Annotated in this window: 38 protein-coding genes and 1 pseudogene (1 of these 39 running past the window's edge); 15 read left to right on the top strand and 24 right to left on the bottom strand. The window is 71.1% G+C overall.

Going from position 1 to position 57,671, the window contains the following annotated elements; translation table 11 throughout:
* Positions 1–5,759, top strand: the 3' portion of a protein-coding gene (locus IF651_RS04785; RefSeq protein WP_191827964.1) for a PKD domain-containing protein. Its footprint begins 328 nt before the window's first position; 5,759 of the gene's 6,087 nt are visible here — the last part of the coding sequence; its start codon lies off the left edge, out of view; the stop codon is at positions 5,757–5,759.
* 55 nt (positions 5,760–5,814) lie between these two features.
* Here the strand turns inward: IF651_RS04785 and IF651_RS04780 are convergent, their stop codons facing one another.
* Positions 5,815–6,714 (bottom strand): hypothetical protein, encoded by a 900-nt coding sequence (locus IF651_RS04780; RefSeq protein WP_191827963.1) that lies wholly within the window; start codon positions 6,712–6,714, stop codon positions 5,815–5,817.
* A gap of 73 nt (positions 6,715–6,787) precedes the next feature.
* A pseudogene (locus IF651_RS04775) lies at positions 6,788–7,559 on the bottom strand (class I SAM-dependent methyltransferase).
* A gap of 196 nt (positions 7,560–7,755) precedes the next feature.
* Here IF651_RS04775 and IF651_RS04770 point away from each other — a divergent pair.
* The gene (locus IF651_RS04770) at positions 7,756–9,135 is read left to right on the top strand and encodes an ion channel protein (protein WP_241744135.1); all 1,380 of its coding nucleotides are present in this window, start codon (positions 7,756–7,758) and stop codon (positions 9,133–9,135) included.
* Positions 9,136–9,171: 36 nt separating this feature from the next.
* On the opposite strand, the gene IF651_RS04765 is transcribed toward IF651_RS04770, so the two are convergent.
* The 3 genes from IF651_RS04765 to IF651_RS04755 form a co-directional block, all read right to left on the bottom strand.
* Positions 9,172–10,389 (bottom strand): MFS transporter, encoded by a 1,218-nt coding sequence (locus tag IF651_RS04765; protein WP_191827962.1) that lies wholly within the window; start codon positions 10,387–10,389, stop codon positions 9,172–9,174.
* A gap of 105 nt (positions 10,390–10,494) precedes the next feature.
* A complete protein-coding gene (locus IF651_RS04760) occupies positions 10,495–12,624 on the bottom strand; it encodes an FAD-binding protein (protein WP_191827961.1) in 2,130 nt (709 codons plus the stop codon).
* Positions 12,625–12,635: 11 nt separating this feature from the next.
* Positions 12,636–13,430: a 3-ketoacyl-ACP reductase gene (locus IF651_RS04755; RefSeq protein WP_191827960.1), complete on the bottom strand. Its 795-nt coding sequence runs from the start codon at positions 13,428–13,430 to the stop codon at positions 12,636–12,638.
* Positions 13,431–13,612: 182 nt separating this feature from the next.
* On the opposite strand from IF651_RS04755, the gene IF651_RS04750 reads away from it, so the two are divergent.
* Both IF651_RS04750 and IF651_RS17955 read left to right on the top strand, forming a co-directional pair.
* Positions 13,613–15,307 (top strand): NAD(P)/FAD-dependent oxidoreductase, encoded by a 1,695-nt coding sequence (locus IF651_RS04750; RefSeq protein WP_191827959.1) that lies wholly within the window; start codon positions 13,613–13,615, stop codon positions 15,305–15,307.
* 45 nt (positions 15,308–15,352) lie between these two features.
* A complete protein-coding gene (locus IF651_RS17955; RefSeq protein WP_338403774.1) occupies positions 15,353–15,904 on the top strand; it encodes an HU family DNA-binding protein in 552 nt (183 codons plus the stop codon).
* A gap of 16 nt (positions 15,905–15,920) precedes the next feature.
* Here the strand turns inward: IF651_RS17955 and IF651_RS04740 are convergent, their stop codons facing one another.
* The gene (locus IF651_RS04740) at positions 15,921–17,552 is read right to left on the bottom strand and encodes an MFS transporter (protein ID WP_241744134.1); all 1,632 of its coding nucleotides are present in this window, start codon (positions 17,550–17,552) and stop codon (positions 15,921–15,923) included.
* Positions 17,553–17,694: 142 nt separating this feature from the next.
* Between IF651_RS04740 and IF651_RS04735 the strand changes: the two genes are divergently transcribed.
* Positions 17,695–18,387 carry an acetate uptake transporter family protein gene (locus IF651_RS04735; protein ID WP_191827958.1) on the top strand — a complete coding sequence of 231 codons (693 nt, stop codon included), beginning with the start codon at positions 17,695–17,697 and terminating at the stop codon, positions 18,385–18,387.
* A gap of 133 nt (positions 18,388–18,520) precedes the next feature.
* On the opposite strand, the gene IF651_RS04730 is transcribed toward IF651_RS04735, so the two are convergent.
* Entirely contained in the window at positions 18,521–19,555 is a 1,035-nt protein-coding gene (locus tag IF651_RS04730; protein WP_206715148.1) for a S66 family peptidase, read from the bottom strand.
* A 143-nt stretch (positions 19,556–19,698) separates the two neighbouring features.
* Here IF651_RS04730 and IF651_RS04725 point away from each other — a divergent pair, with 143 nt between their 5' ends.
* Positions 19,699–20,370, top strand: a complete 672-nt coding sequence (locus tag IF651_RS04725) for a class I SAM-dependent methyltransferase (RefSeq protein ID WP_191827957.1) — start codon at positions 19,699–19,701, stop codon at positions 20,368–20,370.
* Positions 20,371–20,419: 49 nt separating this feature from the next.
* Here the strand turns inward: IF651_RS04725 and IF651_RS04720 are convergent, their stop codons facing one another.
* Entirely contained in the window at positions 20,420–21,421 is a 1,002-nt protein-coding gene (locus tag IF651_RS04720; protein ID WP_206715145.1) for an aldo/keto reductase, read from the bottom strand.
* 100 nt (positions 21,422–21,521) lie between these two features.
* On the opposite strand from IF651_RS04720, the gene IF651_RS04715 reads away from it, so the two are divergent.
* Complete coding sequence (locus IF651_RS04715) at positions 21,522–22,364, top strand: helix-turn-helix transcriptional regulator (RefSeq protein WP_338403773.1); 843 nt, start codon at positions 21,522–21,524, stop codon at positions 22,362–22,364.
* Positions 22,365–22,728: 364 nt separating this feature from the next.
* On the opposite strand, the gene IF651_RS04710 is transcribed toward IF651_RS04715, so the two are convergent.
* The gene (locus IF651_RS04710; protein ID WP_191827956.1) at positions 22,729–29,133 is read right to left on the bottom strand and encodes a DUF7507 domain-containing protein; all 6,405 of its coding nucleotides are present in this window, start codon (positions 29,131–29,133) and stop codon (positions 22,729–22,731) included.
* A gap of 204 nt (positions 29,134–29,337) precedes the next feature.
* Here IF651_RS04710 and IF651_RS17560 point away from each other — a divergent pair, with 204 nt between their 5' ends.
* Positions 29,338–31,020 carry a helix-turn-helix transcriptional regulator gene (locus IF651_RS17560; protein WP_191827955.1) on the top strand — a complete coding sequence of 561 codons (1,683 nt, stop codon included), beginning with the start codon at positions 29,338–29,340 and terminating at the stop codon, positions 31,018–31,020.
* A gap of 120 nt (positions 31,021–31,140) precedes the next feature.
* Here the strand turns inward: IF651_RS17560 and IF651_RS04700 are convergent, their stop codons facing one another.
* Together IF651_RS04700 and IF651_RS04695 are read right to left on the bottom strand one after the other, a co-directional pair.
* Entirely contained in the window at positions 31,141–32,385 is a 1,245-nt protein-coding gene (locus IF651_RS04700; RefSeq protein WP_191827954.1) for a BaiN/RdsA family NAD(P)/FAD-dependent oxidoreductase, read from the bottom strand.
* Positions 32,382–33,086, bottom strand: coding sequence for a methyltransferase domain-containing protein (locus tag IF651_RS04695; RefSeq protein WP_191827953.1), 705 nt, complete (start codon positions 33,084–33,086; stop codon positions 32,382–32,384). The genes IF651_RS04700 and IF651_RS04695 overlap by 4 nt, the downstream gene beginning before the upstream one ends.
* A gap of 139 nt (positions 33,087–33,225) precedes the next feature.
* Here IF651_RS04695 and IF651_RS04690 point away from each other — a divergent pair, with 139 nt between their 5' ends.
* The 3 genes from IF651_RS04690 to IF651_RS04680 all read left to right on the top strand — a co-directional run bounded on the left by IF651_RS04690 (position 33,226) and on the right by IF651_RS04680 (position 35,705).
* The gene (locus tag IF651_RS04690) at positions 33,226–33,561 is read left to right on the top strand and encodes a YnfA family protein (RefSeq protein ID WP_191828213.1); all 336 of its coding nucleotides are present in this window, start codon (positions 33,226–33,228) and stop codon (positions 33,559–33,561) included.
* A 109-nt stretch (positions 33,562–33,670) separates the two neighbouring features.
* Positions 33,671–34,114: a MarR family winged helix-turn-helix transcriptional regulator gene (locus IF651_RS04685; protein WP_191827952.1), complete on the top strand. Its 444-nt coding sequence runs from the start codon at positions 33,671–33,673 to the stop codon at positions 34,112–34,114.
* A gap of 121 nt (positions 34,115–34,235) precedes the next feature.
* Positions 34,236–35,705 (top strand): MATE family efflux transporter, encoded by a 1,470-nt coding sequence (locus IF651_RS04680; protein WP_191827951.1) that lies wholly within the window; start codon positions 34,236–34,238, stop codon positions 35,703–35,705.
* A gap of 19 nt (positions 35,706–35,724) precedes the next feature.
* Here IF651_RS04680 and IF651_RS04675 read toward each other — a convergent pair whose 3' ends face one another.
* From IF651_RS04675 to IF651_RS04645, 7 genes are all read right to left on the bottom strand, one after another.
* Positions 35,725–36,030 carry a hypothetical protein gene (locus IF651_RS04675; RefSeq protein WP_191827950.1) on the bottom strand — a complete coding sequence of 102 codons (306 nt, stop codon included), beginning with the start codon at positions 36,028–36,030 and terminating at the stop codon, positions 35,725–35,727.
* A 77-nt stretch (positions 36,031–36,107) separates the two neighbouring features.
* A complete protein-coding gene (locus tag IF651_RS04670) occupies positions 36,108–37,901 on the bottom strand; it encodes a hypothetical protein (RefSeq protein ID WP_191827949.1) in 1,794 nt (597 codons plus the stop codon).
* Positions 37,898–39,682 carry a hypothetical protein gene (locus IF651_RS04665; RefSeq protein ID WP_191827948.1) on the bottom strand — a complete coding sequence of 595 codons (1,785 nt, stop codon included), beginning with the start codon at positions 39,680–39,682 and terminating at the stop codon, positions 37,898–37,900. The genes IF651_RS04670 and IF651_RS04665 overlap by 4 nt, the downstream gene beginning before the upstream one ends.
* 30 nt (positions 39,683–39,712) lie before the next feature.
* Entirely contained in the window at positions 39,713–41,071 is a 1,359-nt protein-coding gene (locus tag IF651_RS04660; protein WP_191827947.1) for an RNA polymerase sigma factor, read from the bottom strand.
* 7 nt (positions 41,072–41,078) lie between these two features.
* Positions 41,079–41,435, bottom strand: coding sequence for a YciI family protein (locus IF651_RS04655; RefSeq protein ID WP_191827946.1), 357 nt, complete (start codon positions 41,433–41,435; stop codon positions 41,079–41,081).
* A complete protein-coding gene (locus IF651_RS04650; protein ID WP_191827945.1) occupies positions 41,435–41,608 on the bottom strand; it encodes a hypothetical protein in 174 nt (57 codons plus the stop codon). The genes IF651_RS04655 and IF651_RS04650 overlap by 1 nt, the downstream gene beginning before the upstream one ends.
* Positions 41,609–41,739: 131 nt before the next feature.
* Positions 41,740–42,669 carry an alpha/beta fold hydrolase gene (locus IF651_RS04645; RefSeq protein WP_191827944.1) on the bottom strand — a complete coding sequence of 310 codons (930 nt, stop codon included), beginning with the start codon at positions 42,667–42,669 and terminating at the stop codon, positions 41,740–41,742.
* A gap of 180 nt (positions 42,670–42,849) precedes the next feature.
* Between IF651_RS04645 and IF651_RS04640 the strand changes: the two genes are divergently transcribed.
* Positions 42,850–44,535 (top strand): discoidin domain-containing protein, encoded by a 1,686-nt coding sequence (locus IF651_RS04640; protein ID WP_191827943.1) that lies wholly within the window; start codon positions 42,850–42,852, stop codon positions 44,533–44,535.
* A 151-nt stretch (positions 44,536–44,686) separates the two neighbouring features.
* Here IF651_RS04640 and IF651_RS04635 read toward each other — a convergent pair whose 3' ends face one another.
* Both IF651_RS04635 and IF651_RS04630 read right to left on the bottom strand, forming a co-directional pair.
* A complete protein-coding gene (locus tag IF651_RS04635; protein ID WP_191827942.1) occupies positions 44,687–44,848 on the bottom strand; it encodes a hypothetical protein in 162 nt (53 codons plus the stop codon).
* Between the two features lie 205 nt (positions 44,849–45,053).
* Positions 45,054–45,902 carry an alpha/beta fold hydrolase gene (locus tag IF651_RS04630; RefSeq protein ID WP_191827941.1) on the bottom strand — a complete coding sequence of 283 codons (849 nt, stop codon included), beginning with the start codon at positions 45,900–45,902 and terminating at the stop codon, positions 45,054–45,056.
* Positions 45,903–46,218: 316 nt separating this feature from the next.
* Between IF651_RS04630 and IF651_RS04625 the strand changes: the two genes are divergently transcribed.
* Both IF651_RS04625 and IF651_RS04620 read left to right on the top strand, forming a co-directional pair.
* Complete coding sequence (locus IF651_RS04625) at positions 46,219–48,987, top strand: alpha-L-fucosidase (protein ID WP_191827940.1); 2,769 nt, start codon at positions 46,219–46,221, stop codon at positions 48,985–48,987.
* Positions 48,988–50,025: 1,038 nt separating this feature from the next.
* Positions 50,026–50,895 carry a restriction endonuclease gene (locus IF651_RS04620; protein ID WP_191827939.1) on the top strand — a complete coding sequence of 290 codons (870 nt, stop codon included), beginning with the start codon at positions 50,026–50,028 and terminating at the stop codon, positions 50,893–50,895.
* Between the two features lie 130 nt (positions 50,896–51,025).
* On the opposite strand, the gene IF651_RS04615 is transcribed toward IF651_RS04620, so the two are convergent.
* The 4 genes from IF651_RS04615 to IF651_RS04605 all read right to left on the bottom strand — a co-directional run bounded on the left by IF651_RS04615 (position 51,026) and on the right by IF651_RS04605 (position 55,352).
* On the bottom strand, positions 51,026–51,505 hold the full coding sequence (locus IF651_RS04615; protein WP_191827938.1) for a DUF4160 domain-containing protein: 480 nt from the start codon (positions 51,503–51,505) through the stop codon (positions 51,026–51,028).
* Between the two features lie 81 nt (positions 51,506–51,586).
* Positions 51,587–53,557 (bottom strand): DUF3732 domain-containing protein, encoded by a 1,971-nt coding sequence (locus IF651_RS18150; protein ID WP_191827937.1) that lies wholly within the window; start codon positions 53,555–53,557, stop codon positions 51,587–51,589.
* A 4-nt stretch (positions 53,558–53,561) separates the two neighbouring features.
* A complete protein-coding gene (locus IF651_RS18335) occupies positions 53,562–54,047 on the bottom strand; it encodes a three component ABC system middle component (protein WP_422110449.1) in 486 nt (161 codons plus the stop codon).
* 63 nt (positions 54,048–54,110) lie between these two features.
* Complete coding sequence (locus tag IF651_RS04605; RefSeq protein WP_191827936.1) at positions 54,111–55,352, bottom strand: ABC-three component system protein; 1,242 nt, start codon at positions 55,350–55,352, stop codon at positions 54,111–54,113.
* A 245-nt stretch (positions 55,353–55,597) separates the two neighbouring features.
* Here IF651_RS04605 and IF651_RS04600 point away from each other — a divergent pair, with 245 nt between their 5' ends.
* Entirely contained in the window at positions 55,598–57,346 is a 1,749-nt protein-coding gene (locus IF651_RS04600) for a hypothetical protein (RefSeq protein ID WP_191827935.1), read from the top strand.
* Positions 57,347–57,671: the final 325 nt, after the last annotated feature.

Below are 57,671 nucleotides of genomic sequence, written 5' to 3'. Positions count from 1 at the left end.
CGGCGCCAGGCGGCACGCTCGGGACCGGCACGTACGACGTCGTCGAGGACACGTGCCAGAACGGGATCTTCGACGGTTCCGACACGATCGCGCGCGAGGCGTTCTCCGTGCAGATCCCGAGCAGCGTGCCGGACCTGCCCGGCAGCGCGATCGCCGGCATGAAGTCGGCGGCCTCGGCCGAGGCCGACCACTGGAACGACGCGGCGCTCGCCTACTCGGCGCTCTTCGCGCTCGTCACCACGTACGAGCTGGTCTCGCCCTTCATGGGCGGGAGCGCGGGAGCGTCTCTCGTCCAGTTCTACCTGACGTACGTCTGCAGCGTCCCCGCGATATCCGCCTCGCCCGAGGGCATGCCCGTCAGCGTGCACTGCCCGACGGCGAGCATCCAGGACACGCTCCGCCTGCGCCTGGAGGTCGTGCGCACGGTCGCGAACCACGCCCGCCACTACGAGGGGATCGCCGCCGACCCGCCGGACCCGGACTTCGCCGACCCCGCGCTCCCCGGCGCGGTCGCCTCGTTCGACTGGCCCTCGGGGGACCCCGTCGGCACGGCGCTCGCCGACTGGGCCGACACGGTGGGTCAGGGAGAGGCGCTCACGCGGACGTACCTCGCGTCGATGGAGAAGTACCAGGGCGCCGGCCAGGCCGACGACGTCGCGGCCGCACTCCTGCAGGCACGCGACGTGCAGGCCCGGGCGTCCGACCTGACCGTCGTGCTCGACCGGCAGGACCGGGCGGCCGAGGCGCTCGACGCGGCGCTGGCCGACGCGGGCCTCGACGCCGACGCCGCGCTCGACGACGTGCGCGCCACGCAGTCCCGCGTCGCCGCCGACGGGCTGACCGCGGACGAGGACCGTGCCCTGCGCAACGCGGGCCTGTCGGGCGACGAGATCGACGAGCTGAACCGCGTGTTCGTCGAGGACATCGAGCTCGAGCACCCGTACGCGTCCCTGGGGGAGGTCGTCGCGGACCAGGTCGCGGCGAACGCGTCGATGTCCACGGCGTTCACCGACGTGGCGAACGCGATGGACCCCGTCGTCGCCGAGCTCGAGGACCTGGTCGACGCCCAGGGAGCAACGGCCCACCCGGTCGTCGACGCAGCCGGCCCGTACTCGGTGCCGCTCGGCACGCCCGTGGACCTGGCCGCGACGTGCGCAGACTGCGCGCAGGTCGCGTGGGACCTGGACGGCGACGGCGACCTCGACGACGCGACCGGCGCGACGGCGTCGTACACCCCGGCGACGTCGGGCGACCACCTCGTCACGGTCCGCGGCACGGGACCGACCGGCCTCGTCGGGGTCGACGTCGCGACCGTGCGCGTCACGGCCGCGGACCCGGGCGTGACGCTGGGCGGCCTCGAGCCCGCGCCTGACGCCGGCCTCGTGGAGGTCGAGCTCGGCGGGACGCGGGAGCTGTCCGCGACCGGCACGGGGCCGGACGGTCGACAGCTCACGCCGCAGTGGGAGCTCGACGGGCAGCCGGCCGGGACCGGGAGCACGTTCACCTACGCCGCGACCTCCGCGGACCCCGCGGCACACGACCTGCGGGTCGTCGTGTCCGACGGGACGTCACGCCGCTCGGCCGGCTGGACCGTGCTCGTGACCCACCCCGACGCGGACGGCGACGGCTGGACCGCGAACGTCGACTGCGCCGACGACGACGCCGACGTCCACCCCGGCGCCACCGAGGTGCCCGGCAACGGTCTCGACGACGACTGCGACCCGGCCACGCGGGACTCCGGCCCGCCCGCCGCGGACTTCGACGCCGCGCCGGTCCCCGGGATCCTCGACGAGCCCGTCACGCTCACGGACACCTCCACCGACCCCGACGGCGAGGTCGCCACGTGGGAGTGGGACCTCGACGCCGACGGCGCCGCGGACGCGACCACGGCGACCCTCGAGCACGCATGGTCCACCGCGGGCACGTACCCGGTGACGCTCACCGTCACGGACGACGACGGCGAGAGCGCGTCGGTCACGCACGACGTCGTCGTCACCGACCGCCCGGTCGCCGCGTTCACGGTCGACCCGGCCCAGCCCGAGATCGGCTCGACGGTCCGGCTGACCGACGCGTCGACCGACGCGGACGGCATCGCGTCGTGGGAGTGGGACCTCGACCACGACGGCTCGTCCTTCGACGTGGACAGCACCGAGCAGTCCCCCGAGCACGAGCTCACGGCCGACGCGACGGTGGCGCTGCGGGTCGTCGACACCCTGGGCGCGGCGTCGACCGTCGTGACCCGGCACGTCGACGTCTCCGGCCCGCCGGTCGCGACGTTCGCGCCGCTGCCGTCCGAGGGCCGCGCCGACGTGGCGCTCGTGCACCACGGTGCGCGCGTCCTCGGCTCGTCGAGCCAGTCGTCCGGCTCGTACGCCGCGCAGGAGATGGTCGACGTCGACTACCCCGACGCGTCCCGCCCGTGGCGCACCGCGACCGGGCAGGTCACCGACCAGTGGGCGACGCTCGAGCTCGCGGACGAGTACCTGGTCGACGCGGTGGAGCTGCGGTCGGCGACGTCGGGCCCGCGCCTGCGGGACTTCGAGATCGCGGTCTCGACCACCGGCAGCGGCACGGACGACCTGACCACGGTGCTGCAGGGCACGCTCGCGAACGACGCCTCACGGCAGACCTTCGCGCTCGACGAGCCCGTGCCCGCCCGGTACGTGCGGCTCGACGCCCACGACCGGTGGGGCACGACGAGCTACCTCGCGGTGGACGAGCTGCGGCTCCTGACCGGGCAGGTGGGCGACGCGACGGTGACCTTCCACGACACCACGACGGACCCCGACGACGACGTCGTCGCGTGGGCCTGGGACCTCGGTGACGGCACGTCGTCCACCGCGCAGACACCGACGCACACGTACGCGGCGCCCGGCACGTACCCGGTGACGCTCACGGTCACCGACGCCGCGGGCCGCACGTCGAGCACCACCCGTCCCCAGACGGTCGTCGGCCCGCCCGCCGTGGCCGCGACGGGCCCGGCGGCGGTCGCCGAGGGATCGGGCGCCGCGTTCCGCGACACGACCGGGACGACGGACCGCGCGGTCGTCGCCCGCACCTGGACGTGGGGCGACGGCACGACGACCACGGGGACCGCGGCCCCGAGCCACGCGTACCCCGACGACGGCACGTACGACGTGACGCTCGCCGTCACCGACTCGTACGGCGGGCAGTCCACCACGACACGGTCCGTGACCGTCACCAACGCGAACCCGACGGCCGACGCCGGCGCGAACGCCGCGCTGCTCGTCGACGACGCGTGGACGCCCGGTGCGAGCGCGAGCGACCCCGGTACCGGTGACCGCGCGACGCTCGCCTGCCGCTGGGACTTCGGCGACGGCACCTCCGCCGACGTGCAGCCGTGCTCGGCGAGCACGGTCCGCGTGCCGCACACCTACACGGCCGCCGGGACGTACACCGCGACCCTGACAGCGACCGACAAGGACGGCGGCACGCGCACCGACACGGCCACCGCGACCGTCTCGAAGCGGCGCTCGTACCTGTCGGTGCAGCCCGTGCCCGGCACGGCCGGGGGCGGCGACGTCGACGTGCGCGCCGTGCTGTGGGACCGCGAGACGTGGGCGCCCCTGCCCGGCGTCCCCGTGACGCTCGAGATCGGCCCCGAGACGCGCACGCTCACCACGGACGCCGACGGCGTGGTCCGCGCGTCCGTGCCGTTCTCCGGGTCCGAGGCGAGCGTGACCGGCTCCTTCGCGGGCGACCGCGTGCGCGCCGCGGCCACCGACACGGACACGGTGACGACAACGCTGCGCCCGCCGGGCGACGTGGTCTTCCTCGTCGACGAGTCCGGGTCGATGGGCTCCTACCAGACGGCGGTCCGCAACAACGTCGTGTCGATCTCGAACCAGCTCGCCGCGGACATCGACCACCAGATCGGGCTGTGGGGGTTCGGTGCGGGCAGCGACCACAGCACGCCGGGCCGCGACGTCTACCTGCCGCACCTGCACGTGCCCCCGACCGACAACCTCGACGAGGTGGCGACCGCCGCCGGCGCGCTCACGACGAGCGGCGGCACCGAGCCGGGGGTCAACGCGATCGTCGACGCGCTCGGGACCGGGGCCGGGCTGCGGCCGGACGCGGGCGTGTGCCTGGTGCTCGTCGCGGACGAGCCCGTCCAGCAGGCGCTCGGCGTGACCGTCGCGGACGCCAGGGCGGCGCTCGCGGCGCGCGGAGCGGTCCTCTACTCGATCGTCACTCCGGGCAGCGGCTCGAAGGGTTACCAGGACCTCGCTCTCGACAGCGGCGGCGCGGTGTTCGACATCGGCACGTTCGGCGCGAACCCCACCCCGGTGCTGGAGGCGCTGCTCTCGGGCTGCGTCACGCAGATCACCCAGCGCCCCGACCTGGTCACGACCGTCGACGACGGGCGTACCGAGGTCGGTGCGGGCGAGGACGTGACGTACACGGTCACCGTCGCCAACACGGGCGAGGCCGGCGCGACCGGCGTCGACCTCACGGTGGCGGTCCCGGCAGGCGCCTCGTTCGTGGCGGCGTCCGACGGCGGCACGTTCGCGGACGGCACCGTGACCTGGCCTGCCGCGGAGCTCGCGGCGGGCACGTCCGTCGAGCGGGAGCTCACCCTCCGGGTGGCGGGCGGGCACGGCGACACGCTCGCGGTCACCGCCACGGCAGTGGACGACGGGTCGCACGGTGCGGACCTGACGCCGGACAACAACACGGCCACGGACACGGACACGGTCGTCGCGGCACCCCGGCTGACGGTCGTGACCAAGGTCGTGAACGACGCCGGGGGCACCGCGGACCCGGCAGCGTTCGCGGTCGACGTCGTGGCGGACGGCTCCGTCGTCGCGTCGGGCACGGGTTCGGCCACGGGAGTGGCGCACGACCTGTCGCCGGGCTCCTACACGCTCGCCCCGCGCTCTGCGGTGCCCGGCTACGTCGCGAGCGTCGGGCCCGACTGCGTGGACGGGGTGGACCTGGACCACGGCGACGCGGTGACCTGCGTCGTCACGTTCGACGACATGGCGCCGTCCCTCGTCGTCCACGTGGACGTCGAGGGCGGGACCGCCACGACGGACGAGATCGTCCTGACACTCGACGGCGAACCGCTGGACGCCGGCTCCACCACGACCTCGCTCGCGGGGCCGCGGACCGTCGGCGTGGTCGCACCGGAGGGCTACACCATCAGCACGGGCGGCGACTGCGCCGCGGACGGCTCGGTGACGCTCGCCCTCGCCCAGGAGGCCACGTGCACCGTGGTCGCCACGTTCGTCGAGACCGACACGGACGGCGACGGGGTGGACGACGGCGACGACGTCTGCCCCGCCTACCCGGACCCCGCGCAGACGGACTCCGACGGCGACGGGACCGGGGACGCGTGCGAGCAGTGGTCGTGGCCGACGGGCGGTACGTTCGCCGTGGGAGCCGACGCGGCGCACGCCGACGGTGCCGACGTGTACTTCTGGGGCGCGCAGTGGTCCTCGCACAACGGCGGCGGGCCGAACGCCTTCAAGGGCTACGTGGGGGCCGACGCCGCGGTGCCGGGTCCGCCGGGGTGCGGCGACCGCTGGACCTCGCGCCCGGGCAACAGCTCCCACCCGCCCGCGACCGTGCCCGAGTACATGGCGGTCGTCGTGACCGCCGACCCGGTCAAGAAGGGATCGACGACGAGCGGCACCGTGGAGAAGGTCGTCGTCGTCCGGACCGACCCGGGGTACGCGGGCAACCCGGGTCACGCGGGGACGGGGACCGTGGTCGCGACGCTCTGCGAGTCCTGACCAGGCCGGCCCGGTCGAGCCCCGTCCCGTCGCCCGCGCGCGGCGGGGCGGGGCCTCACCGCCCGGCGAGCTCCGCGGCGAGGACGGTCGTGACGATCGCGAGCTGACGGCGCCAGAGCCGCTGGTCCGTCGGGCTCCCGTCGCCGACGGTCCAGGCGAGGAACCAGCCGTCCACGACCTCGGCCGCCATCGGCCCGGTGCGGTCGGCGAGCAGCCCGAGGAGGTCGTCCGTGAAGAGTCGCTGCGCGTGGTCCCCGCTCTCGGACCCGGCGTACAGCGTGCCGTCGGGCGAGCGCGACGCGAGCGGCGGGTAGCCCTGGCGGATCCCGTCGTGACGACCGGGCTCGAAGACGATCCGGGGACTCCCCTGTGCTGCGTCGAGCCGTACCGCGACGTACCGGTGCCGGTGCGTGGTCGAGCTGGAGCTGGAAGACACGACGTAGGTCCGGGTGCCGGTCTCGACCTCGGGGCCGGCCTCGGTCGCGGGCCACGCCACCCGCTCGGTCGTCGTCGGCACGCGGCCGATGCCGACGCCGAAGATCCGCCCCGGCAGCGCGGGGCGCGACGACACCGGCTCGAGCTGCGCCCCGTTCGCCCGGGCCAGCTCGAGGAGCGGGGCGCAGCGACGCCACATCCGCAGGTCCGAGGCCCGACCGAGGAGGGGCAGGAGGAACGCGGGCGAGACGAGGACCGCCGTGAGCACGAGCCAGACGACCAGCTCTCCCCGGTCGACGCTCCCGCCCACCAGCTGGACGACGAGGGTCACGAGGCAGATCAGGCCCAGGAAGACCCCGACGACGATCCCGAGCAGGCCCGCCGTGCGCCGGCCCTCGCCGACGCTCTGCGCGCTCGGCTCGCCGAAAGCCCCGCGGCGCGCCATCTCGCGCACCGTGACGGCTTCCTCGCGCGTCGTCCGGCGGTCCAGGACGGAGAGGTCCACGTGCTCCGGCGTCATCGGTGGCCCTCACGTCCCCGGTGCGCCCCGGCCTGTCGGCTCGAGTGGTCGACGCACCGCTCGACGACGAACTCTACGAGGCCGCAGCCGGGCGGCGCGCCTCGATCAGGTGCCGGGTCGAGTGCGCGACGAACGGTCCCTCGCGCCGGATCTGCTCGTGCAGGTCCCGCAGCCGGTCCCGGTAGCGGTCCACGGTGAAGTCCGGCACCCACCACACGACCTTGCGCAGCAGGTAGACGGCGGCCGCGACGTCGTGCAGCTCGATGCGCGTACGGGCCGTGCGCAGGTCCACGACCTCGAGGCCGGCGGCGCGCGCGGCGGCGGCCTCGTCGCCGGGGTCGCGGTGCCGCCGACCCTCCGGCTGGGGACCGAGGAAGTACTCGATCAGCTCGAAGGCGCTCCCGGGGCCGACGTGCTGCGCGAGGTACGTCCCGCCCGGCCGCAGGACGCGCGCGATCTCGTCCCACCAGACGGTCGCGGGGTGGCGGCTCGTGACGAGGTCGAACGCGGCGTCCGCGAACGGCAGCGGCGGCTCGTCGGGGTCGGCGACCACGACGACGCCCGCGCGGGTGCAGCAGCCGGCTGGCCGCCGCGACGTTGGGCGCCCACGACTCGGTCGCGACGGCGGTCCGCGGCAAGACGGCCGCCTCGGCGAGCACCTCGCCACCGCCGGTCTGGACGTCGAGCGACGACCCGGCCCGCCCGAGCCGGTCCGCGAGCAGGCGCGCGTAGCCCCACGGTGGCCGCTCCTCGGTGGCGCGCCCGGCGAGCCACGAGAAGTCCCAACCGGTCACGTCCGCCGCCTCGCCCGCGGCGAGGAGGTCGTCGAGGTCGTCGCTCGGCATCGATGCGGGCCCTGACCGCTAGCCGGTGACGAGCGCGACGACGAGGAGCGTGGCCACGATCACCCCGGCGCAGACGGCGAGCCCGACGACCAGCGTTCGGTTCCTGTCCATGCCCGCATCCTCTCGCAGACCTCCTCCCGCGCGCAGCCGCGGACCGAGGGTGCGCGAGGCCGTCGTCCGTGGTTGCCTGTGCGCCATGGACGGTACGGGCGGCCGGGGGGCAGCCGAGGACGCAGGGGACGCAGCAGACACCGCGGACACGCCGCGCGCCGCCGAGGAGGGGCCGACCGCGACGATGCCGACGACGCGGGCGCTGCTCCGTTCGGTCCCCGTCGCGCTGCTCGTGGGGGTGCTGTGCGCGCTGACGCTCGTGGGGATCTCCACCCTCGCCGAGTCGGTGCAGGACGCCGTGTGGACGACCCTCCCCGAGGCGTGGGACGTGATGGGACCCGACGGCGTCCCGTGGTGGTGGACGATCGCCGTCCTCACGGTCACCGGTCTGCTCGTCGGGGCCACGGTGCGGTGGTTCCCGGGTCACGCGGGCAGCGACCCGATCACGACCGGTCTCGTCGCACCTCCCCTCCCGGTGCGCGCCCTCCCCGGACTCGCGGTCGCGCTCGCGCTCGGCCTCGCCGGCGGCGTGAGCCTGGGCCCCGAGAACCCCATCATCGCGCTGAACGTCGCCCTCGCCGTCTGGATCATGGCGCGGCCGCGTGCAGCGATCCCCGGTAGCCCGGCCGCCCCTGTCCTCCTGGCCACCGCCGGGACCGTGGGCGCGCTGTTCGCCACGCCCGTCGCCGCCGTCCTGATCCTCACGGAGACGTTCGCGGAGCGCGGCGCGAGCGCGGGCCGCCTGTTCGACAGGCTGTTCCTGCCGCTCGTCGCGGCCGGTGCGGGCTCCGTGACGATGCTGCTGATCGGGGCACCGAGCTTCGCGGTGGACATCGCGCCCTACTCCGACCCCCAGGCGTGGGACCTGCTCAGCGCCCCGATCGTCGCCGTCGTCGCCGCCCTGCTCGTCGCCCTCGGCGCGTACCTGCTCCCCGTCCTGCACCACGGTCTCCACCGCATCCCGAGCCCGGTCGTCGCACTCGGGCTCGGCGGGTTCGTCCTCGGGCTCCTCGGGGTGCTCGGTGGTCCCGAGACGCTGTTCAAGGGGCTGACCCAGATGGAGGAGCTCGCGCAGACGGCCGACGACCGGACCTGGCAGGGGCTCGCGCTCGTCGCCGTGGTCAAGATCGGCGCGCTCGTCGTCGCCGCGGCAGCCGGCTTCCGTGGCGGGCGGATCTTCCCGGCGGTGTTCATCGGCGTGGCCCTCGGCCTCGCGGCGACGGCGTTGTTCCCGGCCGTACCACCGGCCGTGGCGGTCGGCGCCGGGGTGCTCGGCGCCGTGATCGCCGCCGACCGCGACGGGTGGATCGCGCTGTTCATGGCTGCGATCGTCGTCGGTGACCCCACGATCGTGCCGTTGCTCTGCCTCGCTCTCGCGCCCCTGTGGCTCCTGGCGCGGAACCTGCCGGAGATGATCGTCGCCCCGCCGGCCGACGGACGCCCGGAGTTCGCCGCGCTCCGCTGAGACCGGTCCGTACGCGGGGAGGGTCGCCGCCGACCGTCACGCGGACGGGCGCGGCCCCCGCGCTCCCCCGGCGACCGGGACGACGAGCACGGCCCCGGCGGCGACCACGCAGACCACCGCGGTCGTCAGCAGCCCGACCGAGAAGCTCGTCCCGGCGGCGACGAACCCGACGACCAGGGACCCGAGCCCGGTACCGGCGTCGAACCCGATGTTCCACACGGCGCTGGCCGTGCTGTGCTGCCGGCGCGGCACGGCCGCGAAGGACGCGACGAGGGTCAGGTTCTGCAGGCTCCCGTACGAGACCCCGACGATCGCCATGCCCAGGACGAGGAGCACCGGCCGCGTCCCGCCGTCGGCGATCGCCCACGCGCAGAGCACCAGCCCGCCGGCGCACAGCGCGAGCAGCGGCGCGAGGAAGACGCTCGGACCGTAGCGGTCCGCGAACCCGCCCACGGCCCAGCGTGACAACGCCGTGACCCCGGTGAACGCGAGCAGGCCGAGCGCCGCGACGCCCGCGGTCCCGGCGAGCTGCGGGGTGAAGGTCAGCAGCGCTCCGCCCGGCGCGGTCACCGCGAGGAGCACGAGGGCGGGCACGACCAGACCCCTCAGGGCACGTCCGCGGCCGGGGGCGGCGGACTCGTCGGGCGCCGGCGTGTCCTCGCGCGCGAGCCGGTCGAGACAGCGCCCCAGCCGGGCGGCGAACGGGACCGCGATCGCCGGGAGGGCTCCGAGGGCGAAGACGACCCCGAAGTCCAGGGTCTCGGCGATCCAAGCCGCTCCCGGGACCAGCACCAGCTGCGGGAGGGCGATCGAGAGACCGTAGAGGCCGATCGCGCGCCCGTGCCTCGGGCCGTCCACGAGGGCCGCGACGGCGCTCGAGCCGCAGACCGTCAGGACGGCGAAGCCCGTCCCGCGGACGGCGGACAGGACGAGCAGCCACGGGAGGTGGTCGGTGACGGCGAACAGGAGCGACGGCAGGCCCAGCAGGAGCACCCCGGCGACCATCGTCGGGCGCCACCCGATGCGGCGCAGCGCCCACGGGACGGTCGTCTGCGTCAGGACGGTCGCCAGCATCAGCACCGCGTTGATGAGACCGGCGCCGCCCTCGTCCGCCCCGCCCCGCACCGCCCACAAGGGCGCCGCGGGCAGCAGCAGCGCGTACCCGGCGAAGCCCAGGAGCGACATGCCGATCAGGGCCCGGAAACCGGGCACTCGGCCGATGGGTGGCAAGGACGTCGGGGCGGGGCGGCGCATCGTCGGCAATCTATCCTGCCGGCCGGGTCGTCAGGTCCGCGGGCGCCCGTGACCCGACAGGCGGGGCGGCCCGCTCGCTGCAGCCCTCAGTAGACGCTGCAGCCCTCAGTAGACGTTGCCGTGGTCGCGGAACTCGCGCCAGACGTTCTCGAAGAAGTCGTCGTCCGCCGGGACGGGACGACGTGGACGCCACCGGAACACCGGCACGCCCGCGAGGTCCGCGCCGTCGCGCGGGACCACCGGCGCCCAGGACGTGCCGTCGTCGGACCCGGGCACGTCTCCACCCGGGGCGACCCACGCCGTCTCCTGGACCTCCTCGTCGAGCGCACCGCCGTCGAGGCGGAACCGGTAGAGGTCGGGCAGGTCGAGCTCGCTCTGCGCGTCGTCTCCGTACCCGACGAGGGGCAGGTCGCCGTCGGCGTCGGTGTAGAGCACCGACCCGCGCGACCGGCCGCCGTGGGCGAGGTAGTCGGCCATGGCCGACAGGTAGACGTACGCGCTGGTGAGGATGTCCCGGACGAGGAACGTCCGGTTGACGGCGCGGCGCGACCCGGCGTCGGCGCTGACGAGGTCGTCGTAGGCGGTGAGCCACGCGTGCACCTGGTCGAGCGCCTCGGCGATCGACGCGGCGGAGCGCACCGGGCCGGCCTTCTCGCTCATGAGCCGCTGCACGTCGCGCAGCAGGTCGCCGGTGTTGTCGGGGGTGCCCGACGCCGCGCGGCCCGTGGCCCGCGCGGTGAGGTCGAGCGCGGCGCCGAGCACGGGCGCCGCCGCGTCGACGAACGCCGCCTCGTCGGACGGCTTCTCGTCGCGTCGCGCCGCGATGAACTGCGACGCGCGGGTCGCGCCGACCTGCCCGCTGTTGAGCGCCGCGCCGCCGGGGCGGTACACCCCGTGCGCGCCGCCGGCCTCGCCGACGGGGAAGAACCCGGCGACGTTCGACTGCCACCACGCGTCGACCGCGAGGCCGCCGTTGTTGTGCTGGGCGCACACGTCGACCTCGAGCATCTCCCGCTCGAGGTCCACGTACGGGTTCTTGTCCAGGTAGAACTGGTACGCGGGCTCGTTCATGCGGCGCAGCCGCTCGATCGGCGTGCCGGAGAGCACGCCCGCGCGCTCCAGGTACTCGAACGCCTCCGGCGACAGCGCCGAGGGGTCGAACTCGTCCTGGACCGGGTTGCGGCGGAAGTCGAGGAAGACGCGACGCCCGCGCAGGACCGTCTCGCGGTAGACGAGCAGGTCGACGAGGCTCGACCCGTCGCGCGCCTTGCGGATGTCGAACGGCCACTGGTAGCCCTTGAGGAACACCAGGGACATGAGGCGCCCGTAGTCGGGGATCGCCTCGGTGAGGAACTCGCGCTCGCCGCCGCCGTCGGCGTCCGTGGAGACGAACCGCGGGACGACCTGCATGTACGTCCCGGACACGTTCCACCGCGGCTTGGTCGACGCGAGGCCGAACTGCCACTCGGTGAGGTTCTTGCCGTGCACGCCCGCGCGGTAGGCCGCGCCGGACGCGCCCCACTGGCCGTTGGGGAACACGCGCGTCGCGTACATCCCCGCGGGCCCGCCCGTCGCGTACACGAGGTTGGTGCAGCGGAACAGCAGCCACGGGCTCGCGGCGCCGTCGTGCGGGACGTCGGTGCGCAGCACGAGCAGGCCCGCGACCTTGCGCGCGCCCGGCTCCCCGGCCGGGTCGGGCGCGGTGACGACGTCGACCACCCGGCACTCGTCGAAGACCCGCGTGCCGTCGGCCCGGACCTTCTTCTCGAGCCGCTCGACCATGGTGCGGCTCGTGTACGGGCCGACCGACGTCGCGCGGCGGCGCGGGTCGTGGTCGGTCTTGTAGCCGATGAACTCGCCGAACCGGTTCTGCGGGAACGGGACGCCCAGGTCGACGAGGTGGAGGAACCCGCGCGCCGAGAGCGCGGCCTCGGCGAGCGCGTTGTCGCCGTCCATCGCGCCGCCCGAGTAGAGCGTCTGCGCCATCTCGCGCACCGAGTCGTCGTCGCCGCCCGACAGGGTCAGCTTGTAGTACGTCTGCTTGTCGGACCCCGCGTTGCGCGACGCCCCGGCGTTGACCTTGTCCGCGACCATGACCACGTCGTCGTGGCCGAACTGAACCAGCCGGTCGGCCGCGCAGTAGCCGGCCGAACCGGTACCGACGACGACGGTCGTGGCGGTGACGACGGGCACGTCGTACCCGCCGACGCGGAGGGTCTCGGGCTCGTGGCTCATGGGTTCTCCCCTCACAGGACCGGGATGTGCATGCCGCCGTCGACGTGGAAGACCTCGCCGGTGGAGTACGGGGTCTGCCCCGAGGCCAGGATCGAGACGGCGCCCGCGACGTCGGCGGGGCGGCCCCAGCGGTTGATCGGGGCCAGGCCCTGCTCGATGAGGTCGTCGTACTTCGCGGTGACGCCCGCGGTCATGTCCGTGGCGATCACCCCGGGCCGTACCTCGTACACGACGATCCCCTCGGGACCGAGGCGTGCCGCCCACAGCTGCGTGGCCATGCCGACGCCGGCCTTGGAGATGCAGTAGTCGCCGCGGTTGGTCGACACGGTGGTCGCCGAGATCGACGAGACGTTCACGATCGTCGCGACCGGCCCGGCCGGAGGCTCCGGGAGCGCATCCAGCGGCCCCCGGAGCTCCACGGCACGCCGTGCGAACTCCTGCGTGAGGAAGTACGGCCCGCGCAGGTTGATGCCGAGCACCCGGTCGAACGACTCGGCGGTCGCGTCGAGCAGGTCGGAGCGCACGCTCGGCGCGACGCCCGCGTTGTTGACCAGCAGGTCGAGGCGGCCCCATGCGTCGACGGCGTCGGCGACGTACCGGCGGTGGTCGTCGAGGTCCGCGACGGAGCCCCGCACGTACCGCACGAGCGAGTCGTCGCCCGCGAGCTCGCGCAGCTCCGCCACCACGTCCGTCGGCTCCTCCCGGGTCGCCAGGATCGAGACCGCGAACCCGTCGGCGACGAGCCGACGGCTGATCCCGAACCCGATCCCGCGGTTCCCGCCGGTCACCAGTGCTACGGACGGCATCGGACGCCTCTCCTCCTCGAGTGTGCAGATCACGCGTTCCGCAGTCTGCCATGGCCGCGACCTCTGCGGCAAGCGCTTTCCCCAGGTGACGGACGGTGCCCGACCGGCGCGATCGTCCCGTTCGACCCGAGGTCCCGGGGCACTGTCTCGCGGCGTTCCGCGCAGCCGCCTAGCCTGACCGCATGGACGACCGCCCCGTGATCCTGCTGGCCGCAGGCGCGCACGCGCGGGAGGCGGAGGCCGAGCTCCGCGCGCGCTACGACCGCGACTACCGGATCGAGAGCGTGGGGACGGCCGACGAGACCCTCGAACGCCTGCGGTCGCTGGTGGCCGAGCGCGCTGCCGTCGCGATGGTCTGCGCCGAGCTGCGGCTGCCCGACGGCGACGCGATCGAGCTGCTGCACCAGGTCCCCGCCGTCGTCGCCACGGCGCGCCGTGTCGCGCTCGTGCCGGTCCCGGAGTACCGCGACGCGCTCGACGACCTGCGGGCGGCCGCTCTGCGGCGGGACATGGACACGTTCCTCCCCCTCCCCCAGGGGATGCGCGACGAGGAGTTCCACGGTGCGCTGGGCGAGCTGCTCTCCGAGTGGGGCTGGTCCGTCGCGCGGCCGACGGCGGGGGCGTCGATCGTCGTCGCCGGTCCGGGAGACCGGGCGGCAGCCGCTGTCCACGACCTGCTCGACCGCCTCGGGATCCCCAACCGGCGAGTCGGTCCCGACGACGAGGAGGCGCGTCCTCTCCTCGACGACGCAGGTCCCGGTGCGCAGCTGCCGGTCGTCCGGGTGCTCAGCGGGCGGGTGATCGCCGCCGCTACCCCGGGGGCCGTCGCGGAGGCGATGTACGGCGGTTTCGACGAGATCCCCGCGGGGTCGGTCGCGGACGTCGCCGTCGTCGGTGCGGGGCCGGCAGGCCTTGCCGCCGCGGTCTACGCAGCCTCCGAGGGCCTGGCGACGATCGTCCTGGAGGGCGACGCGATCGGCGGGCAGGCAGGTTCGAGCTCGATGATCCGCAACTACCTCGGCTTCCCGCGCGGGATCTCGGGGATGCGCCTCGCCCAGCGTTCCCGGTTGCAGGCGGGCCGCTTCGGCGCGCGCTTCTACACCGGTCGGGCGGCCGTCCGCCTGGAGGACGGGCCCGAGGACGAGCCGGAGCACCACCACGTCCACGTCGACGGCGCGCAGCTGTGCGCGCGGACGGTGGTCCTGGCGACGGGGGTGACCTATCGACGGCTCGGGGTGGCCGGCATCGACGGCCTGGTCGGGGCCGGTGTGTACTACGGCGCCGCGGCGTCGATGGCCCGGGAGATGGTCGACCGCGACGTCTACGTGGTCGGCGGGGCCAACTCCGCCGGTCAGACGGCGGTGCACCTGGCGAAGTTCGCGGGCTCGGTCACCATGGTGGTGCGGCGGGCCGACATCGCCGAGACGATGTCCGAGTACCTCGCCCGCGAGATCGCGGCCACACCCACCATCTCCGTGCGCACCCGCACGGTGGTGGCCGACGGCGGGGGCGACGAGTGGCTGCAGTGGCTGCGGCTCGTGGACCTCGACACGGGCGAGACGACGAAGACCTCGGCCGACGGCCTGTTCTGCCTGCTCGGGGCCGAGCCGGACTGCTCCTGGCTGCCCGACGGGGTCGCGCTCGACGAGCGAGGCTTCGTGCTCACCGGGCGCGACGTGCCGCAAGACCTCTGGGTGGACGGTCGTCCGCCCGGGAGCCTCGAGACCACGCTGCGCGGCGTGTTCGCCGTCGGCGACGTGCGGGCGGGCTCGATGAAGCGCGTGGCCTCCGCCAGCGGCGAGGGTGCCACGGTGCTCCCTCTCGTCCACGCGCACCTGATGCAGCTGCGCGCGCAGGAGTTCGGCGCCCCAGGCTGAGAGCCACGGCGATTCTGCGCTGCACGGAGCCCCTGCCACGCTTGAATGACCCCACGGGCACCCGCGACGACGCTCGACCGGCCGGGTGCCGACGACCACTCCGGGAGGACACCGATGAACAAGGCAGAGCTCGTGCAGGCCGTCGCGGCGCGCGCAGGCAGCAGCCCGGCGGAGGCCCGCAGACACGTGGACGCGGTCTTCGAGGAGATCGTCACCGGGGTGGCGGACGGCGAGCGGGTGTCGATCCTCGGCTTCGGCACGTTCGACTCCGCCACACGGGCCTCGCGCACGGCGCGCAACCCGCAGACCGGCGCCGCGATCGACGTCCCCGCCGCGACGGTCCCCCGCTTCCGGATCGGGGCCGGTTTCAAGTCGCGCGTCGCGGGCACCTCGGCGGTCGCCGCCGCTCCGGCGAGCAGGAAGAGGTCGGCCGAGCCCACCGCACCCACCGGCCCCGACAAGAAGGCAAAGAAGGCGAAGAAGTCCGGGTCGAAGCCGTCGGGCAAGTCGTCCAAGGCGGCGACGAAGCCGCCGGAGAAGTCCGGCAAGAAGGCGAAGAGCTCGAAGAAGAAGTCCGGCAAGAAGTCCAAGAAGTAGGCAGTGCCCGCGCTGGTCAGGCGCCGTGCCCGGCGACGTCCTCCGCCCGGTCCCGGGTGGGTCGCTCGTCGTCACGGCTGCGGCCGAGAGCGAGCGTCGCGCCCAGGCCGAGGAGCAGGAACGCGCCGGCCGCGAAGGCGGAGTAGCGGGTCCCCTGCGTCAGGGCCTCGCGCGCGTCGTCGGCGGCCGCGGCGGTGCGCTGGTCCTCGGCGAGCGCGGGGATCGCGCCGCCCGCGCTGTCGACCACCGCGTCGACGACCTGCGTGCGCTGGTCCTCGGGGACGCCCTGGTCGGCCAGGCGGGCGTCGAGCTCGGCCGCCGTCGTCGTGAAGAGCACCGTGCCGAGGATCGCGATGCCGAGCGCCGAACCCACCTGGCGGGCCGTGCTCTGCGTCCCCGACGCCGCACCGGACTCCTGCACGGGGACGTCGGCGAGCACCACCCCCGTGAGCTGCGCGGTCGCGAGCCCGACGCCGAACCCGTAGACGACGAGGAACGGCACGATCGTGACCCACGTGGAGTCCGGACTGGCGACCGCACCGATCCCGACGACGCCCACGATCTCGGCCACGATGCCGGCGCGGACCACCGCGACCGCGCTGAAGCGGGAGATGAGCGCCTGCGCGGCCCCGCTCGCCACGAACGAGCCACCGGCGAGCCCGACGAGGATCCAGCCGGTCTGCAGCGCGTCGTAGCCGAGGACGTTCTGCAACCAGATCGGCAGCGACAGGAGGATGCCGAACTCGCCGAGCGAGACCACGAGGGCGGCGACGTTGCCGTTGCGGAACGACGGGATCGAGAACAGCCCGAGCGGGATCAGGGTCGGCGCGCCCCGCGCGCTGCGCCGACGGCTGCGCACGACGAACGCGACGCCGCCGAGCACCCCCACCGCGAGCGCCACGGGGACGGGCGAGAGGGCGAACGGCCACCAGTCCGCGGCGCCGTCCCGGGTGGTCCACCACCCGAGCGAGCGCCCCTCGATGAGGCCGAACACGATGCCGCCGAACGTCACCACCGAGAGCAGCGCGGCGGCGAGGTCGGTGCCCCGCACGTCGTCCGACCGCGACTCGTCCACGACGAACGCCGCGGCGACGAGGATGAGCACGGCCAGCGGGATGTTGATGCCGAACGCCCAGCGCCACGAGAAGTCGGTGGTGAGCCACCCTCCGAGCAGCGGCCCGACGGCGGCCATCCCGCCGATGGTCGAGCCCCAGACGGCGAACGCGATCCCGCGCTCGCGACCGCGGAACGTCGCGTTGATGATCGACAGGGTGGTGGGGAGGATCATCGCCCCACCGACCCCCTGGACGAGTCGCGCGGCGATGAGGAGCGCGCCGCTCGGCGCGATCGCCGCGAGGAGGGACGCGACGCCGAAGATCGCGACGCCGACCATCATCGTCCGACGGCGGCCCCACCGGTCGGCGGCCACCCCGAGCACCAGCAGGAGGGACGCGAACACCAGGGTGTAGGACTCCTGCACCCACTGGACCTGGGTCGAGTCGATGCCGAGGTCGTCGACGATCGACGGGATGGCGACGTTGACGATCGTCGAGTCGACGATGATCAGCGACACGGCGATCGAGACGGTGACGAGCGCGAACCATCGGCGACGGTCTCCCACGGCTTCCTCCTCCAGCATGGTCAGCATGCTGAGTATTGCTCGGGTCAGCCGTCGTCCGCCACCCTGGTACGTGGTGCGGTGTGACAGGTGGGCCAGGAACATGCGCTCGACGGCCGGCCACCGAGGTCGCATGTTGTGCATCGCACCCGCGTCCTGTTGTGTTGCTCGGATGAGCGCCGACGACGAGGAACGCCCGCGCAGCGAACAGCTGCGGATGACCCGGATCGTGCTGCGCCCGAGCGGCAACCCGCTGCCGCTGGGCTTCATGGCCCTGGCCGTCGCCACGGTCGGGTTCAGCTGCCTCCAGCTGGGCATCCTCGGCCCCGACGAGGAGAGCACGGTCGCGCTGGCGGTGCTCGTGCTCACCGTGCCGTTGCAGCTGTTCTCGGCGATCGTCGGGTTCGGGGCCCGTGACCCCATCGCCGGCACCGGGATGGCCATGGTCGCCGGGGTGTGGGCGATGGTCGCGGTCACGACGCTGACCTCGACGCCCGGGACCACCAGTCCCGCGCTGGGAGTGCTGCTCGTCACCGCCGGCATCGCGATGCTGATCCCCGCCGCCGCGGCGAACGGCAAGCTCGTCGCCGCTGCGGTCATGATCGGCTCTGCGGCACGGTTCGCCGTGACGGGCATCGCCGAGGTCAGCGGCGTCGAGGGGTGGGACATCGTCGCCGGCGTGCTGGGCCTGGTCCTCGCGCTCATGGCCTTCTACGCGGCCCTCGGCTTCGAGCTCGAGGAGGTCGACCACCCGGTCCGGCTCCCCGTCCTGCGGCGCGGGGCCGGGCTCAAGCCGCTGCGCGACGACCTGGAGGAGCAGGTCGAGGGCATCGCCCGGGAGGCCGGCGTGCGTCAGCAGCTGTGAACCCGCCCGGTGCAGGCCGTGGTCGGTGAAGAACTGCGGGACGTCCAGGCACGACGTCAGCTCCGTGGCGCGCAGGACGCGCTCGAGATGGCGCGGAGCTCGGGGCTGTGGATTCGCATCAGGTGGTCGTCGGTCAGGCGAGCCGCTGCTCCAGCACCGAACCCTCGGCGCCGTGCCGCAGGCGACCGATCGACCCGTTGACCATCGTCATGTGCGGGGCGACGTGCCCGCAGTCGACGTCCGTGACGATCGGGACGCCCAGGGGGCCGAGGGCGTCGAGCACGGCCTCGTCCTGCGTGAGCGTCGGGCTGTCCGGTGCGCCGGTCCGGCCGACCAGGACCGCCGCGGCGCCGTCGAAGAAGCCGCACAGCCGCATGCCGTGCAGGCTGCGGCAGATCGTGAACGCGTCCGCCTCCGCGGCCTCGACATAGACGAGCAGCGGCTCGTCGCCCGCGGGCCCGCGCAGGGCCGAGGTGTCGGCGAACCGGGTGCCGGCAAGGTGCGTGAGCATCTCGACGCAGCCGCCGATCATCCGGCCCGACACGTCGATGTCGCCGGAGCCGCCGTCGAGCCGCCGCCACGCCCCGGTGCCGTTCCAGGAGTATGTGGTGACGGTGGGGTCGTCCTCCCACCGGTCGTAGGCGCCCAGCCGGTGCACGCCCGGGGGCGACTGCCGCACGACGCCGCCCCGCGCCGTCGTCCCCGCGGCCACGTCGAGCCAGTGGGCGAGCCCGGACGGCTGCTCGTACGGGGTGTCCATGAGGTTGGCGGCGTGCAGCGTGGCCCAGCCGGACACGAGGGTGAGCGGGGTGAGCAGCGTCGAGATGTCGGAGAAGCCGACGACCCAGGTCGGCTCGACGTCGCGCAGCGCGTCGAGATCGAGCAGCGGCAGCAGGTCGATCGCCGTCTCCCCGCCCCAGGGCGGCACGACGGCGCGGATCTGCGGGTCGCGCAGCATCGCCATGAGCTCGGCGGCCCGCTCGGCGGCGGGCGCGCTGACGTGCGAGGCCCCGTCGAGACACTCGCCGAGCACGACCACGTAGCCACGGTCGCGCAACCACTCGACCGCGACGTCCAGCCGGCCGCGCAACGGCGTCGGGAGGCCCGACGACGGCGCGGTCACCCCGACCACGTCGCCCGGACGCAGCGGGCGGGGGTAGTGGACCATCAGGCCGGCAGGCCGGGGCCCACGACGACGAGGTTCTGCACATCGCTCATGGGTGGCCGCCCTTCCGCGGGGATGGTGGTGCTCATCGTTCGGCACCCCGACCAGCCGTGTCAACGCGGGCGACGCCTGGCTACAGTCGACCCATGACCGAGCGTCGATCCTGGCAGTCCGAGGCCGACCGCCTGGGCAAGGCGGACCCGGACGACCCGACAGCCTGGTTCGAGCGGCTGTGGGCGTCCGCCGCCGGCGGTGACGTCACGACGCCGTGGGACCACGACGACCCGCACCCGGTGCTCGCCGCGTGGACCGCTGCCCACGCCTCGGAGGACCGCCGCCCGGCCGCGGACCGGACGGCCGTCGTCGTCGGGTGCGGCCTCGGAGCCGACGCCGAGCACCTGGCCCGGCTGGGCTACGACACGACCGCGTTCGACGTCTCACCCTCCGCGGTGGCGGCCGCCCGCGAGCGCCACCCGGACTCACGAGTGAGGTACGCCGTCGGAAACCTGCTCGACCTCCCGACCGGGTGGGTCGGCGCGTTCGACCTGGTGGTCGAGGTCTACACGGTCCAGGCCGTCAGCCGCGACGTCCGGCCCGCGATGACCGCGGGGGTCCGGACGCTGGTCGCGCCGGCCGGGACGTTGCTGGTGGTCCAGCTCGGCACCGAGCAGGTGGCCGACGACGGCCCACCCTGGCCGCTGACTCGTGCGGAGGTCGAAGCGTTCGGCCAGGACGGCCTGTCGCCGCTCGCGGTCGACGCCCTCCCGGGCCCGCCCGGCCGGCCCTGGACCTGGCGGGCCGAGCTCCGCCGAGGCTGAGGCGCCGGGAGGCCCTCGCTCGCGAGATCGACAGGCGATCGAGCGGGGCTCAGCCCTCGCTGTCGAGGTCGGCCATGTGGGCCTCCGGGTAGCGGGTCCCCCGAGCCGCACCACGCGGCACCAGCGCATCGATCCGGGCGAGGTCGTCGTCGTCCAGCGTGACCGACGTGCTCGCGATCATCGACTCGACCTGGGCCGCACGACGGGCGCCCACGACCGGGACGACGTCGTCGCCCTGGGCCGCGACCCAGGCGATCGCGAGCTGGGCCAGAGTCGCCTCCTTGGCGTCCGCGACCTCCTGCAGCCGGGCGACGAGGGCGTCGTTGTGCTCCCGGTTCTCGCCGCCGAATCGCGGGAACGCGGCGGCGAGGACAGGGCTCGCGGCGTTGCCGCCGATGAGTCCCTTGGAGAGCACGCCGTACGCGGTGACGCCGATGCCGAGCTCGCGGCAGGTGGCGAGGATCTCGTCCTCGATCCCGCGGCTGAGCAGCGAGTACTCGATCTGCACGTCGCTGATCGGCGCGACGGCAGCGGCGCGACGGATCGTCTCGGCGCCGACCTCGCTCAGGCCGATGTGCCGGACGTGACCGGCCTCGACGAGCTCGGCGATCGCACCGACCGTGTCCTCGATCGGCACCCGACGGTCGAGCCGGGCGGGCCGGTAGATGTCGACGTGGTCGGTGCCGAGGCGCTGCAGCGAGTAGGTGAGATAGTTCCGGACGGCGTCCGGCCGGCCGTCGGCTCCGCCGCCCGGGATGCCGGGCCCCGGGGTGAGCAGCGCGCCGAACTTCACGGACAGCACGGCGTCGTCCCGGCTGCGCTCGCGCAGCGCCCGTCCGACGAGCTGCTCGTTGTGCCCGGCGCCGTAGAAGTCGGCGGTGTCGAGCAGGGTGCCGCCGGCGTCGAGGTACGTGTGGATCACGCGCACGCTCTCGTCGTCGTCGGTGCGCCCGTAGGCTCCGGACAGGCCCATGCAGCCGAGGGCGGGAGAGGTGACCGAGGGGCCGCTGCGTCCGAGGGTGCGGGTGGTGAGGTCTGTGGTGATGGTCATGCCGCCAGCATGCTCCTCTTCCGCGGCGCGTGGCAGGCACAGCATGTCCAGGGAGAGCCTCTCCCTGGATAACGGGCCGGGAAGGACGCACGATGGACGGGTGATCGATCGTCCCGGGCTCGCCGACTTCCTCCGCCGGCGCCGCGAGCTGCTGCGCCCTACCGACGTCGGCGTGGCCGAGGGCCCGCGCCGACGCACTCCCGGGCTGCGACGTGAGGAGGTCGCCATGCTGGCAGGGGTGTCGACCGACCACTACACGCGGCTCGAGCAGTCGCGCGGGTCCGCCCCCTCGGAGTCGGTGGTCGCGGCGCTCGCCCGGGCGCTGCGGTGCACCGTCGACGAGCGTGACCACCTCTTCCACCTCGCCGGGCTGTCGCCGCCGCCGCGCCGCGCCGCGCGTCACGTCAGTCCCGGACTGCTCGGCGTGGCGGGTCGCCTCGTCGACGTCCCGGTCGCCATCTGCAGCGACATCAGCGAGGTCGTGTGGACGAACACTCTCTTCTCCGCGCTGATGGGCGACGTCGGTACACGCCCCGGCCGGGCGAGCAACATCACCTGGCGCTGGTTCACCGAGCCGGGCGTGCGCGACCGTGCGCCCGAGGAGGAACGTGACCGCCTCGCCGCCGCGCACGTCAGCGACCTCCGCGCGACCTACTCCCGACGAGCCGGGGACAGCGACGTCACGGAGCTGGTGGACGACCTGCTGCAGCGCAGTCGCGAGTTCCGCGTCCTGTGGGAGCGGCACGAGGTCGCGGTGCGCCGCTCCGACCACAAGACCTTCGTGCATCCCGAGGTCGGTGCGGTCGAGCTGCGTTGCGAGGTGCTCCTGACGCCCGAGGCGGACATCAAGCTGCTCGCCTACTTCCCCCTCGAGGGGACGGACGCGGCCCGGAAGCTCGACGTCCTGCGGGTGATCGGCACACAGACGTTCGCCACCGCGTGAACCGTCACCGACGTGCTCGCGCTCGTCGACTCGACCTGAACCGCACGGCGGGCGCCCACGACGATGCGGACGGCGTCAGCCCGGCCACCACCCAGACGATCGCGAGCTGGGCGAGAGTGGCGCCCCGGTCGGTCAAACGCCCCGCGCGGGTGGCCGAGCCGCACTGCGCGGGTCACGGGAGCCGGTCAGGATCGAGATCCGGCACGCGCCGGAGGTAGACGCCCTGTCGTCCTGGGAGCAGGTGCGGCCGGTCCTCGAGTCCAGCGCGAACGCGCACCTGGGGACCACGCACCGGGCACGGGCCGGCGCGGGGTCACCGATCCCCTGCCGCACCCGATGCTGCCGGGTGCGGCGAGGGTCGGCGTCAGCCAGCCGTGCGACGACTACGGACGACGGCCAGTGCAATCACCCCGAGCAGGAGCAGCACGGCCGCTCCACCCGCGATCCACCCGATAGCCGCACCGGTGGCGGCCAGTCCACCGCCCGGCGTGCTCGGCTCGTCCGGGTCGCCGGGTTCAGCAGGTGATGCGCAGGCCATGGCGGCGTCGGTCAGGTCGTTGTGGCTGATGCCCGCGATGTTGGTGAACCCACCCGAAGAACCCGAACCCGGCTCGGGGCACGAGAACGTGAAGCTGTCCGTCTCCGAGCCGTCGACCGTCGACACGACCTGCACCCGGTAGACGTGGGTACCGGCGGCGGACAGGACTACATCGGGGGCCACGACGTTCGTCGCCTCGCCGTCCACGCCCTGACCGGTCCACATGCCTGACGCCTTCACTCCCTCGGGTGCGGACGTCACGGTCGCCGAACGGACTTCGATGCCTGCACCGAACCGCAGACGGTCGACGAGGGTGTAGACGCCCTCTGCCGCCCCGTCGTTCGAGGCGGTGATCTCGTAGGTCACCGTCCAGGAGTCGTCGGCACCCTGGACCGGGTCGCCGACGACCGACTTCGTGATGTCGATCGACGGCAACGGTGCGCAGTCCGTGTCGGTCTGCGTCCCGCCGGTCTCGTCGGTGAGAGTGGCCGCGTTGTTCAGCCCCTGCTCCGTCAGATTGCCGCCGGCGGGGACCGTGCAGGCCGGCGACCCGGTGCCGTCCTCTGCCGCGACGTCCTCGCCGAAGTGCAACGGCACACCGGCGATCACGGTCACCCGGTACAGGTGCGGTGCGTAGCCGTCGTCGTCCAGGCCACCGATGCTCACGCCGGTGGCCACCCGCTGGTCGGTGTCACCGTCGAAGCTCTCGTCGAGGGTGACACCCTCGGGGCCGGCGACTGCGACGGAGTCCACGGTCACTGCAGGCGCGAAGAGGAGCTCGTCGTCCAGGTCATACGTCGTCGCCTCGGACCCGACGTTGCCCACCGTGAGGTCGTAGACGACCTCCCACCGACCCTCGCCCACCGGGTCCGCGGAGACCAGCGCCTTGTCGAGGGTCGGCTTGCCCGGACGGACGCACTCGTCGTCCTCGACCTGCAGTCCGTTCCAACCGACCGTGGCAGAGTTCGCCAGGCCGCCCGCGACCGTGCCCTCGTCGCCCGTGGTGCAGGTGTCGGCATCGGGGATGACGACGTCGGACAGGTTCGCCGCGTAGCGCACGATCACCGTGTAGGTGTGCACGACAGGAGCCCCGTCGGAACCCGCGATGGACTGGTCCGTGACGATCCGGGGCGCGCCAAGACCGTCGAACCCGTCCTCGATCCCGACCGGCTCCGGCGCGTCCGTGGTCACGTCCTGGATACCGACGATCTCGACGCCGTCGCCCGGCGCCAAGGTGTCGTCCAGGTCGTACGCACCCGCACCGGGACCGTGGTTCGTGACCGTGAGCTCGTAGGCCACGTCGTACACCCCGCCCTCACCGTCGACCGGTGTCACCGCGCCCGACAAGGACTTGGTGAAGTCGATCAGTGGGAGGGACACGCAGGCCTCGTCGACCATGCTCTCACCGTTGTGGGTGAGCTCGGTCGAGTTCGCCAGACCACCGCTCTCCCCGGAACCGGGCTCCGCGCACTGCAGGGTCTCGGGCGTGACCACGGCCTGGTCGAGGGAGACCGTGACCAGAACCTGGTAGGTGTGGGACGTGTCGCCCGCGAGCGTGACGCCCGTGGCGATCACGTTCTCCGCCGACCCCACGGGGCCCTGTCCGGTCCAGCCCTCGTCCAGGTCCACGCCCTCCGGCGCCGCGGCCACCGTGGCGGCCTCGACCACGATGCCCTCGCCGTACTGGAGCTCGTCCGTCAGGTCGTACTCGCCCGCGGCCTGGCCCGTGTTCGAGGCAACCAGGTCGTAGGTGAGGGTCCACGTGCCGTCACCGTTCGGCGCAGGACCGTCGCTGATCGACTTCTCGACGCCGATCAGCGGGAGCGATGCGCACGCCTCGCTCTCGGCCACGATCCCGTTGTGACCCAGGCTGGTCGAGTTGGCGAGTCCGCCGTTCTCCCCCGTGCCCGGGGACGGGCACTCCAGCTGGGCCGGATCGATGGTGGCCTCGTCCATCTGGGTCGTGACCTCGACCTGGTACACGTGGCTCTCACCCGCGGCCAGCTCGACACCCTCGCTGACCAGGTTCTCCGGGTCGGTGAGCTCCTCGCCGCGGCCTGTCCAGCCCGCGTTCGTCTGCGCACCTTCCGGTACTGTCACGACCGCGGCGTCAAGGATCTCGATTCCCTCGCCGTAGTGGAGACGGTCTCGCAGGTCATAGTCCCCGGCGGCGGCCCCGATGTTCTCCGCGACGATGTCGTAGACGATCGTCCAGGTCCCGTCGCCGTTGGGGATCGGGCCGCTGTTGATCGTCTTGTCCACCGCGATCGCCGCCACCGTCACACAGGTCGAGGCCTCGTCGGTCAGGTCGTTGTGCTCGATCCCGGCCGCGTTGGACAGGCCGCCAGGCCCGCCCGCACCCGGCGCGGCACAGTCGGTGATCACGGGGGCACCCTCGATGCCCTCCGCAAGCCCCAGCACCACGTCGACCTGGTACGTGTGCGTCCCTCCCGAGGGCAGGACCACGTCCGACGCGATGACGTTCGCGCCCGCGCCCTCGGCGCCCAGCCCGGTCCATCCACCATTGGGCTCCACGCCCTCGGGTGCGGACACGACCTCCCCCGAGACGACGGCCAGGTCGCCGTCAGCGCTCAGACGGTCGGTCACGCCGTACGTGCCCTCGGCCGCACCCGTGTTCGTCGCGACGACGTCGTACGTCACGGTCCATGTCCCGTCGCCGTTCGCTGTCGGCCCCGCGGAGACCGACTTCGCGATGTCGATCGACGGGATCGGCGCGCAGGCCTGGTCCTCCTCGATCTCACCCTCCGGGCCGCTCATGGCGGACGTGTTGTTGAATCCCTGCGCCGCGTCCGAACCCTCGGCCGGGCACGCCGTCGCATCGTCCTCGCCGGAAGGAGCGCCGGAGAGCTGCAGCGGGACTTCTGCCACGACCGTCACCTCGTACACGTGCGGGGCGTATCCCTCGTCCCCGTTGCCGGGAAGAGCCACGTTCGTCGCGACCCGGGTCTCTGCCTGGCCGTCCCATGCGGGCTCGAACAACGTCACACCGTCCGGTGCGCTCGTCACGTCGGCAGAGACGATCGTGGCCTGGTCGGTGAAGTGCAGCTCGTCGACGAGCGAGTACGTCGTCGACGGAGACTGGGTGTTCTCGACCACGATCTGGTAGACGAGCTCCCACCGCCCCTCACCCGTGGGTTCGGCCGAGACGAGCTCCTTGGTGTGGGTGGGCTCCCCGGTCACGACGATCCCTGCCGGATCGCAGTTGATGGTGGGCTCGACCTGCGAGTCCTCCGGCACGGCGGCGTCCGCGCAGGCGGTGTTGACGATGGAGTCTGCGGCGGGCTCCGTCAGGACGATCTCGAAATCGTGGCTCTCCGACTCGCCGGGTTCGAGCGAGGCGATCGTGAACGATCCCAGCTCGGGTTGCTGGTCGTCGGAGACCACGAGATCCGTCAGCGTGCCCTGGCCGGTGTTCTCCACGACGATCCGGTATGGGACCGTGTCGCCGATCCGGAAGAGGGGATAGTCCTCGACCTCGTTCGCGTCGCGCCACTCGCCGTCGGAGTCCTGCACGTACTTCTTCAGGGACGCGGAGTAGTAGTTCGCGATGGCCGTCGAGGCGGATGTGCGTGTGACCAGTCGCGTGTTCTCCGCACGCCCCTGCGCCCGGTTGACGAGCACGTCACCGCCCTCTGCCCCGTCCGTGCGGACGGAGACGGTGAACGGGTTCGTCGCGAATGGCGCGAGCTCACCGGTGATGACACGGACGGCGGTCGCGTCCGGGGTGTAGGTGTCCGACCACCCCACGGTGTTTCCCGACGGATCGCCGGACGCGCCGTTGGACGTGTCCGCGGGGTCGTCGCTCAGGCCGGAGGGGTCGTCCGTCGTGTAGTAGACGGTCGATCCCGGCACCGCGTCGACACCCGAGAGCTCGTAGGAGCCGGTGTAGGCCGTCCCACGCCCGTCACCGACGTAGGGGAGGATGTCGATGGTGTCCGTGAACGACTGCGGAAGCGGGTCACGTGAGATCACCTGCACCGTCCACGAGCCGTCACCGACCCCGTCCCCCGCCAGGTTCGGTATGAAGGCCTGGTCCGCCGTCTTGATGACGCTGGTGGTGCCTGCGTCGTTGACCGTGACTCGCGCGATCGCCGGGCTGCTGGTCGTTCCACCGAAGCTCGCCGTGACCGAGTTGTCGAGCGAGGAGCCGCCCTCGACATCCTCGGCAAAGTCGACGTCGTAGCTCAGCTCGTGCTGAGCGTTCGTCGCCACGTCGTCCAGCGTCCAGGTCAGCTCTTGCTGTCCCGACGAGAGTGTGGCGGTCTCAGGTTCCGGGGTGGCGCTGCCCACGACATAGCTGCCCCCTACCGGCAAGGTGTCCACGATCGTGTACCCGTCGACCTCCGGCTCGACGGCCCCGAGCCCGTCGGCAGAGTAGACCAGTGAGTAGGTCGCGGTCCCACCCGGGTCCACCACCACCGGGGTCACCGACTTCGAAACGTCGGGCGTGAGGCCGAGAACTCGCAGGATGTCGCGGTGCTGCCCCGTGAACGGGTACCGAGTACCTGGCGTCGCCGTGCCCACGAGCGAGATGTCGGAGGGGTTGTTGCTGCGGGAGGTGTAGATCCACTGGTTGCTGCTCCCGGCGTTCGGCGAGAGGTAGGCCGACCACATCCACACGTCCTGACCCACCTCGACGTCCTCGTCGATCCGCACCCGCGCGCCGAGGAAGACCCGCGACGTCGGAGGGACGTCGGTGCTCGGGTTGTAGACGGTCCGAACCGCACGCACAGAACCCAGATCTTCCGGCGGCGTGGCCGACCACCCGCCGTTGGCGCCGCATCCCTCCCAGAGGTTCGGGTCGTACGATCCGCTGTCCGGGTCCAGCAGGGCGGCACTGCCCGTGTAGTACTCGACCGTCAGTGGTAGCTCGGCATTGTTGTTGTTGTCGTCGAACGTGCTTGCACTCTCCAGGCTCGCGTACCGCGAGTCGATGATCGTGCAGCTGCCGGCAGCGGTGCCCTTGTCCGGGACGTTGGAGATGCTCAGGGACGTCCGCGCCTCCGCCGTCGCGCCGCGCGCGACCCGCAGCGTGTCGCTCCAGCTGTTCCCGAGCCATCCCCCGTAGTGCACGCCGAGCGACCAGACGCTGGCCGACTGGTTGTTGTCGGTGTCGTCTGTGCTCGTGCTGCCGTCGACAGCGACGTACGTCGGAGCGCTCGAGGTGAGAGACACCTGGCCCGAGTTGGCGCTGCTCCGCACCCGGATCCAGATGGAGCCGGAGGCGACGGCCTGGCGGTCGGTCGGCAGAGCGGCACCCGTCGAGCTCTCGGTCGGGACCAGCGACTTGCTGTAGTCGATCCCGCTCAAGGTCAGCCTGTACGTCGTGCTGCTCAGACGCGTCAGTGTGCAGTCGTCGACGAACGGGGCCATCTGCGACTCGTCGTGGCTGCCGCCGGACCACGGGTGACCTGATGCGCTGCTCTCGGAGAACGGTGTGCAGGCGTCCGCGAGCGACACCGTGGGCGCGCCGACCGAGTTCGTGACATCCAGGTCGTACGACACGGAGTCCGGGCCGGCCGGTCCGTCGGTCCCGTGGAACACGGTCCAGTTGAACCGGAGGTCTCGCGTGGTCTCGTCGAGCACGCGCTCACCCGTGTTGGCCTCCCAGCGGATGTCCTGGACGAACGGGTTCTGCACCTCCAGAGGAGGGAGCGACGCAGCCTGGTCGGCGATCGTCGCCGATGCTGTGACCTGATCGCCGCTCAGCGCCGTGATCCGAGCGGCGGTGGTGAGCGTGACGGCCGAGCCTTGGCGCTGCGTGCCGACGTTGCAGCTCAACGTGGACCCGTCGTCGCTCACGGACGATGCGGGATCCACCTCCTCGGTGAGGCAGGGCGTCGGGATCTCGTCGAAGACCGCTCCCACCAAGGTCACACTGACGACGACGTCGTCGACCGGCTCGTTGCCCGGCGCCGCGGCGTCATCGTTCAGGTTGAACCACCATGTGGCGGACACGGAGTCGCCCGTCTGGACCGTCTCCGGCGTGCCGTTCGCCCACTGCCCCTCAAGCTCGTAGACGGTAGCGGCCGAGGCGGGGACCGCGGCAGCGGTCAAACCGGCACCGGCCGTGGCCAGCGCCATCACGGCGCCGATGACCTGTCGTGCTCGCGGGCCTCGCCAGGCAGGGACCCGCGCGTGGCGTCGTCCTCGAGGACGCTTCGGCCAGTACTTCCACGACGTGACGGTGCTGGCGTCTTCATTCCTCATGGAGCCTTGCATTGGGATCCCCCTGCCTACCTACGCGATCCTCGCGTGCGAGCTGATCGCCCCATGAGACCTCGGGGAACGGGATGGAGAACGCCTGCGCAAAGGAAATTCACCAGCAAGATCACCAGTTCCTGCGCGATTTTCACCCACCGGGCAGGCGATTCACGCCTTGCACAACGAAGGCACACCTTCAGGATCGATTCCATGGCACACGAGCACACGCCTCCCCTGATCAGGAACGACGTGCTCGGCGTACTGGGCACCGGCGACCTCGACCGCCTGGAGGCGGCGTTCGACGCCCTCTGGTTCGACTTGCCCGACCAGTTCGCGCACGAGGTCCTGCATGTTCTCGAAGCCTTGGATCCCGGAGCCCTCGAGACTCGCCCGCGACTGGTGCAGCTGGCGCTGCTCTCCCACCATCGGATCAGCCACGAGCACCGGGCGGAGCTGGGTATGCCACACACGTTGCAGCTCTACGTGGAGGCAGGGCTCCGATTCGGTCAGCGACTACCCGAGTTCAGGCGGCTGCCTGACCTGGTCGCGGCCAGCACCGCCGCCGTCATCGCCTACCGACACCGCCGCAACTACACCACGTCAGAACGCATCGGCACGTGGATGGATCAATACCTCCGTAGGGGCCCCGCGTCGACAAAGCTCCCGTGGTCGGCGAGGCAACCGCCGGCGCGCCCAGGATGGTTGAGCGCCCAGCGCGGGATCACAGCGATGCTCGCAGGATCGCTCGACCAGGCCACCGAGCTGTTCACTCGTGCGCACGCCGAGGCGGGCGGGGAACCCGACGCGCACTACGCGGGCGTGTCCGCCGCGTCCAACCTTGCCCTGCTGAGCTCGTACCGCGGCCACCTCGACCTCGCGCGCGCCTGGCTCGTCGAGTTCGATCGCCTACCCCCGTTCCCGAGCTGGATCGCAGCTGACAACGCTCCCGGCCACAGCATCGCCCGCGCGATGATCGCGATCGAAGAAGGAGATCAGGACACCGCCGCAGATCATCTGGACAGCATGCGTGGCACCCCCCACCCTGTGGACCTCTGGCCTTTCCTCGCCTTCGCACGAGCGAGCTACCACTCTCACTACGGAGATCCCTACCGCGGCTTGCGTGAGCTCGACGAGACACGCCTGTCGCACGGCATTCTCGAGCCGCGGGCCGACGGCTTCGTTCGCCAGCTCTTGCTGCGCGCCGAGGCAAAGCTGCTCCTACGAGCCGGCGGCAACAGCCGCGTACTGCACCTGGCGCACGAGAACCCCGACGTCGACTCGCTCGCCGTCCACCACGCCTGGGCACACCTCGCCGTGGACGAGCACCATGATGCGCAGCGCCTGGCATCGAGGTGCCTGCACGAGGCATCACTGTCGCCCACCGACGTGATGAGCATGCACCTCGTGCTCGCCGTCGCACATCTCCGCGCAGGACGCGACGACCAGGCTCGTACCTGGTTCGACAGTGCGGTGCGCCAGCGCGCGACACCTGATCACGTCGGTCCCTTCTTGTCGATGCAATCCCTGGAACGCGAGAAGCTGGCAGATCTCACCGGCGCGAAGAGCCTCCTGCCCGGTGGCGCCGTCCCGACCAACCACAACACTCCCGAGACGACCGATTCCGTGCGGCTCACACCCCGCGAACGAGAGGTGCTCCACCGGCTGGGCGAGGGATACACCGCCGAGCGAACCGCCAGCATCTTCGGCGTCTCCGTCAACACGGTGCGCACACAGATACGCAGCATCTATCAGAAGCTCGGGGCGACCAGCAGGAAGGAGGCGTTGGCGATCGCCCAGACGATCGGCCTGCTGCGCGTCAGCACAGCCGCAAAGCTCTCGGGTCGCATGCGCTCCGGAGCACCTCGCCGGCAGCAACCGCACGCGGACCAGTGATCCGTAGGCAACTGCTTCACGGAGCCGCAGTGGTCGCGACCGGCACCCACCAGCGCAGCGAGCCCTTGTCCCCAGGGGTGGAACGGCGACAGAATGCGCACTCGCCGAACCCGAGCGCCGTCACCGGACGCGGTCGAGCCAGTCCAGCGCGCCGTGTGCGGCGACCACGCCCGTGCTGAACGACGCCTGCAGCAGGTAGCCACCCGTCGGCGCCTCCCAGTCGAGCATCTCGCCCGCGACGAAGATGCCAGGGAGACGACGCAGCATGAGCGTCTCGTCCACCTCCGACCACGCCACGCCACCCGCGGTCGAGATCGCCCGGTCGATGGGCATGGTCGCGCTCACCCGGACCGGCACGGACGTGATGAGCGCCGCCATCGGCCCGGGCTCGGTCGGCAGCGGGCCCGCCTCGCGGAGCAGCGCGATCGCGACCGGGTCCAGACCGACCGCGCGGCGCAGCCAGCTGGAGACGGAGTCCTTCGGACGCCGCCGCTGCAGCCTCCCGGCGAGCTGGTCGACGCTCAGCGCAGGCCGCAGGTCGAAATCGACGACGCAGCGACCACCCGCCAGGGCGTCCCGGACCGCGGCCCCCGTCGCGTAGACCGGACCGCCCTCGATCCCCGCGCTCGTCACCATCACGTCACCACGCGCCGTCGGGCCCGCTGCCCCACGGACGGTCAGCCCGACGTTCTTCAGGGGCGTGCCGGCGAACCTCTCGGCGAAGACCTCGCTCCACCCCACGCGGAGGCCGACGTTCGCGGGCACCAACGGCGCCACCGCGACGCCGCGGTCGGCGAACGGGACCACCCAGCCGCCGTCCGACCCGAGCTGCGGCCACGAGGCGCCGCCGAGCGCGAAGACCACCACGTCGGCGGCGACGGTGTGCTCAGCCGCGTCCTCGTCCGTGAGACGCAGCCCGCCGTCGTCGGCCCAGCCCGTCCAGCGGTGCCGCTGCTCGAACCGCACCCCGAGCTCTCCCAACCGGGCCAGCCACGCCCGGACCAGCGGGTTCGCCCGGAACGACCGCGGGAACACCCGTCCGCTGCTCCCGACGAACGTCGGCTCGCCCAGTCCGTCGCACCACGCGCGCAGGTCCGCCGGGCCGAAGACGTCGAGCATCGGCGCCAGCGCGTCGGCCGAGCTGCCGTAGCGGGGCAGGAACGAGACGCGGTCCTCGCTGTGCGTGATGTTCATGCCGCCGTGGCCCGCCAGGAGGAACTTGCGCGGGACCGACGGCATGCGGTCGTACACCGTCACGGCCACGCACGCCCGGGCGAGCACCTCCGCCGCGATCAACCCTGCCGGACCGCCGCCGACGACGGCCGCGGTCCTGCCCGCGCGGCCCGCCGAGCCGGAGAGGCTCATCGCGGTTCCAGGACGACGAAGAGGAAGCAGAAGAACGCCGTGCGCTCCCCGCTCGCGAGGCGCGGGGTCAGGAGCTCGCGCGGGGTCTGCGGCGACGGCGGTGGCTCGTCCATCACGGCGATGACGAACCCCGCCTCGGCGAACGCCTCCGACATCGCACGCAACGGCCGGTTCCAGAACGTCAGCACCGCCGGCTCGCCATCGAGCTCGAAGGTCTCCGAGTACTGCCTGGTCGCGAAGTTGTCCTCGTCCGGATGGTTGATCACGTGGGCCGTGGGGTGGTTCACGGAGAGGATGAGCCGACCACCAGGCTTCAGCACGCGCTTGATCTCGACCAAGGGAGCAACCCAGTCCTCGAGGTAGTGCAGCACGAGCGAGGCCACGACGTCGTCGAAGGTGTCGTCCGCGAACGGCAGCGGCTCGGCGAGGTCGGCGACGTGCAGCGGGACATCGTCGCCCAGCCGCCGGCGCGCGAGCTCGATCATCGCCGGGCTCCCGTCGAGCCCCGTCATGATCGCGCCCCGGGCCCGCAGCTCGGCGGACAGAGGGCCGGACCCGCACCCGGCATCGAGGATCCGGTGCCCGCGCACGTCGCCGGCGAGGCGGACCATGGCCGGGCGCTCGTAGCAGGCGTTGAGCAGGCTCGAGGCGTTCTCCGCGTCGTAGCTGGCCGCGAAGCCGTCATAGTGGTCGGCCTGCACTGAGTCCCCTCCGCCGGACGGATCGATGTCGGGGACGACGCTACGCCCCGGGGCCGCTAGGGTCGTGGCGTTCCTCCCGGGCGAGACCACCACGCTGCTCCGCACGCTGCGGGCCGCACGACGGAGAGTGCACGCCGATATGAACCTGACCCGCTCCATCATGCTGTTCGTCGCCGCCGCGGTCTTCGAGATCGGGGGTGCGTGGCTCGTGTGGCAGGGGGTCCGCGAGCACCGGGGCTGGCTGTGGATCGGCGCGGGGGTCGTCGCGCTGGGCCTGTACGGGTTCTTCGCCACGCTCCAGCCCGACGCGAACTTCGGCCGCATCCTCGCCGCGTACGGTGGCGTGTTCGTCGCGGGCTCCCTCGCGTGGGCCATGGCCGTCGACGGATTCACGCCGGACCGCTGGGACGTCACCGGCGCGCTGATCTGCCTCGCCGGCGTCGCCGTCATCATGTACGCACCGCGTACCGGCTAGCTCGCCGGGACCTCCCGGGCCCCCGCGTTCCGGCGCGCGGAGCTCCGCCGGGCCCGAAGTCCTCCGAGTACGGTTGACGGTTAGACTTCTAACCGTTAGTGTTCTAACCATGAGCGAACGGCCCGTCCCCACCAGCAGCCTCGAGCTCTTCCGCTGGATCGGATGGGCCCAGCGCAAGGCGGGCGAGGACTGGATCCGCGAGCGCGACCTCAGCCACGAGCAGTCCTTCGTGCTCGGCTACCTGACCCAGAACCCCGGCGCCATCCAGCGCGACATCGCCGAGGTCAGCCGCACCAGCGCGGCCAGCGTGACGAGCCTCCTGCAGGGGCTCGAGCGTCGCGGCCTCGTCGAGCGGCGCCCGGCCCCTGACAACGGCCGGGTCAAGCTCGTCTACGCCACGCCGTCGGGCAGCGACCTGATCGCAGGGTTCACCGACGCGATATCGGCGATCGACGAGAAGATCCTCACCCCGCTCGACGAGGCCGAGAGATCCACGCTGCAGAAGCTCCTCACCAAGATCGTCGCCGAGCTGCCGCAACCGACCCGGGACTGACCCGCCCCGCTCGACCCTCCACCCGCTCCACCTCCACCCGCGCGGCCACGCCGCGCCCCCATCCCCTCCGCCGCGCCGGCGTCCGTCGGCGTGCGCTCGAGCCTGCTCGAGAGGAGCAGTCATGACCACAGACCTCCGGAACCCTGCCGCCCCAGCCCCCGAGTCGGACGGGGCCGTCGAGGCCGAAGCGGTCGGTACCAACCGCTGGTACCTCTCCTCCGCGCCGATAGTCCGTGCCCTCGTGCACCTGTGCGTGCCGATGGCCGCCGCGTTGATCGTCGGCGCGGTCTACAACGTCATCAACGCGGGCTTCATCGGCTCGCTCCACGACAACGCGCTGCTCGCCGCGGTCACGCTCGGCACACCGATCCTCGGCCTCGTCATGGCCGTCGGCGGCGTGTTCGGCGTCGGCGGCGGGGCGCTCGTCTCGCGCCTGCTCGGCGCGGCGGAGCACGACCCCGCCGAGGCCACCCGGATCAAGAACGTCTCGGCGTCCGCCGTCTGGGGATCGGTGATCGCCGGCGCCGTGCTCGGCGTCCTCGGTCTCCTCCTCCTCCAGCCGCTCGTCACCCTGCTCGGTGCGGACGCCGCCGCGACGTCGGCCACGACCACCTACGTCACCGTCATGCTCGCGTTCGTCCCCGTGCTCACCGCGGCGTTCTGCCTCGAGCAGCTCGTACGGGCCGAGGGCGCTTCGCGCCAGGTCATGATCGGGCTCATCGGGTCCACGGTCGCGAACCTCGTGCTCGACGTCCTGTTCATCCTCGTCCTCGACTGGGGCGTGGCCGGCGTGGCGCTCGCGACGGGACTCGCCAACATCGGCGTCATCGCCTACTTCGTCACCTGGCTGCAGCGCAACAGCGAGCACATGAGCCTCGCGCCGCGCTGGTTCACCCTCTCGCGGGACGTGCTCGAGCCTGTCTTCGGGGTGGGCGTCGGCGAGCTGCTGCAGGCGTCCTTCCTCATCGTCACGTCGCTCGTGCTCAACAACCTCGCCGCCGGCTACGGTGACGGCCCGCTCGCCGCCATGGGCGTCGCCGTCCGCATCGCCCAGGTGCCCGAGTTCCTGCTCATGGGCGTCACGCTCGGCGTGCTGCCGCTGCTGGCCTACGCCTACGGCAAGGGCGACCGCGCCCGGCTCGTGTCAGCGCTGCGGGTCTCGGCGACCACGGTCGGCGGCGTCGCACTGATCTTCTCGACGGCGGTCGTCCTGTTCCGCGACCAGGTGTTCTCCGCGTTCGTGTCGGACCCGTCCGTGCTGACGATCGGGGCGACGATCCTCACGGCGCAGCTCGTCGCGATGGTCGCGAACGGGTTCGCCGGGCTCATCACCTCGCTGTTCCAGGCGACGGGGCGCGCGGTCCCCGCGATCGTCATGTCGACGTCCCAGGGCGTGCTGTTCATCCCCGTCGTGCTCCTCGGCAACCTCTGGTTCGGGCTCGCAGGCATCGTCTGGGCGCTGACGGTGACGGAGATCGCCGTGTGCCTGGTCGGCGTCGTCATCCTCGTCGCATCACGGCGTGCGATCGAGCGCGGCCTCACGGAGGGCGACGCCGCGCGCGCCGAGCAGGCGCTCGAGAACGCAGCCTGACCGGCACGGCGGCACGGCACTACCTCAGGTGCCGGGCGAAGAACCTGCCCGCGTCGTCTCCCGCGAACGGCGGGACGCCCGTGTGCCCGCCCAGGTTGGCCTGCAGCGTCTTCTCCCGGGAACCGAAGGCGTCGAACAGGTCCAGCGCCAGCTGCCGCCGGGGGTACATCCTCCCCAGCCCGCCCGGGTGGCCGAGGAGGATCAGCGGCACAGGGGCGGCCGTGGAGGCGGATGCGGGCATCCACAGGATGCCGGGGATCTCGCCAAGAGCGAGCTCGCGCTCGAGGACGTCGTCGTCGAGACGCTGCTCGGAGGTGAATCGCATGGTCGTGCCTTTCGGAGTGCTCGTGAACGGCGCTCCCGGACGACCTGTCGCCCGACCCGGCAGCCGGTGCACGACGGTCAGATCACGTCGAACACGTGGTCGCTCAGCATGATGGCCGTGCAGGCGACCACCTCGGCCGCGGTGTGCGCGCTCAGCAGGTGCCCGCCGATCGTGGTCGCCGCGATCTCCGGGGGCACGCCGTCGGGCACGTCGTTGACGTTCTGCACCGTGAGGTAGACGTCCCACCCGCCGGCGGGCTCGTCGGGCGGCAGGTCCACCTCGCCCGCGAAGCAGCAGCGCCGGACCGTGACCCGGGAGCCGTCGACCGCGACGTCGGGGTGCTCGTGCTGCACCGCGGCCAGCGTCCGCGCCGGGACCGCCGTGGTGAACCCGCCCTCCTCGACGGGCTCGATGCAGTAGCGGACGAGCAGACCCTCGCCACCGCCCCCGCGCAGGACCACGCGGACGATCCCGTCCCCCTCGAGCACGAGCCTGTGCGCGACTCCCTGCTCGTCGGGAGCGGTCTCCCGGTCGACGACCTGCCCGGAAGCGTTCGTCGCCACCGCCACGACGGGCGTGCCGGTGAGCTGGGCCACCGTCACCTCGACGCGGCGCGCCGGCACGTGCCCGAGAGTGAGCGTTCCCGACCCCAGGGTCAGCGCGCGGGTCGGAGCCAGCCAGTCGACGACGTGCAGCGGGTCACCGGCGGAGCTCGCGTACTGCAGCCACTCGAGCTTCCCGACGGCGGGGCGCTCGCCCAGCGCCTCCTGCTCGAACGACACGCACACCAGCCCGCCCCGGGGCCGGTCCGGCGGGCCGATCGGGACGGTCCGCGGGCACGCGGTGGGTCGAAGGACGGTCCGCAGGGCCGTCGTCGGGCGCCGGGCCGGGATCAGGTGGGCGACGACGTGGTAGTCGGCGCACGACCGCGGCTGGTAGTCCCAGATCGCGGCCAGGAGACGGACCGTCTCGCCCGGCTGGTACCTGGTCCTCTCGGTGGTGACGAGCTTGCCCAGGAGGAACTGGGTGTTCACGGTGGACTCGGTGACGTCGTGCGTCATCGTCTGCGCCGACGTGGTGCGCTCGTAGTGCCAGGTCACGTCGGTGCGGAAGGGCACTCCGGGCAGCGGGAGCTGCGGGTACCCGATGTCCATCGACACGCGCTCGGCGGTGGTGACCTCGTCCGGGCCGGGGACGGTCGCGTCCTGGCCCCTGCGGCCGGGGTCGCGGACGTCGCTCGCGGCGGCGGCGACGGCGGCCGCGGCGGCCCCTCCGTAGAGTCCGGCCGTGAGCGGCGACGGCACCTCCCACTCGATGAGCGACGTGACGAGCGGTCCGCAGGCCGCGACCTTGCCGACGGCTTCGAGGTGGTCCCCGGTCGTGGGGTGGCCCGGCTGGATGATGTCGTCGCCGGCCTCGCCCCCGTCCCCCCAGACGTGCCAGTTCGAGAGCGCCATCGGGGTGCCGTCGGTCGCGTCGCGCACGAGCAGCCCGAGGGTCCCCGAACCGTTGAACCACGCGATGTGGTTCGCGGCGTTGCTCGACGCGGGCCCGCCGACGAGCGGGTCGAACTGCATGTCGTCGCGCACGCCGGCGGACGCGGGCCGGACGTCGAACTCCTGGACGTCCGTGGCGAACCCGTCGATCTCGGCGGGGACGCGGCGCGTCCCGGCGACCTCCAGCTGGCGGTCGCTGCCGTACTTGCGCCGCACGAAGAACACGATCACGCGTTCGTCGGAGAGCGTCCCGGCCCGGCGACGCAGGCCGAACCCGACGCTCTGCACGTTGGGATCGTCGGCGAGCTCGCGGCCGAGCCGCGCCAGGATCGCCTGGATCGCGTCGAGCCTGTCCGCAGGACCTGTGGTGCTCACAACGTCACCCCCAGCTGGGAGAACACGTCCTCGAGGAAGGACGCGGTAGCACTGTCCGGGTCGTCCCGGCCGGAGTGGTGCAGGGCGACCGGACGACCGGTCGCGCGGTGCACCCAGACGGAGCCCGAGTCCCCCGGTGCGCTCACGTTCTCGCCGAACGCGGGGTCGGGCCCGATCGTGAGCTGCGGGATCGTGAAGCTGGTCCCGTCCGAGCGGGTGAACGCGGTCGCCGTGAAACCCGAGATGAGGCCGTGGGTGAGTCCCGTGGTCGCCCCGGACTTGAACACCTCGAGCTGCGCCGTCGGCGTGGTCGAGTCGGCGAGCAGGGCCATCACCTCGGCGACCGGCATGATCGTGGCGGCCACGGTGATGGTCCCGTCGAGCGCGGTCTCGGCGTTCTGGTTGTCCTCGTCCGAGCGGGCGTCGAGCACCTGACCGAACCCGAGCGTGCGGTCGGTGTCCAGGACGCAGAGGGCCGCGTCGACGTCGTCGCGGATCGTGCGCCCGAGCCCGCCGATGACGAGGTCCTCGTCGTGGTACGCGACGTCGGCCGCCTCCGACAGCATGCCCGCGATCAGCAGGATGGCGGCGATGATCAGGAGCAGGACCTTCCACCACGGGTCGTCGAACGGGATCGGCCCGTACTGCCCGGCGTAGGGCTCCCGGGGCGTGACGGTGTAGTCGAAGCGGGTCGGTATCGCATAGAACGGGTCGTAGCAGAAGCGCCCGTCGGACGGTCCGTGCGGGTCGTCGGAGCGTCCCGGCCCGCAGCCGCAGTCGAGGAGCTCCTTGACGAGGCACGGGTCGATCGGTCGCCCGTCGAGCAGCTCCTGCAGCAGGCGGCGCAGCTGGTCGAGGTCGGACTCGCGCCCGCGGCGCTTGCGGGGAGGCGGGCAACGGTGCCTGGCCCTGCGCCCGTTCCTGGTGTCGATCGCGACCTCGCGCAGCCGCACGCGCAGCGTGCCCTCCTGCACCTCGGAGACGATCTCGCCCGTCACCGGGTCGACCGTGGTCCGGCTCACGAAGATCTGCTTGCGGACGAACCGTGCGGGGTTGCCCGGGTCCGCCATGCCGGCGGCGTTCCGCAGGACGAACTCCACCTCGTGCTTGCGGGGTGCCGCGTCGCCGACGTCGACCTTGAGGTAGACCGTCCTCGCGTTGCCGGGGTTCAGCGCACCGACGACGATGCCCGTGCCGCGCTGGACCTGACCGAGCGCTGCGAGCTCGGACTGGGTCCACGCGTCGAGCACGGTGATGCCCTGCGAGGCGAGCTCGGCCCGGCTGGCGGCGGAGACGTCGAGGACGTGGTCGGGTCCGAACGGCAGCCCCCACCGGTTCACGACGCGGACGCCCAGGTAGTACGTGCGCAACGCCGTCTCGAAGATGCCGTCCGGCATCTCGAACAGGTCGGTCGTGCGCACCGCGAAGGGCCGGACCGGGATCTCGTAGAGCGTGCCGTCGAGGAAGCGCGCGTCCCAGTGGACGTCCTTGAAGTCCCGCGACGGCAGCGGGTCCTCCGCACCGATCTCCGCCCGGACGTCGACCCGGTCCAGCGGACCGGGGTCGATCATCATGTCCGAGGGCTTCCACGGGCTCGTCGCCGACTCCCGGTGCTCGGCCGTCAGGTTCCACGCGGCACCGTCCGCGGTGACCTCGAGCCCGACGGTGGGCGGGTACGTGCCGTCGCCCGACGCGGCGCCGTGCACGCGGAACCGGTTCTCCCAGGTGTGGACGGCCTCGTCGACACGAAGGTGCCAACGGCCGAACAGCTGGATGCTCATGTCGCGCTCCTTCGCCGACGAGGCTGCTCATCAGGAGGGAGCGACGACGTGCCCGGTCGTGACACCCGAGAGCTCGGCCAGACGACGGCGCAGCAGCCGTCGGTCGCCCTCGCGGTCGACGAGCTCGAGCGCGGCGCGCAGGTCGGTCGCCGCCTCGACGGGTCGTCCCGCCCGCGTGTGGAGCTCGGCCCGGACGGCGGGCAGGAGGTGGTAGCCCGCGAGCGCCGAGGCGTCCGCCACGGCGTCGACGGCCGCGAGACCGGCAGCCGGGCCCTGCACCTCCGCGACCGCGACCGCGCGGTTGAGCGCCACGACCGGCGACCCGGTCATCGTCAGGAGCACGTCGTACAGGCCGAGGATCTCGACCCAGCGGGCGGCACGGTCGTCGTCGCTCGTGTCGGAGCCCGCGCCGTCGTGCAGGGCCGCGATCGCCGCCTGCACCTGGTACGGACCGGGCCGGCCGGCGGCGAGCGCGACGTCCAGCTCGTGCAGCCCGTCGGTGATCTCGTCGTGCCGCCAGCGCGCCGGGTCCTGCTCCGCGAGCGTCCGCGCGGAGCCGTCGGGAGCCGTGCGCTCGTCACGACGCGCGTGCTGGAGCAGCAGCAGGGCCAGCAGTCCGCGAGCCTCGGGCTCGTCGTCGAGCAGCCGGGCGGCCAGTCGCGCGAGGCGGACCGCGTCGTCGGCCAGCGCGCGGCGCTCCGCCGATCCCACCGTCTCCTGGGCGGGCTCCGCCCAGGAGTCGTACCCCTCGGTGAAGAGCAGGTAGATCACGGTCAGGACTCCCGTGACCCGTTCGGCGCGCAGCTCCGGCGGCGGGACGCGGAACGAGATGCCGGTCGCGCGGATGCGGCGCTTCGCCCGTACCAGCCGCTGCGCCATCGTCGCCTCCGGGACGAGGAACGCACGCGCTACCTGCGCCGTCGTCATGCCGGTCAGCGACCGCAGCGTCAGGGCGACCCGTGCCTCGGCGGGCAGCGCCGGGTGGCAGCACGTGAACAGCAGGCGCAGCACGTCGCCGTCCGGGTCGTCGAGCTCCCACGCGTCGTCGTCCAGGGCGAGGGTGACCTCCTCGGGGACGGGGTCGGCGGCCGGCCCGACGGCGCGACCGGCGTCGACCCGCTCCCCCAGCCGCGCTGCCGCCGAGGTCCGGTCCGCCTCGACCCGACGACGTCGCAGCACGTCGATCGCGTGCCGGCGGGCGGTCGTCGTCAGCCAGGCGCCGGGGCGCTCGGGCACGCCGTCGCGCTCCCACGTGCGCAGCGCGCTCGCGAACGCCTCCTGCGCGGACTCCTCGGCCAGGTCGAGGTCGCCCGTGCTGCGTGCGACGGCGCCGAGGACGCGTCCCCACTCCGTGCGGAACGCGTCCTCGACGGCCGAGCCCGGACTCATCGACGTCCTAGGACTCGTCGAGGTTCAGCGGCCAGACCGGCCGCAGCTCGATCGCGCCCGCGTGCGCCATGGGGTGCTCCGACGCGATGGCGATGGCGGTGTCCAGGTCGTCGGCCTCGATGACGTCGAAGCCGCCGATCGCCTCCTTGGTCTCGGAGAACGGGCCGTCCGTCACGAGCACCCGGCTGCCGCGCACCCGCACACCCACGGCGTCGTCCGGCGGCCGCAGCCGGTCGCCGAGGACCGCTGCACCGCTGCCGTAGTGGCGCGCGACCCACTGCTCGATCGGGGGCGCCCCCTCCGCGTCCTCGGGCCGCAGCTCCGGGTCCTCCGGCGTGCTCAGCACCAGCATCAGGTAGCGCATCAGGACTCCTCCGTCCACGTCGTGCCGGGCCGACGCAGCGCCATCGGCCCGAAGGATGCCACGTCGGCGGACTCGACACCGTCCCCGGCGGACCGCCGTTCGTCACGGTACCGCGTGCCGTCGGCCCACCGGCGCGGGCGGTTGCCCTGCAGGATCGTGTCCAGAAAGCTCATGGTTCCTCCTCCTCGGGTACGGCCCGTGCGGTCGTACACCAGGACGACGAAGCCCGATCAGCACGATCGACACCTCGCGCAGAGTATTTTCCGCGTCGCTGCGGAGCGGGTCCGCAGGGCGGGACGTCACCTCACGAGGCGATCTCCGCGATCGCCCGTCCCAGGGCGGCCGACGACAGCGGGCCGCCGTGGCCCTCGTCGAGCAGGACGAGCTCGCTCCCCGGCCAGGCCCGGTGCAGCTGCCACGCCGTGATCGCGGGGCCGGAGATGTCACGGCGACCGTGGATCAGCACGCCCGGGATCCCGGCGAGCCGGTCCATCCGCCCGAGGATCTCGTCTCCCCCGAACCCCGAGCGGGACCAGTAGTGCGTGATCAGCGTGGCCAGCACGTCGCGGGTCGGCGGGCTGTGCCAGCGCGGGTCGGGCGCCCAGTCCGGGCCGAGGGAGACGTGGACGTCCTCCCACCGGCCCCACGCCGCTGCTGCCCGTTCCTTGGCGTCGGGGTCCGCGTCGCGCAGCACCCTCGCGTAGGCGTCCACCACCCGCTCGCCCGGGGCGCGCTCCACCGCCCCGGCGAAGGCCTCCCACTCCTCGGGGAACACCCGCCCCATCGACTCCGTGATCCACTCGACCTCCGGCGTCGACGTCGTCGTCACCGCGAAGAGCCCCAGCCCGGTGACCCGGTCGGGGTGAGCCTGGGCGTAGGCCAGGGCGAGGGTCGTCCCCCAGGACGCGCCCGTCACCATCCACCGCTCGATCCCCAGGTGCCGGCGCAGCTCCTCGATGTCCTCGACCTGCGCCGGCGTGGTGTTGGTGTCCAGCAGGTCCGGCCGCTCGGTCACCAGCGGCCGGCTGCGGCCGCAGCCCCGCTGGTCGAAGGTCACCGCCAGCTGCCGTGCCGGGTCGATCCTGCGCCGGTGCCCCGCCATGGACCCGCTGCCCGGACCCCCGTGCAACCACAGCACGGCCGCGCCCTCCGGGTTCCCCGCCGCCTCGTAGTACAGCTCGTTCCCGTCCTCGACGCGCAGACGACCGGTGCGCAGCGAGGGCTCGAGAGACATCCGGGGAGCCTAACGGGTGCCCACGGCAGACGGCGGGACGAGTACCCGGGGTGGGTCACCGGGACTCCGGTCACATCCTTGACGTGGCACCCGCCGACTCTTACGGTACTTTTGTACACTTAACAGTCAGAAGTTGTCTGTGCGCCAACCTAATCGACAACGTTGTCAGTAGGAGCTCCCATGCAGATCCCTCATCATTCGCCTCGCACCCGGCGCCTCGGCGCCGCGTTGACGGGCAGCGCCCTCCTTGCGGGCACGCTCGCCGCGGCGCCGGCCGTGGCGGCACCCGCGACCATCGCAGCCCCACCCCCGACCACCGCAGCAGCCGAGGAGTGCGGTCCGGACGACGGGCTCCCCGACTCCAAGATCTCCATCCAGCTGTACACGCACGTGGGTGAGCTCGGGGGCTCCGGGACACCCTCCCCCGAGACGCTCGACCGTGTGCTCGGCGAGGTGGCGGACGCGGGGTTCACCAACGTCGAGCCGTACAACCACCCCTACTCGATGCCGGTCGACGAGTACCAGGCGATCCTCGACAAGCACGGCCTGGAGGTCTCGTCGAGCCACGGCAGCACGAACTGGGACACGTGGCCCGAGACGGTCGCCAACGCCGTCGCGCTGGGCCAGGACTACATCGGGTCCGGCGGCATGGCGGGCGGCTACGGCACCTACGACGAAGCGGTCGCGACCGCCGCCTACGTCAACCAGCTCGGCCAGTACGCGAACGAGAACGGCGCGAACAAGATCGTGCTGCACAACCACCAGGGCGAGCTCACCACGCAGTACCCCGACCCCGAGACGGGCGAGATGGTCACGGCCTGGGAGGTCATCGAGGAGAACACCGACCCGCGCTACGTCACGTTCGAGCTCGACGTCGGCTGGGCCGCCGACGCCGGCATCGACGTCCCGGCGTGGATCGAGGAGTACGGGGACCGGATCGAGCTGCTCCACATCAAGGACGCCGTGAACGTCGACGCCGAGGGCGACATGCGGCAGGTCGCGCTGGGCAACGGTGACATCGACCTCCGGGCGATCATCGCCGCGGCCGAGCCGTACGTGGAGTACTACACCTACGAGTGGGACAACGCGCCGTCGTTCGCGACCTCTGCGGAGTCCTACCACTACCTGCGCTGCTACCTGTCCGAGGACGACGGCGGCGGTGGCGGGGACGACGAGGACTCGCTGGCGCTCGGCCGGCCGGTGACGGCGTCCAGCATCGACGAGCCCGGGCACGAGGCCGAGAAGGCGGTGGACGGCAACGCCGGCACCCGGTGGGGCAGCGCGTGGAGCGAGCCCGAGTGGATCGCGGTGGACCTCGGCGCGAGCTACGACCTCAGCCGCGTCGTGATCGACTGGGAGACCGCGTTCGCGTCGGCGTACGAGATCCAGACCTCACCGGACGGCGAGACCTGGACGACGGTGCACACCGTCACGGACGGGGACGGCTTCTTCGACGACCTGGACGTGTCGGGAACGGGCCGGTACGTACGCCTCTACGCCACCGAGCGCGCGACGCAGTGGGGCTTCTCCCTCTACGAGCTCGAGGTCTACGGCACGCCGAGCGGTGGCCAGGCCGACCTCGCCCTCGACGTCGAGGCGCAGCCGCGATGCATCGGCGGCAGCGCATACCTCGCCGTCCGCGCGGCGAACGGCGAGGACTCGCCGGTCGACGTGACCCTCACGACGCCGTTCGGCACCCGCGAGTTCGCGGACGTCGCCGCCGGCAGCAACGCGTACCAGTCCTTCCCCGTGCGCTCGACCTCGGTCGCGAGCGGCTCGGTGACCGTCACGGGCACCGGGACGGTCGACGGCGAGGACGTCACCTCGACGTTCGAGGTCGACCACGACGAGCTCGACTGCGCCTGAGCATCTACCGACCGCTCGACCCTCTCGAAGGCTTGAACGTCCAGCCCGCTCGACGAGGTTCGGCACCGGCGCCCGCCGGTCTCGCGACGAGACCGGCGGGCGCTCTCCTGTCCTGGCCTCGGCACAGCGGTGAGGGCGCGCGGGGAGAGGGTCACCCGTCCCGGGTCCGCCGTCGACCGAACGCGACGCGCTCGACGCGCACGTCGGCTCCGCGACGGACCAGGCGGTCGATGAAGGACTTCTGGATCCACGCCTGGATCGAACCGTGGCGTCCGAGCGCGGTGTAGCCGCCGCTGGCCGGGATCCAGATCATGGGTCCGCGGCGTGGTCGAGGTGCCCATGGGGGGCGATGGCCACGCAACCGGGGATGTGGACGATGGTGGATGGTGGTGACCGCCCTCGGTGCTTCTGCCGGAGTGCGGGATCCATCGCGTCTCGCCGTGAATCGGCCGATCGTGGGCCCGCGTCGCCGTGAGACGGAACGTTTGCGGCGACGCGGGCGCGTCTCGAGGAGCCGGTCAGTCGAGGCCGGAGCCGCCGATGGGGCCGCGGATGAAGTCAAGGACGTCGGCGTTGATGACGTCGGCATGGGTGGTGGGCATTCCGTGCGGGTACCCCGGGTAGGTCTTGAGCGTGCCGTTGGCCAGGAGCTTGACCGACAGCTCGGCGGAGTCGGCGATCGGCACGACCTGGTCGTCCTCACCGTGCAGCACCAGGGTCGGCAGCGTCACGGCCTGCAGGTCGGCGGTGAAGTCGGTCTGCGAGAACGCCACGACCCCGTCGTAGTGGGCCTGAGCCCCGCCCGCCATGCCCTGGCGCCACCAGTTGGCGATGACGCCTTCCACGGGCTCTGCGCCGTCGCGGTTGTACCCGTAGAACGGGCCCTCGGCGAACTCGCGGAAGAACGCGGCCCGCCGAGTCGCGACCTGCTCCTGGACGCCGTCGAAGAACTCCTTGGGCAGACCACCGGGGTTGGCCTCGGTCTGCACCATGATCGGCGGGACGGCGCTGATCAGCACGGCCTTCGCGGCCCGGTCCTGGCCGTGGCGGGAGAGGTAGCGGACGACCTCGCCACCGCCGGTGGAGTGTCCCACGTGGACGGCGTCGTGCAGGTCGAGGTGCTCCACGACCGCGGCGAGGTCGTCGGCGTAGTGGTTCATGTCGTGACCGGTGGCGACCTGCTCGGAGCGGCCGTGGCCGCGGCGGTCGTGCGCGACGACCCGGAAGCCCTGGTGCAGGAAGAACATGAGCTGGGCGTCCCAGTCGTCCGACGTCAAGGGCCAGCCGTGGCTGAACACGATGGGCTGGCCGCTGCCCCAGTCCTTGTAGAAGATCTCGACGCCGTCGGTGGTGGTGATCGTGGGCATGAGCGGTCCTCGTCCTTCGTGCAGAGGCTCCAGGCGGCGGGCGCTGCCCGGCCCTACGATTCAAGCGTCCTGACGGCAGTGACGCCACGGGGGAACCACGCGGGACGTGTGAGCTGCAGCTGCCCCCAGGCCGCGGCTGCCAAGTGATCCGATCATTCTGTTGCCGAACCCCCCGATACAGGGCTGTTGAGGTTCCAAACACACCCTGATAGGTTGATTCATCTAATCACTGTCCGATGGAGTTGACATGCGGAGAACACACCGACCAGGAGCGCCCCCTAGGTCGCGCGCCTCCCGGCTCGTCCTCAGGTGCCTCGTGGCACTCGCGGTCGGGCTCACGCCCTCGATCCCGGCCGCTGCGTCGGGCGCGCCCATCGACGAACCTGTCGTAGACATCACCGAGACCACGGAGCCTCGAGGGATACCCGGGGAGATCCCTCTGTCCACCGATCCGCAGCTCGCGGCATGGCAAGAGCTGCAGTTCGGGCTGTTCATCCACTGGGGCCTGTACTCGGAGCTCGGCGGCGTCTGGGACGGAGAGCCCGTCACCTCGGGCTACAGCGAGCAGATCCAGATGTGGGCGAACATCTCGGAGGAGGAGTACCTCGAGGTCGCCGATCGCTTCAACCCGACCGCGTTCGATCCGCAGGAGATCTGCTCGCTCGCGAAGGCCGCCGGCATGCGGTACGTCGTCATCACGAGCAAGCATCACGACGGCTTCTCGATGTTCGACACCGCGACGACCGACTACGACGTGGTCGACGCGACGCCGTACGGGGCCGACCCGCTCAAGGTCCTCGCCGACGAGTGCCGTAGTCAGGGGCTCGGGTTCGGCGTCTACTTCTCGCTCGTGGACTGGCACCAGGGCCACGCCTTCGACGGCTCCAACGAGAACCCGATCCCGGCGTCGATGGAGCCGCTCATCGAGGCGCAGATCCGCGAGCTGATGACGAACTATGGCGACATCTCCGAGGTGTGGTTCGACATGTCCTCGCCGACGACCGAGCAGAGCGCGCGATTCGCGTCGATCGTCCGTGACCTTCAGCCCCAGGCGGCGATCAACAGCCGCATCTGGAACAACCAGGGCGACTTCCGCACCCTCGGCGACAACGAGGTGCCCTCCGCTGCGCTGGACGGCGCGTGGCAGACTCCGGCGTCCATCTACCACGAGACCTGGGGATTCCGGAGCTGGCAGAGCCGCACCGATCTTCCTGGGAAGGTCCGTGATCTCGTCACGGGCCTGGCGAGTGTCCGCGCGCGTGGTGGCAACTACCTGCTCAACATCGGCCCTCGAGGAGATGGCTCGGTCGTGGAGTTCGAGGCGGACGCTCTACGGGGGATCGGCCAGTGGGTCGACAGACACCCCCGTGCCGTCCTCGGCGCCGACGCCACGCGGTTCGGTGGTCAGCCCTGGGGCGAGGTGACCGTCAACGAGCACGATCTCTTCCTGCACGTCACCAGGTGGCCGTCCGACGGGAAGCTGCGCCTGCCGGGCTTGGCGACCGCTGTCGACGAGGTGCGGGAGGACGGGGGCGACGAGCTGGACTGGCAGATGGTCGGGGACGATCTGGTCGTCACGCTCCCCGAGGTTCCGCTGGACGACGTCCTGCCCGTCATCGCGGTCGGTCTGGCCGACGACCTGCGCATCGTGCCGCCCTCCACACGAGCCGCGGGACCAGCCGGCGACTGGATCCTCTCGCCCGCTGCCTGGGAGAAGGGCTACAGCTACGCGGACTCCGGGCGCTACTCGTCCACGACGCGCACGGTCGTGCGGCAGTCGGCCTTCATCAGCTCCCCTGACGATGCTCGGGTCGTGCTGAAGGCGACCGGGCAGGCAGCGCCGACCTCGCTCTACAAGGTGTCGGTGGGCGATCAGTCACAGATTCTCACCGGCGCTCAGCTCGTAGGCTCCGGCTCGGGCGAGCTCGTCGTTCCTGGCGGGCAGGTCGTCGAGGTCGCCATCACTCGCGCCGATCCGACGCACGCCGGTGAGGATCTCGGCCTGGAGCTGGGGTCGGTCGTGCTTGCACCGGCGCACCCGGTGATCGCGTGGCCCGAGCTTCCTGCCAGCATCGAACGTGGGCGAGAGACACGTGTCCCGGTCAACGTGGCGAATCTCGGCGACGAGACGGTCACGGTCGCCGTGAGCATCGCGACGCCAGACGCGTGGGCCGCACCGGTCAGTCGGACCGTCTCGGTCGAGCCCGGGCTCACGCGGCAGGTGGAGGTTGCGATCACACCCCCGCCTACAGCGCCGAGCGAGTCGGTCCGGCTCTCCGCCGTGGTGGACGACGCAGACGCTCTCGGACTGGGCGCGGAGGTGCGAGTCGTGGGTCCGAACGTGGCACTCGACCGACCGGCGGCGCAGTCCGGGACGGCGTGGGGCGGTGAGGCAAGCCGTGCGGTCGACGGCAACACTGCCGGGGACTACCTCAACGACAACTCCGCGTCCCACACCACCGAGCCCTCGGACCAAGCCTGGTGGCAGGTGGACCTCGAAGATGTCGCGTCGATCGGCGAGATCGAGATCTGGAACCGTACCGACTGCTGCACCGAACGACTGTCCGACTACTGGGTGATGGTCTCCGATCGCCCGTTCGTCTCGTCGTCCCTGGAGGCCGCACGTAGCGCTGAGGGTGTTACCGCGTTGCACCAGGAAGGGCCGGCGGGTCGACCGACGACTGTCGACCTCGACGGAGCCGAGGGCCGGTACGTCCGGATTCAGCTCGAGTCGCACAGCAACCCGCTCTCGCTGACGGAGGTCGTGGTGCGTTCAGCTCTCGAGCCCACATCGGAACCGAAGGTCGACGTCACAGCGACGACCCGCTGCATGGCAGGCCGCGCATACGTGGCCGTCCGTGTCGCGAACCCGAGCGAGGCCACTCTCGGCATCACGGTGACCACGCCGTACGGGAGCCGGACCTTCCCGACGGTCGCTCCGGACGGGAACGCGTACCAGTCGTTCGCCACCCGGACGGCCTCCGTCCAGGCCGGAGAGGTGACGGTCACGGTCGACTACGAGACCGACGGCGGGACGAGCACGTTCGATACGGTCGCTGCTTTCGAGGGCCTCGGCTGTGGGTGACTCCAAAGCCGTTCGCAACGCCGTCGCCGACGGGGCCGGGGAGTGCCCGATGAGCGATGGGCCGCCACGGCACCAGGACAAGGAAGCTCCCGGTGGTCCGGCACGACATGTGAGCGGAAGCACGTCGAGACAGGGCGGCTGCCGCCGTGCGACGGGGGCCGTGTGCAGGGTGGTTCTTCACCGTTGTGGTCGTGCTGCTCCCAGCGCGCTCCGATTGCGTTCGCCACGCTCTCCGGGATCGCCAGCCCGTGCGGACTCATCGTTCTGGTCTGCGCCATGACAAGAACGTACGGGTGAGCACTGGAGCGGGCACGAGCAGAGCCCACCCGACGAGGCACGACCTGCTCTCCACCTCGCCCGCTGATGCGCCGTGAACGCGGCTGGTCAGCGCTAGCCGAGTGAACCGGCCCCGGGTTTCGTGGAGGCTCTCATCCTTCCCGGGAATGAGAGCCTCCACGAGACCCGGGGCGAGACAGCAGCGGGCCCGTGACCACCTCAATACCTGTCGACGTGCAGGACAGATTGCGCGGACACGCCCGCCTACCTTGCGCGATCTCGGGCGTGTCGCGAGCGTCGCGCAAAGTAGGGCGCATGCTCGGCCACGACACCAGCGTCCGTGCACGCCGGGATGATTTCGTGGGTGGCGTGCTGCAAACTCAGGGTATGAGTCAGTACGTGGTCTCATCCGCTGAGCGAATTCCTGTCACTCCGATTTGGGTGCCGCCCTACGGATGGCCGGACGCCCCGGATGGGTGGGCGCCAATCAAGGGGTGGCGCCCACCCGCGACCCTTCCGCTGCCAGCTGGGCATACGTGGTGGGCCGCGGACCTAGCCCACGAAGATGACGAAGTGCGGCGGTTGGTTCAACCGGTCCTCTACCTCGAGGCGATGCCCTCTTGGTGGGACGAAGCGTCGGCCACGAGCGAGATGCCGAGCGTCTGGACGCCCCCTCCGACATGGCCCCCTGCTCCAGACGGGTTTGAGCCGCCAGTTGGCTGGGCTCCTCCAGCAGCGTGGGGGCCTGCGCCCGATGGCTGGATGTTCTGGCAACCGGATCCCGCGGTATACACGCCGTGGCGCGCTGAACGCGACCAACTCGCCGAGCACAATGACGCCGTACTCCAGACGTCCGCTGGACTAATCGGCCTCCTAAACTATCTCGAGCGGCGCCTGGCTTGCTCCGTAGCAGTTTGCGCCCGGCTAACTCCGACCGCGCTCCGGACCGACGCGGGGGCGGAGATCAGTTTCACCACCGCTTTCCATGCTCAGCTTGTTAAGAACTCTGACCGCGTCGCTGCCGCCGCAGGTGAACTGCGCGACTACCTACTTCGTTGCCTGCGGGTCGGTGCAGCACCCGACGATGCCTTCCTGCAACTGCGGCGATCGCTCGCCCAGACGACCGAACTCTTCGATAGAGACGCCTATATGGCCATCGCATCGGTCCAGTCCGACGGCGAGGAGGAACACAGCGCTCAAGCTTTATATGCGGCCAGTAATCTTGATTCGCTCGTCGCCGAGCACCGCTCGGGGTTCACACCTGGCTACCCGACCGACGAGCCTCTCAGCGAAGACCTTGGCGCCAATGCGCCCGCCTGGTTGATTGCTGAGGAGCTCGCGGCCGCCTGGCTGCGGGAACACGGGTTCCCTGATGCCGTCCGCACCCCACCTGGTGTGGACGGCGGGTTCGACGTCGAGGCGCGTGGGCTGGTCGGGCAGGTCAAACATCGCGCCAAGCCTTCCGGCCGCGAGGAGATCCAGCGACTCGTCGGCGCGAACCTGCACGGCGCGAGCATGGCCTTCTTCTCGACCGCTGGCTATACGACGCAGGCTATTCAGTATGCGAAGGCCGCCGGGGTCACGTTGTACCTATTGGATCTCTCCAACGCGCACGCTTCGCCTGTCACATAGACTTTGGCAGGCACCAAGCGCCAATAGGTCACGTCAAAACACTCTCATCAAGCGGCATGCATGCATGCATGCCGCGGAATTTTCGAACTCCATGAGCACTCAGCTTAGAGCTGCCACATTCCGAACATCACTAGCTTAGGAGAACCACCACGGCCCCCCCATGGTGCTTCTGCCACCAGTTTGCGAAAAGTTCGTGGTGCTTCACGACCAGAGCCCTCATCTTCTTGAGTTGCTTCTGACTTGCCCACGATGGCAAATCCCCCTCGGATTCGCCAGTTTTCAAGTTGATCTTGACGCCCTGGCCATCCGGCTCTGACCTTTTTAGAATGTGCACATGTGGAGGCGGATGGTCGTTCGGCCACACATGGATGCTGATGCCGCCATCGAAGCGCTTTCCTTCAGCAGTTAGGGTCCGGATAAACCCATCGTCATCGAAACTTATCGGCCAGTCGCCATCGGTTTCGCCAAACTCGTACAGCGCCATATTTACCAGCCGACCCAGGACATCATCTGCCTCTATGCGGCCCTCCGAATCCGCCAGTTCCCATCCAACGGGCTCGCCAGGGTTTCTCCAAGCTCGCTCGTACGGTGTGAGGTCGTCATCTTTCATGCGTGCAACCTACAAGGCAGAGTTCGGGACCGCAGGACCGGCGGACCAGGCCGAGGTGACCGCTGCACGGACAGGAGACACCTAGCCTTCGTTGATCCAGTCGGCCGGGATGAGCTTGACGCCAGCTCGCCAGCGATACCGCACAGCCGTCTGGAACCAGCTCTCGGGGAGGTCCGCGTGGTCGCAAACGATCATCTGGAACTTTGGCGCCAACTCCGCGACGACGTCCCGCATCAGTTCGAACATTCGCCGCACAGCGACCCGGTCAGCGTCGTCCTCTGGTGCCCCAGTCGCGTTGTCTGCCTCCGCAGGATAGTGCGCCTGCGTGGGCTGGTCGAGCATCAGGAGCCGCGGCACCGGTCGGTTCTGCTCCACGAGGAATCGGTGCAGCGCCAGGTGCGTCGCCAAGTGGTAGCCGATCCAGTTCGCCGCACTGCCGATGCGAAACAGCGGGGCTGGGCCCGTCGGAGTGTCGGTGACAACCGTCAGGCGCGCCAGGTCCAGGCGAACGCTATCGCCACTGTGCTCGAGTTGGAGTTGCGCTGCGTACCGGCTAATATCGCGCCCCACTGCCACCAGCCGTGAGGTTAGCTGTTCTCGATCGTTATCCGCGTCGAGGTCAGATTCGAGAGCCTCGACGGTCATTCGCGCCCGATCCAGCTGCTGGCGCAGAACCTCAAGCTGTGTCTCGTCTGTGAGATTCGCTCGGGTGAGTGTGGCGTCGATGCGTCCCCGCGTAAAATCCCGACTGTCGACATTCGCCTCCGCGTCCATCTCGTAAGCCCGCTCGAGGTGCGCTAGGGCATCATCGGCGGTCCGGATTTCCCCTCTGAGTTCGGCAGCACGGGTGTCGAGGTCGGCGACGGCGCGACGATGCGCAGGTCGGGCACCGGTCAGAACCTCAACCTGGGCACGTAGCTCGGAAAGGCCGATCTGCAGCGCTGCCGCCGTCGGGTCTGGCTCTTCCAGTTCGTGCCCGCACACCGGACACGTGTCAGTGTCCAATGGCGCGCTGGCTACGCTCGACGGGCTGGAATCGCCGAACCCAGGAAGTCGCGCGAGCACAGTGAGTCGGTCACGCTGCTGACGTAGCGACGCGGACGCACCGGTCTCAGCCTGCTCCTGGTGAATGAGCAGCGCTCGGTCATCGAGAACACGGCGCAGCTCAGCTCGGACCTGGTCGCGCGTCACCTGGAGCTCCAGACGTCGGTCCTGAGCTTCGGTGTCCGCCAGTGCCGCGACCTGCGGCTGCGCGACCCGGGCACCCTGCAGGATCCGAACAATGTCCGAGCGTCCCGCGACGTCGACCTCACCGACCAGTCCGACGGCGCGAGCCTCCGCGAGCAGCGCGTTCAGTTCCACGTCGATGGTCAGGGCCGCGTTCTCGGCTCTCTCAAGTTCGTTCGAGAGCCGTGTCAGGTTCCGCTTCGCGTCCCGCAACTGTGCTCTCTTCAGCGCCTCGTCATGGGCAACGGCACCAAGGAAGTACGGGATGGTGTCTCGGAGGGCCTGGTCGATGCCCGGTTCGCCTTGCCGGTGGAACAGCGTGTTGGCGCTTGCGACCTCGTTCTGGCTTTGCAGGCAAAGTAGTGCCGCGTGCCCGATGTTGGCCTCGAGCGGATGTCGAAGCGAGCCCACCGGTGGCTCCGAGAGGTTCTCCTCGATACCGATGCGCCGACCCATTTGCTCACGTAACGCCCGGCTCTCGATGTTCACCTCGAGCGATGACAGCGGCGGGGCATCCAAGGTCGCTCCGAACTCCAGCATTGCGCCTGACGTGCTCGCCTTCCCTGGCGCAGGTGCCGGCCGCGCCACGAACGCGCGACCGCCGTCGTCGAGTTGCCACAGCGTCGAGTACCACGCCACAGTGTTCGCGATGGGGCCGACCGGGACCATCATCGTCGATCGTCCCAGGCAGTACTCCACGATGGTGAGCAGAGCACTCTTCCCCGCCTGCGACTCGCCGGTGACGATGTTCAGCGCGCCGGGCTCGAAGTCGAGCCGGCGGGTGCGCCCGTCGGCGTTGTAGAGAACGATGGCGAGGAGTTGCACAACGCTAGGGTGCCACGCCCAGGACTGCGAAGGCGGTAGCCGGTTGGTTGATCTTTGCGAACCACTTCCCGACCAGACCCGCCTTGGCGATGATCTCGTCCACCTCCCCGGGCACCACTGTCCTCGAAGGTGGCGCAAGAACGCCGCTCAAGCGACCCCGCTCATCGACCTGCAGCACGCCGTTCGCCAGCCCAAACCGGAGGCCCTCCCGAACGGGCTCCGCGAGCGACAGAGCACGTGCCGGGATGCCAGCGTGGAGGACCGGGTTCTGCGACACCCAGTTGCCAAGATGAGTCCGCGTTGTCCGTGGCAGCGCGTCCCTCGTGCCGCGATGAAGGACTAGCGGCGCCACGAGGTATGCCAGCGGCCACGCCATCGGTGCCTCATCCGCTCTCTCATACTCAGAGGCGGCTGCAGCCATCAGGGCCGCGAGAAGCGCAGGGTTCAACATTGCCGCCTGCACCCGCGAACGGGACCGCCACGCCGTCATGCGACCACATGATGCCACGTGTTCGAGGAACGCACGCAGGAACCGCCCGGAGCCTCACCCTGGCTACACCTTGGCAGGTCCTCCGACGACGACCGCAACTAGGTCCTCAAGCTGATCGCTGAAGTCCGGATGCCAGCCGATCCCGAGTTCGTTGTCCCGATGGGCTAGTTCGTGCCGCTTTCCACGAGCGAAGAATGGATCGTCGTAGTGCCTTCGAATGGTCACCTTAGTTGACTCGAGAAGTGTCCGGAGCAACTCCTTCCCAGCCCTCCACTTCGTCTCATCGTCGACACTCTCGGAGCGATATTCCCCCACCCCGCCACTCAGGTCGTCGAGCATGTCGTTGAAAGCTCGCGCCCACTCGTCTCTGAGGTTCTCCTCGAACGCCTGGAGCTCATGGAGGCCGATCAGGCTGTCGTCGACCCACTCGGTCTCCTGCTTCAGCGCCCGGTAGTAGTCGATGACGGCAAGTCTGAGATTCGGGCGGTTGTACCTAACCGCGATCATCTGGTCGTAGAACCTGCCGGTGGCGTGCTGCACAATGTCCTGCTCACTGACATCCGACTTCAAGACCGTCGTGCGGAGGCTATCCGGGCCGTATCCGTCTCTGAGCTCCTGGACGAACACCTTCAACTGACTCACGGCAACGCCCGCTCGACGACCGAGGAGCAGGTCGATGGACATGTTGTCCCACCACCGCCATAGTTCTGCGAGGAACCGGTCCTGGGCCTTCTCACCGGACGGAAGCCCCCAGATCTCCTGCCGGACCGCCTCGTCCAGGTCCTCGAGTGGCAGCGACTTGTCCAGCACGCGGACTCGACACAAGAATGCTGTCCGTTCCAACTTCGACAGTTTGAGAAATCGCCTTCGGCCTTCCTCGGTCTTTTTGTTTGTCGAAGCCTCCGCAGCTGTCGAGAGGAGATCAGCAGCCGTGGGCTCATCTCGCGTGCCAGGCCGAAGTGCGAACGCAGCGCTGCCTGGTCTCGCCGTAGATGTCGTCACCAAGGCGAGGTCCGGGCCGTTTGGGTCCATCGCATCCGTGCGCTTCAGCCAAATGAGCAGGGTTTTCCAAATATCTGGATCATAGTCGCCGAGGCCCGCGGTCTCTGTGGCGTGCAGTTTCGTCTGCAAGAGCTCTGTCGCCGTCCCGGACGCACTCTCCCAACCGACATCGTCGTGCATTTCAAGGCTGATGACCTGATCGGGACGAGTCCTACCCTCACGCAAGAGGTTCAGCAGCGCCCAGCGCACCTGATACAGGTAACCGGCGGCGGAGGCGGCAGCGCTGTGCTCCCCGGACGACATGCTTGGAGTCTCCCTCCTGAACTTCCGCATGTCTACTACCACCGTCAACGTCGCGATCCGCGCGCATGCCGACACACGCGTCAGACAGCGCGCTAGCGCCTATCCGGGGAGACAAGCCCGAAGGAACGGCTGGCTCGCCCAGGTTCGGTTGCGGCGGCTTGCCGATCCACCAGCACGGGCCGAAGGGCAGGTGGCCGAGGCGCGCCGTCGACCCAGCATGTCGTCCTCGCTCATAGTCTTGGCCTGTGCCGACCTATGACTGGCCACTGATCCAGCAGCGAAGCGGAGACTCCATCGAGTCTCTCGTGGCCACGCTCCTGCGCCGCGAGTACAGCGATGCACGCCAGGTCAACCCGTCCCAGGGCGACGGCGGCATCGACGTTCTCCGCCCGACGCCGGCCGGCCTGGAGATCTGGCAAGTCAAGGGCTTCACCACAGCCATGACCGATAGCCAGTTCCGGCAGGTCAAGAAGTCGTGGAGACGGTTCGTCGAGGAACACGTCACACCTGGCGAACACCCGATCGCCCGCTACCATCTCGTCACCCCGTGGACGCCGACACAGGAGCGCACCGCTCTGTTCGACGAACTGACCGCGGGTGCGTCGTTCCCCCGCCAGTGGGACGGCGACGCCTTCATCGCCGGTCTCGCGGACCGCTACCCCGAGACCATGCAGCGGTTTACCCATGGCGAAGGCGTGCTGGAACAGTTCATTGGCCAGAAGGCAATGCTTGCGTCCTCTCCAGTCGAACGAGGCGAGTCGCTGACGATGCTCGACGCAATCGCGACTCGTCAGGACTCGCTCGATGCCCTGCGCGACACCGTCAGCGACAACTACCGCATCGAGCACGGAACCCGTACGACGGCCAACAGCCACGAGGTCCCGCTGCCGGCCGACGACGATCTCGCGGTATACCACCGGATGACCTATCTCGGAGACTCCCGGTGGAAGTACGAGTCCGTCGTGCCGCGGAACCCGGATTCGCTCGAGACGGAGCCCATCAGCCTGAACGTGGAGTTCCTCGCCGTCCCGGGCACACGCGAACACGATGCGGTGCGAGCGTGGTCCGAATGGGGGGTCCCGTTCCAGGACGCACACGTGAGGACCGTGACAACAGGCGGACCCTTCTCAGACGGCCAACCGGTCGAGTCAACCATCTCCATCATCGAAAGAGGTCGCAGCGAAGCGCCACAACTGTACCTGCGGTGCACCACCGGCGACGGGACGAGTCGGTTCCGCCTGCCCCTGGTCGTCGCGGCGCGGACGGTCGGTGCACACACTGGATGGCTGCGCCTCGTCGTAGATACTCCCGAACGGGCGCTCAACTGTGAGCTGCGCTTCAAGCAGCGACGGGACGTCGAGGGGAAGGTGCAGGTGGGCAATGTCGATGGTCGCAACCCCGAAGCTGTCCGCGACGAGCTCGAGACCCTGCTCAGCATCAGCGAAGAGGACGTCTTGTCGGTGGAGACCGGCAACGGCGAAGCGCTGATGCGAGCGCACGGCATAGCCTTACCGACCGCCCTGGAGGCTATCCATCTCCCGGTCGCACAACACCTCACCCAGCTTCAGGCCCATACGGCCTCTGTGCTCGTCATGCCCTCCATCGCCGAGATCACCGACAACCAGTTTCACTACCTGTCCCTCCTGGCATCGATCTACGGCGGTACCGCACACCGGTGGTCCTGGACGGAGGTGACCTTCCAGATGCCTCAGGACGACGCCGAGGCGGAGCGCATCAGGGAAGTCGCTGTAAACGCTCTCGCCGGAACGGGCCACCTGGTGAGAGTTGAAGCACCGGTGTTCCAGCTCGGGAACCGGACGTACGCGATCGATCACCCAGTCGCGAGCACCGCACACTCGATCCGACTCGAACCGGGAGTGGACCCTACGGCGCTTCGTCCTGCGGACACATTCCGGCTCGTCCCTGGCGGCGACGCGGGCGTGACCACAGCAAAGGTCGTCGACTGGAACCCAGGCAGCATCCAGCTGGACTGACCTGACACGGGGCCCGCATAGTGAGCCGATCGCGATCTCCACTGAACTGCTGGCGAGCTCGTGGCAGGTGCGGGAGCGCGGTGACGACTCGATGCGGCTTCCGCCTGGCCCGAGAATTACAGCCACGTGGCCTAGGTGTTGTGGCTCATGAGGTTGGTGACGCGGCTCGGGAGTCGTGAGGCCGGGGGTCGGTCGCCGGGGTCTGCCCCCGGTCTGGTTGACACTCGGGGTGTGCGGTAGTCAGGCCGCGTCTGCGGTCCGGTAGATCATCTCAAACTCGACCGGGGTGAGTCTGCCGAGGCCGCGCTGACGGCGTCGACGGTTG

The organism is Cellulosimicrobium arenosum (assembly GCF_014837295.1).
GTDB classification, from domain to species: domain Bacteria; phylum Actinomycetota; class Actinomycetes; order Actinomycetales; family Cellulomonadaceae; genus Cellulosimicrobium; species Cellulosimicrobium arenosum.
Note: the sequence above shows the minus strand (reverse complement) of the source record. Positions and strands in the feature narration are given on the sequence as shown.

Bases quoted from the DNA above. Each gene is read 5' to 3' on its own strand.
- IF651_RS04780 (WP_191827963.1), bottom strand. From the start codon at position 6,714: ATGACGCCGGAGCACGTGGACCTCTCCGTCCTGGACCGCCGGACGACG.
- IF651_RS04770 (WP_241744135.1), top strand. From the start codon at position 7,756: ATGGACGGTACGGGCGGCCGGGGGGCAGCCGAGGACGCAGGGGACGCA.
- IF651_RS04765 (WP_191827962.1), bottom strand. From the start codon at position 10,389: ATGCGCCGCCCCGCCCCGACGTCCTTGCCACCCATCGGCCGAGTGCCC.
- IF651_RS04760 (WP_191827961.1), bottom strand. From the start codon at position 12,624: ATGAGCCACGAGCCCGAGACCCTCCGCGTCGGCGGGTACGACGTGCCC.
- IF651_RS04755 (WP_191827960.1), bottom strand. From the start codon at position 13,430: ATGCCGTCCGTAGCACTGGTGACCGGCGGGAACCGCGGGATCGGGTTC.
- IF651_RS04750 (WP_191827959.1), top strand. From the start codon at position 13,613: ATGGACGACCGCCCCGTGATCCTGCTGGCCGCAGGCGCGCACGCGCGG.
- IF651_RS17955 (WP_338403774.1), top strand. From the start codon at position 15,353: ATGACCCCACGGGCACCCGCGACGACGCTCGACCGGCCGGGTGCCGAC.
- IF651_RS04740 (WP_241744134.1), bottom strand. From the start codon at position 17,552: ATGCTGACCATGCTGGAGGAGGAAGCCGTGGGAGACCGTCGCCGATGG.
- IF651_RS04735 (WP_191827958.1), top strand. From the start codon at position 17,695: ATGAGCGCCGACGACGAGGAACGCCCGCGCAGCGAACAGCTGCGGATG.
- IF651_RS04730 (WP_206715148.1), bottom strand. From the start codon at position 19,555: ATGGTCCACTACCCCCGCCCGCTGCGTCCGGGCGACGTGGTCGGGGTG.
- IF651_RS04725 (WP_191827957.1), top strand. From the start codon at position 19,699: ATGACCGAGCGTCGATCCTGGCAGTCCGAGGCCGACCGCCTGGGCAAG.
- IF651_RS04720 (WP_206715145.1), bottom strand. From the start codon at position 21,421: ATGACCATCACCACAGACCTCACCACCCGCACCCTCGGACGCAGCGGC.
- IF651_RS04710 (WP_191827956.1), bottom strand. From the start codon at position 29,133: ATGAGGAATGAAGACGCCAGCACCGTCACGTCGTGGAAGTACTGGCCG.
- IF651_RS17560 (WP_191827955.1), top strand. From the start codon at position 29,338: ATGGCACACGAGCACACGCCTCCCCTGATCAGGAACGACGTGCTCGGC.
- IF651_RS04700 (WP_191827954.1), bottom strand. From the start codon at position 32,385: ATGAGCCTCTCCGGCTCGGCGGGCCGCGCGGGCAGGACCGCGGCCGTC.
- IF651_RS04690 (WP_191828213.1), top strand. From the start codon at position 33,226: ATGAACCTGACCCGCTCCATCATGCTGTTCGTCGCCGCCGCGGTCTTC.
- IF651_RS04685 (WP_191827952.1), top strand. From the start codon at position 33,671: ATGAGCGAACGGCCCGTCCCCACCAGCAGCCTCGAGCTCTTCCGCTGG.
- IF651_RS04680 (WP_191827951.1), top strand. From the start codon at position 34,236: ATGACCACAGACCTCCGGAACCCTGCCGCCCCAGCCCCCGAGTCGGAC.
- IF651_RS04675 (WP_191827950.1), bottom strand. From the start codon at position 36,030: ATGCGATTCACCTCCGAGCAGCGTCTCGACGACGACGTCCTCGAGCGC.
- IF651_RS04665 (WP_191827948.1), bottom strand. From the start codon at position 39,682: ATGAGCATCCAGCTGTTCGGCCGTTGGCACCTTCGTGTCGACGAGGCC.
- IF651_RS04660 (WP_191827947.1), bottom strand. From the start codon at position 41,071: ATGAGTCCGGGCTCGGCCGTCGAGGACGCGTTCCGCACGGAGTGGGGA.
- IF651_RS04655 (WP_191827946.1), bottom strand. From the start codon at position 41,435: ATGCGCTACCTGATGCTGGTGCTGAGCACGCCGGAGGACCCGGAGCTG.
- IF651_RS04650 (WP_191827945.1), bottom strand. From the start codon at position 41,608: ATGAGCTTTCTGGACACGATCCTGCAGGGCAACCGCCCGCGCCGGTGG.
- IF651_RS04645 (WP_191827944.1), bottom strand. From the start codon at position 42,669: ATGTCTCTCGAGCCCTCGCTGCGCACCGGTCGTCTGCGCGTCGAGGAC.
- IF651_RS04640 (WP_191827943.1), top strand. From the start codon at position 42,850: ATGCAGATCCCTCATCATTCGCCTCGCACCCGGCGCCTCGGCGCCGCG.
- IF651_RS04635 (WP_191827942.1), bottom strand. From the start codon at position 44,848: ATGATCTGGATCCCGGCCAGCGGCGGCTACACCGCGCTCGGACGCCAC.
- IF651_RS04630 (WP_191827941.1), bottom strand. From the start codon at position 45,902: ATGCCCACGATCACCACCACCGACGGCGTCGAGATCTTCTACAAGGAC.
- IF651_RS04620 (WP_191827939.1), top strand. From the start codon at position 50,026: ATGTTCTGGCAACCGGATCCCGCGGTATACACGCCGTGGCGCGCTGAA.
- IF651_RS04615 (WP_191827938.1), bottom strand. From the start codon at position 51,505: ATGAAAGATGACGACCTCACACCGTACGAGCGAGCTTGGAGAAACCCT.
- IF651_RS18335 (WP_422110449.1), bottom strand. From the start codon at position 54,047: ATGACGGCGTGGCGGTCCCGTTCGCGGGTGCAGGCGGCAATGTTGAAC.
- IF651_RS04605 (WP_191827936.1), bottom strand. From the start codon at position 55,352: ATGTCGTCCGGGGAGCACAGCGCTGCCGCCTCCGCCGCCGGTTACCTG.